At 72.5% G+C, this 57215-nt stretch carries 52 protein-coding genes (2 of these 52 only partly in view); 32 read left to right on the top strand and 20 right to left on the bottom strand.

Annotation, left to right across the window (positions count from 1 at the left end; translation table 11 throughout):
- Positions 1–21 carry the final stretch of an FAD-binding oxidoreductase gene (locus ACWEVS_RS17135; RefSeq protein ID WP_452552361.1) on the top strand. 1539 nt of this gene lie to the left of the window's left edge, so only the last 21 of its 1560 coding nucleotides appear in the window; the start codon falls outside the window, past its left edge; the stop codon is at positions 19–21.
- Here the strand turns inward: ACWEVS_RS17135 and ACWEVS_RS17130 are convergent.
- A protein-coding gene (locus ACWEVS_RS17130; protein ID WP_452414143.1) for a hypothetical protein crosses the window boundary here: on the bottom strand, positions 1–373 show its 5' portion. It extends 11 nt beyond the left edge of the window; 373 of the gene's 384 nt are visible here — the first part of the coding sequence; it begins with the start codon at positions 371–373; the stop codon falls past the left edge of the window. The genes ACWEVS_RS17135 and ACWEVS_RS17130 overlap by 32 nt on opposite strands.
- 95 nt (positions 374–468) lie before the next feature.
- On the opposite strand from ACWEVS_RS17130, the gene ACWEVS_RS17125 reads away from it, so the two are divergent.
- Both ACWEVS_RS17125 and ACWEVS_RS17120 read left to right on the top strand, forming a co-directional pair.
- Complete coding sequence (locus ACWEVS_RS17125; RefSeq protein WP_449924202.1) at positions 469–1965, top strand: metallophosphoesterase family protein; 1497 nt, start codon at positions 469–471, stop codon at positions 1963–1965.
- A gap of 142 nt (positions 1966–2107) precedes the next feature.
- The gene (locus ACWEVS_RS17120) at positions 2108–3703 is read left to right on the top strand and encodes a bifunctional 3'-5' exonuclease/DNA polymerase (RefSeq protein WP_452552253.1); all 1596 of its coding nucleotides are present in this window, start codon (positions 2108–2110) and stop codon (positions 3701–3703) included.
- Between the two features lie 3 nt (positions 3704–3706).
- Here ACWEVS_RS17120 and ACWEVS_RS17115 read toward each other — a convergent pair whose 3' ends face one another.
- The 6 genes from ACWEVS_RS17115 to ACWEVS_RS17090 form a co-directional block, all read right to left on the bottom strand.
- Positions 3707–4954: an MFS transporter gene (locus ACWEVS_RS17115; RefSeq protein WP_449924196.1), complete on the bottom strand. Its 1248-nt coding sequence runs from the start codon at positions 4952–4954 to the stop codon at positions 3707–3709.
- A gap of 180 nt (positions 4955–5134) precedes the next feature.
- The gene (locus ACWEVS_RS17110; RefSeq protein WP_452414138.1) at positions 5135–5950 is read right to left on the bottom strand and encodes an MOSC domain-containing protein; all 816 of its coding nucleotides are present in this window, start codon (positions 5948–5950) and stop codon (positions 5135–5137) included.
- A 221-nt stretch (positions 5951–6171) separates the two neighbouring features.
- A complete protein-coding gene (locus ACWEVS_RS17105; protein ID WP_452552251.1) occupies positions 6172–8820 on the bottom strand; it encodes a protein kinase domain-containing protein in 2649 nt (882 codons plus the stop codon).
- A gap of 153 nt (positions 8821–8973) precedes the next feature.
- The gene (locus ACWEVS_RS17100) at positions 8974–10353 is read right to left on the bottom strand and encodes a DUF1116 domain-containing protein (RefSeq protein WP_449924187.1); all 1380 of its coding nucleotides are present in this window, start codon (positions 10351–10353) and stop codon (positions 8974–8976) included.
- Positions 10350–11702, bottom strand: a complete 1353-nt coding sequence (locus ACWEVS_RS17095) for an FdrA family protein (protein WP_452552249.1) — start codon at positions 11700–11702, stop codon at positions 10350–10352. Before ACWEVS_RS17095 ends, ACWEVS_RS17100 begins: the two co-directional genes overlap by 4 nt.
- Positions 11699–12562 (bottom strand): DUF2877 domain-containing protein, encoded by an 864-nt coding sequence (locus ACWEVS_RS17090; RefSeq protein WP_452552247.1) that lies wholly within the window; start codon positions 12560–12562, stop codon positions 11699–11701. The genes ACWEVS_RS17095 and ACWEVS_RS17090 overlap by 4 nt, the downstream gene beginning before the upstream one ends.
- A 110-nt stretch (positions 12563–12672) precedes the next feature.
- On the opposite strand from ACWEVS_RS17090, the gene ACWEVS_RS17085 reads away from it, so the two are divergent.
- The 8 genes from ACWEVS_RS17085 (at position 12673) to ACWEVS_RS17050 (ending at position 22167) form a co-directional block, all read left to right on the top strand.
- Positions 12673–14304: a PucR family transcriptional regulator gene (locus tag ACWEVS_RS17085; protein WP_452552245.1), complete on the top strand. Its 1632-nt coding sequence runs from the start codon at positions 12673–12675 to the stop codon at positions 14302–14304.
- Positions 14305–14314: 10 nt separating this feature from the next.
- Positions 14315–14524 (top strand): RNA-binding S4 domain-containing protein, encoded by a 210-nt coding sequence (locus ACWEVS_RS17080; RefSeq protein WP_354904251.1) that lies wholly within the window; start codon positions 14315–14317, stop codon positions 14522–14524.
- Between the two features lie 81 nt (positions 14525–14605).
- Complete coding sequence (locus ACWEVS_RS17075) at positions 14606–15916, top strand: uracil-xanthine permease family protein (RefSeq protein WP_354904248.1); 1311 nt, start codon at positions 14606–14608, stop codon at positions 15914–15916.
- Positions 15917–16124: 208 nt separating this feature from the next.
- Positions 16125–17477: a uracil-xanthine permease family protein gene (locus ACWEVS_RS17070; RefSeq protein WP_452552243.1), complete on the top strand. Its 1353-nt coding sequence runs from the start codon at positions 16125–16127 to the stop codon at positions 17475–17477.
- Positions 17474–18337, top strand: coding sequence for an FAD binding domain-containing protein (locus ACWEVS_RS17065; protein WP_452552241.1), 864 nt, complete (start codon positions 17474–17476; stop codon positions 18335–18337). The genes ACWEVS_RS17070 and ACWEVS_RS17065 overlap by 4 nt, the downstream gene beginning before the upstream one ends.
- On the top strand, positions 18327–18809 hold the full coding sequence (locus tag ACWEVS_RS17060; protein WP_449924168.1) for a (2Fe-2S)-binding protein: 483 nt from the start codon (positions 18327–18329) through the stop codon (positions 18807–18809). Before ACWEVS_RS17065 ends, ACWEVS_RS17060 begins: the two co-directional genes overlap by 11 nt.
- The gene (cutA, locus tag ACWEVS_RS17055; protein WP_449924165.1) at positions 18806–21160 is read left to right on the top strand and encodes an aerobic carbon-monoxide dehydrogenase large subunit; all 2355 of its coding nucleotides are present in this window, start codon (positions 18806–18808) and stop codon (positions 21158–21160) included. Before ACWEVS_RS17060 ends, cutA begins: the two co-directional genes overlap by 4 nt.
- Entirely contained in the window at positions 21157–22167 is a 1011-nt protein-coding gene (locus ACWEVS_RS17050) for a leucine-rich repeat domain-containing protein (protein WP_452552239.1), read from the top strand. The genes cutA and ACWEVS_RS17050 overlap by 4 nt, the downstream gene beginning before the upstream one ends.
- A gap of 62 nt (positions 22168–22229) precedes the next feature.
- Here ACWEVS_RS17050 and ACWEVS_RS17045 read toward each other — a convergent pair whose 3' ends face one another.
- The 3 genes from ACWEVS_RS17045 to ACWEVS_RS17035 all read right to left on the bottom strand — a co-directional run bounded on the left by ACWEVS_RS17045 (position 22230) and on the right by ACWEVS_RS17035 (position 25869).
- The gene (locus ACWEVS_RS17045) at positions 22230–23462 is read right to left on the bottom strand and encodes an MFS transporter (protein ID WP_449924159.1); all 1233 of its coding nucleotides are present in this window, start codon (positions 23460–23462) and stop codon (positions 22230–22232) included.
- A gap of 105 nt (positions 23463–23567) precedes the next feature.
- The gene (gene cydB / locus ACWEVS_RS17040) at positions 23568–24518 is read right to left on the bottom strand and encodes a cytochrome d ubiquinol oxidase subunit II (protein WP_449924157.1); all 951 of its coding nucleotides are present in this window, start codon (positions 24516–24518) and stop codon (positions 23568–23570) included.
- A gap of 10 nt (positions 24519–24528) precedes the next feature.
- Positions 24529–25869, bottom strand: coding sequence for a cytochrome ubiquinol oxidase subunit I (locus ACWEVS_RS17035; RefSeq protein ID WP_452414124.1), 1341 nt, complete (start codon positions 25867–25869; stop codon positions 24529–24531).
- Between the two features lie 502 nt (positions 25870–26371).
- On the opposite strand from ACWEVS_RS17035, the gene ACWEVS_RS17030 reads away from it, so the two are divergent.
- Complete coding sequence (locus ACWEVS_RS17030) at positions 26372–27133, top strand: SRPBCC family protein (RefSeq protein ID WP_449924152.1); 762 nt, start codon at positions 26372–26374, stop codon at positions 27131–27133.
- A gap of 42 nt (positions 27134–27175) precedes the next feature.
- Here the strand turns inward: ACWEVS_RS17030 and ACWEVS_RS17025 are convergent, their stop codons facing one another.
- Both ACWEVS_RS17025 and ACWEVS_RS17020 read right to left on the bottom strand, forming a co-directional pair.
- Positions 27176–27841 (bottom strand): B3/B4 domain-containing protein, encoded by a 666-nt coding sequence (locus tag ACWEVS_RS17025; RefSeq protein WP_452552237.1) that lies wholly within the window; start codon positions 27839–27841, stop codon positions 27176–27178.
- 8 nt (positions 27842–27849) lie between these two features.
- Positions 27850–28446 carry a LysE family translocator gene (locus ACWEVS_RS17020; RefSeq protein ID WP_449924147.1) on the bottom strand — a complete coding sequence of 199 codons (597 nt, stop codon included), beginning with the start codon at positions 28444–28446 and terminating at the stop codon, positions 27850–27852.
- Between the two features lie 28 nt (positions 28447–28474).
- Here ACWEVS_RS17020 and pdxR point away from each other — a divergent pair, with 28 nt between their 5' ends.
- The 3 genes from pdxR to ACWEVS_RS17005 are packed head-to-tail and all read left to right on the top strand — an operon-like array spanning position 28475 to position 31407.
- Complete coding sequence (pdxR, locus tag ACWEVS_RS17015) at positions 28475–29947, top strand: MocR-like pyridoxine biosynthesis transcription factor PdxR (RefSeq protein WP_452552235.1); 1473 nt, start codon at positions 28475–28477, stop codon at positions 29945–29947.
- Positions 29948–29980: 33 nt separating this feature from the next.
- Entirely contained in the window at positions 29981–30778 is a 798-nt protein-coding gene (locus ACWEVS_RS17010; protein ID WP_449924141.1) for an ArsR/SmtB family transcription factor, read from the top strand.
- A gap of 56 nt (positions 30779–30834) precedes the next feature.
- Complete coding sequence (locus ACWEVS_RS17005; RefSeq protein ID WP_354904214.1) at positions 30835–31407, top strand: TetR/AcrR family transcriptional regulator; 573 nt, start codon at positions 30835–30837, stop codon at positions 31405–31407.
- 20 nt (positions 31408–31427) lie between these two features.
- Here ACWEVS_RS17005 and ACWEVS_RS17000 read toward each other — a convergent pair whose 3' ends face one another.
- Genes ACWEVS_RS17000 through ureA form a run of 3 tightly spaced genes read right to left on the bottom strand, consistent with a single transcriptional unit; the run spans position 31428 to position 34793 of the window.
- Positions 31428–32465, bottom strand: coding sequence for an agmatine deiminase family protein (locus tag ACWEVS_RS17000; protein WP_449924135.1), 1038 nt, complete (start codon positions 32463–32465; stop codon positions 31428–31430).
- 15 nt (positions 32466–32480) lie between these two features.
- Complete coding sequence (locus tag ACWEVS_RS16995) at positions 32481–34115, bottom strand: urease subunit alpha (RefSeq protein ID WP_449924133.1); 1635 nt, start codon at positions 34113–34115, stop codon at positions 32481–32483.
- A complete protein-coding gene (ureA, locus tag ACWEVS_RS16990) occupies positions 34116–34793 on the bottom strand; it encodes an urease subunit gamma (protein WP_452552233.1) in 678 nt (225 codons plus the stop codon).
- Positions 34794–34933: 140 nt separating this feature from the next.
- Between ureA and ACWEVS_RS16985 the strand changes: the two genes are divergently transcribed.
- Together ACWEVS_RS16985 and ACWEVS_RS16980 are read left to right on the top strand one after the other, a co-directional pair.
- Positions 34934–35830 carry a hypothetical protein gene (locus tag ACWEVS_RS16985; protein WP_449924130.1) on the top strand — a complete coding sequence of 299 codons (897 nt, stop codon included), beginning with the start codon at positions 34934–34936 and terminating at the stop codon, positions 35828–35830.
- Positions 35831–35845: 15 nt separating this feature from the next.
- On the top strand, positions 35846–36445 hold the full coding sequence (locus tag ACWEVS_RS16980) for a DsbA family oxidoreductase (protein WP_452552232.1): 600 nt from the start codon (positions 35846–35848) through the stop codon (positions 36443–36445).
- 140 nt (positions 36446–36585) lie between these two features.
- Here the strand turns inward: ACWEVS_RS16980 and ACWEVS_RS16975 are convergent, their stop codons facing one another.
- Positions 36586–36813 (bottom strand): response regulator transcription factor, encoded by a 228-nt coding sequence (locus ACWEVS_RS16975; protein ID WP_452552231.1) that lies wholly within the window; start codon positions 36811–36813, stop codon positions 36586–36588.
- A 553-nt stretch (positions 36814–37366) separates the two neighbouring features.
- Here ACWEVS_RS16975 and ACWEVS_RS16970 point away from each other — a divergent pair.
- Both ACWEVS_RS16970 and ACWEVS_RS16965 read left to right on the top strand, forming a co-directional pair.
- Positions 37367–38017, top strand: a complete 651-nt coding sequence (locus tag ACWEVS_RS16970) for a DivIVA domain-containing protein (RefSeq protein ID WP_452414115.1) — start codon at positions 37367–37369, stop codon at positions 38015–38017.
- A gap of 33 nt (positions 38018–38050) precedes the next feature.
- Positions 38051–39805 (top strand): hypothetical protein, encoded by a 1755-nt coding sequence (locus ACWEVS_RS16965; RefSeq protein WP_452552230.1) that lies wholly within the window; start codon positions 38051–38053, stop codon positions 39803–39805.
- Between the two features lie 235 nt (positions 39806–40040).
- Here the strand turns inward: ACWEVS_RS16965 and ACWEVS_RS16960 are convergent, their stop codons facing one another.
- A complete protein-coding gene (locus ACWEVS_RS16960; protein ID WP_354904190.1) occupies positions 40041–40691 on the bottom strand; it encodes a thymidine kinase in 651 nt (216 codons plus the stop codon).
- 55 nt (positions 40692–40746) lie between these two features.
- On the opposite strand from ACWEVS_RS16960, the gene ACWEVS_RS16955 reads away from it, so the two are divergent.
- From ACWEVS_RS16955 to ACWEVS_RS16930, 6 genes are all read left to right on the top strand, one after another.
- A complete protein-coding gene (locus ACWEVS_RS16955) occupies positions 40747–41118 on the top strand; it encodes a hypothetical protein (protein WP_449924114.1) in 372 nt (123 codons plus the stop codon).
- Positions 41119–41186: 68 nt separating this feature from the next.
- Positions 41187–43202, top strand: coding sequence for a hydantoinase/oxoprolinase family protein (locus ACWEVS_RS16950; protein ID WP_452552228.1), 2016 nt, complete (start codon positions 41187–41189; stop codon positions 43200–43202).
- Complete coding sequence (locus ACWEVS_RS16945; RefSeq protein WP_452552226.1) at positions 43199–45001, top strand: hydantoinase B/oxoprolinase family protein; 1803 nt, start codon at positions 43199–43201, stop codon at positions 44999–45001. Before ACWEVS_RS16950 ends, ACWEVS_RS16945 begins: the two co-directional genes overlap by 4 nt.
- Before the next feature lie 131 nt (positions 45002–45132).
- Positions 45133–46023: a Gfo/Idh/MocA family protein gene (locus ACWEVS_RS16940; protein WP_452552223.1), complete on the top strand. Its 891-nt coding sequence runs from the start codon at positions 45133–45135 to the stop codon at positions 46021–46023.
- A gap of 72 nt (positions 46024–46095) precedes the next feature.
- A complete protein-coding gene (locus tag ACWEVS_RS16935) occupies positions 46096–47103 on the top strand; it encodes an NAD-dependent epimerase/dehydratase family protein (RefSeq protein ID WP_452552222.1) in 1008 nt (335 codons plus the stop codon).
- A 32-nt stretch (positions 47104–47135) separates the two neighbouring features.
- Positions 47136–48212 carry a dihydrodipicolinate synthase family protein gene (locus ACWEVS_RS16930; RefSeq protein ID WP_452552220.1) on the top strand — a complete coding sequence of 359 codons (1077 nt, stop codon included), beginning with the start codon at positions 47136–47138 and terminating at the stop codon, positions 48210–48212.
- On the opposite strand, the gene ACWEVS_RS16925 is transcribed toward ACWEVS_RS16930, so the two are convergent.
- A complete protein-coding gene (locus tag ACWEVS_RS16925; protein WP_452552218.1) occupies positions 48209–49414 on the bottom strand; it encodes a hypothetical protein in 1206 nt (401 codons plus the stop codon). The two genes, ACWEVS_RS16930 and ACWEVS_RS16925, sit on opposite strands and share 4 nt — an antisense overlap.
- Before the next feature lie 47 nt (positions 49415–49461).
- Here ACWEVS_RS16925 and ACWEVS_RS16920 point away from each other — a divergent pair, with 47 nt between their 5' ends.
- The 7 genes from ACWEVS_RS16920 (at position 49462) to ACWEVS_RS16890 (ending at position 55742) form a co-directional block, all read left to right on the top strand.
- Positions 49462–50745 carry a DegT/DnrJ/EryC1/StrS family aminotransferase gene (locus tag ACWEVS_RS16920; protein ID WP_452552216.1) on the top strand — a complete coding sequence of 428 codons (1284 nt, stop codon included), beginning with the start codon at positions 49462–49464 and terminating at the stop codon, positions 50743–50745.
- A 62-nt stretch (positions 50746–50807) separates the two neighbouring features.
- Positions 50808–52058: an ABC transporter substrate-binding protein gene (locus ACWEVS_RS16915; RefSeq protein ID WP_452414096.1), complete on the top strand. Its 1251-nt coding sequence runs from the start codon at positions 50808–50810 to the stop codon at positions 52056–52058.
- Between the two features lie 75 nt (positions 52059–52133).
- Positions 52134–53000 carry a carbohydrate ABC transporter permease gene (locus tag ACWEVS_RS16910; RefSeq protein WP_452552215.1) on the top strand — a complete coding sequence of 289 codons (867 nt, stop codon included), beginning with the start codon at positions 52134–52136 and terminating at the stop codon, positions 52998–53000.
- On the top strand, positions 52997–53860 hold the full coding sequence (locus ACWEVS_RS16905) for a carbohydrate ABC transporter permease (RefSeq protein ID WP_452552213.1): 864 nt from the start codon (positions 52997–52999) through the stop codon (positions 53858–53860). The genes ACWEVS_RS16910 and ACWEVS_RS16905 overlap by 4 nt, the downstream gene beginning before the upstream one ends.
- A gap of 62 nt (positions 53861–53922) precedes the next feature.
- On the top strand, positions 53923–55017 hold the full coding sequence (locus tag ACWEVS_RS16900) for a dihydrodipicolinate synthase family protein (protein ID WP_452552211.1): 1095 nt from the start codon (positions 53923–53925) through the stop codon (positions 55015–55017).
- A 54-nt stretch (positions 55018–55071) separates the two neighbouring features.
- Positions 55072–55332 carry a CopG family transcriptional regulator gene (locus ACWEVS_RS16895; RefSeq protein ID WP_452414092.1) on the top strand — a complete coding sequence of 87 codons (261 nt, stop codon included), beginning with the start codon at positions 55072–55074 and terminating at the stop codon, positions 55330–55332.
- Positions 55332–55742 carry a PIN domain-containing protein gene (locus tag ACWEVS_RS16890; protein WP_452552359.1) on the top strand — a complete coding sequence of 137 codons (411 nt, stop codon included), beginning with the start codon at positions 55332–55334 and terminating at the stop codon, positions 55740–55742. The genes ACWEVS_RS16895 and ACWEVS_RS16890 overlap by 1 nt, the downstream gene beginning before the upstream one ends.
- A gap of 85 nt (positions 55743–55827) precedes the next feature.
- Here ACWEVS_RS16890 and ACWEVS_RS16885 read toward each other — a convergent pair whose 3' ends face one another.
- Both ACWEVS_RS16885 and ACWEVS_RS16880 read right to left on the bottom strand, forming a co-directional pair.
- A complete protein-coding gene (locus ACWEVS_RS16885) occupies positions 55828–56568 on the bottom strand; it encodes an amidohydrolase family protein (RefSeq protein ID WP_449924082.1) in 741 nt (246 codons plus the stop codon).
- The gene (locus ACWEVS_RS16880; RefSeq protein ID WP_452552209.1) at positions 56565–57131 is read right to left on the bottom strand and encodes an amidohydrolase family protein; all 567 of its coding nucleotides are present in this window, start codon (positions 57129–57131) and stop codon (positions 56565–56567) included. Before ACWEVS_RS16880 ends, ACWEVS_RS16885 begins: the two co-directional genes overlap by 4 nt.
- Positions 57132–57215: the final 84 nt, after the last annotated feature.

Raw genomic sequence — 57215 nt, 5'->3', positions numbered from 1 at the left:
CCGCCTCGACCAGCAGGATGAACGCCTCCTCCTTCCGGCCGAGCGCCGTCAGCACCTCGGCGGTGCAGCCCAGCGCCATGACCAGCGGCGCGCCGCCGAGGCTCCTGGCCAGCTCCAGCGCCTCCTCCGCCAGCGGCAGCGCCCTGGCCGGCCGGCCGCGCGACATCAGCAGCCCGCAGCCCGCCCGTAGCGCCCTGACCAGCAGCCCCGTGTGCGTGACGGGATCGCGGGCCGCCAGTGCGCGCGCGCCCGCGATCGCCCTTTCCGTCGTTCTCATCGCCGCACCGCCGAACCCCCGCTGCGTCGCGGCATAGGCGAGCAGGCCCTCGACGGCGTCGGCGCTGATCCCATCCCCTGAACCGGTGCGGGCCATCCCCAGCCCCCCGCAGCATCGACAACCGCTTGCTTGGGGGTGAAGGCTACCGCACGTGGTCGCCTGATGACAGCTTCATGAGATCAGGTAAACATATGACCATGGTCGACGTCGCCGCAGAGCGTGGAAAGCGGTCCTCCTCCCGCACCTCGGAGGAGGGCGCCGGATGGCGGTGCCAGCAGATCGGAACCTACCGTGACCTGCGCCCGGACAACGACACCTTCTCCTGGCTCAACCCCCGGACCCTCTGGCGTTCGCGCAACGAGATCCTCGCCGGCCTGTTCGGCGACCCCTCGGGAGAGGTACGGCGGCGCTGGGTCGAGGCGCAGCGGCGGCGGGGCGTCGACGCCGACCTCAGGATCAGGCCGGGGCTCGGCAAGCGCTTCGGCTTCCTGCTCTTAGGTGATCCCGGCGAGGGCGACGCCTCCCAGTACGCGGTGGTGCCGGGGATGCTCGAGGTCGGCCGGGACACCTCCTTCGCCGTCATCGCCAGCGACGTGATCTATCCGACGGGCGCGGGCAACGAGTACCCGAACAAGTTCTTCCGGCCCTACAAGGACTACCCGGCGCCCGTCTACGCCGTTCCCGGCAACCACGACTGGTACGACGGGCTGGGCGGGTTCATGCGCGTCTTCTGCGACGCGCCGCCGCTGAAGCCCCGGCCGGACCGGGGCCCGCGCGGCCTGCTGTGGCGCAAGCCCGAGCCGATCGACGAGGCGGCGCTGGCCGCGGCCCGCCGGCTGCGCGGCGCGCCGGAGCAGCAGGCCCTCCAGCCGGCCTCCTACTGGGCGATCGAGAGCGAGAGCCTGCTGATCGTCGGCATCGACACCGGGATCCGCGGACTGATCGACAAGGACCAGGTCGCGTGGCTGCGCAGGACCTCCCTGGACCCGCGGCCCAAGATCCTGGTCACCGGCAAGCCGATCTACACCCGCAACGTCTACAAGCCCTCGCCGCTGGAGGGCGGTGGGACGATCGACGACATCGTCCGCGACCCCGCGCACCGCTACGTCGCGGCCATCGGCGGCGACGTGCACAACTACCAGCGTTACCCGGTCAGGGTGGGGGACCGGGTGATCCAGTACGTCGTCGCGGGCGGGTCGGGCGCGTTCATGCACGCCACCCACACCATCGAGCGGGTGGACGTGGCCGGCGTGCACGAGGACGACTTCAGGTGCTACCCGCTGCGGGGCGACTCGCTGTCGTTCTACAGCCAGCTGTACGCCAGGCGGCTGCGCATGCGGTGGCTGTACCTGACCCCGGCCGAGGCGGCCTGCATCATGGCCGACCGCGTCAAGAACACCCCGGTCAGGCCGATCCGCCCCGAGGTGACGATCACCCGGCGGATGCGGTGGGCGGCGCGCGTCCTCGGCGCCTGGCCGATGCCGCTGCGGCTGCCGGTGGGCAGGACCTTCCACCGGTCGCTGTCGGAGCTGTCCGACTGGGACACCCCGCCGTTCTTCAAGAGCTTCCTGCACCTGGACGTGACGCCCGAGGCGCTGACGCTGCGCTGCTTCGCGGCCACGGGGTGCCTGCCACAGGAGCTCGACCCGCCGCTGGAGGACGAGGTGACCATCCCCCTGACCCCGTGACCCCGTGACCCCGCTCTACGACCCCGCGACCCGGTGACCTTCTGCTACCCCGTGACCCCGACCTCCTGGCCTTGCGACCGAGACCTCGTGACCTCCTGGGAGGCGCGGGAGAACTGTCGGTACGGCCTGGCAGGCTGGAGGCGTGTACGTCGCCCTGACCCCTGACTCCTCGGGCGGCGGGACGCTGCGCCCGATCGAGGGCCGGGCCCGCCGCGTCGCCGACCTCGCCGCCGCCGTCGGCGAGCTGGAGCCGGGCCGCCCCCGCTGGGTCTGGGCCGACGCGCGGCAGGTCTACCCGGCGCTGCTGGCGGCGGGCGTGCGGGTGGCGCGCTGCCACGACCTGGCGCTGACCGAGGGGCTGCTGCTCGCCCACGAGGGCAGGTACGGCGAGCCGCGCTCGGCCGAGGCCGCCCACGCCAGGCTCCACGGGCTCCCGGTGCCCGACGACGGCGGCGGGCCCGCGGCCAGGCAGGACACCCTGTTCGAGCCGGAGCGGGCCGAGCTCGGCGCCGACGCGCTGGCCGAGGTGCTGCACGACCAGCTGGCCAGGATCGAGGCGCTGCCCGACCCCGGCCGCTTCCGGCTGCTGGTCGCCGCCGAGTCGGCAGGGGCGCTGGTCGCCGCCGAGCTCGGCCACGACGGCATGCCGTGGCGCAGAGACGTGCACGACGACCTGCTCACCGAACTGCTCGGCCCGCGGCCCGTCCACGGCATGCGGCCCGCCAAGCTGCAGGCGCTGGCCGACCAGGTGTCGGCCGCCTTCGGCCATCCGGTCAACCCCGACTCCGTGCAGCAGCTGGTCAAGGCGTTCAAGACGGCGGGCGTGGCGGTCAAGACCACCAGGTCGTGGGAGCTGAAGAAGATCGAGCATCCCGCCGTCGCGCCGCTGCTGGCCTACAAGGAGCTGGCCAGGCTCCACAGCTTCCACGGCTGGGCGTGGGCCGACCAGTGGGTGCGCGACGGGCGTTTCAGGGCCGAGTACGTCGTGGGCGGCGTGGTCTCCGGCCGCTGGGCCACCAGCGGCGGAGGGGCGTTGCAGATCCCCAAGGTGATGCGCAGGGTCGTGCTGGCCGACGAGGGGTGGGCGCTGATCGTGGCCGACGCCGCCCAGCTGGAGCCGCGGGTGCTGGCCGCCATGGCGGGCGACAGGGGCCTGGCCACCGCCGCCGGCGAGATCGACCTCTACTCCGCGCTGGCCAAGGCCTTCGGCGGCGAGCGCGACCACGCCAAGATCGCGATGCTGTCCGCCATGTACGGCGGCACCAGCGGCGACGCGCCCAAGCTGCTGGCCGTGATGCGGGAGCGCTTCCCGCTCGCCTACCGGTTCGTGGAGGACGCGGCCAAGGCGGGGGAGGAGGGCAAGCTCGTCAGGTCGTGGCTGGGCCGTACCAGCCCGCCGCCGTCCCAGCGGTGGAAGCAGCTCGTCTCGGGGCCCGACGGGGCGCGTGCGGCCCGCGACCGGGGGCGCTTCACCCGCAACTTCGTCGTCCAGGCCACGGCGGCCGAGTGGGCGCTGGCCCTGCTGGCGGTGCTGCGCGGGCTGCTGCCGGAGCCGGCCAGGCTGGTGTTCTTCCAGCACGACGAGGTGATGGTGCACTGCCCGCTCGACCAGGCCGAGCAGGTGAGCGCCGCCGTGGCCGCGGCCGCCGCCGAGGCGACACGGCTGCTGTTCGGGGCGACGCCGGTGCGCTTCCCGATGGAGACGGTGACCGTCTCCTGCTACGCCGACGCCAAGTGAGCGTCAGGCCGCGGGTGCCGCCTGACCCGGCCGTCCGCGCAGCACCAACCAGCCGCCCGTGATCGTGACCATGACGCCGACGACCAGACCGAGCACGCCGTACGACAGCGCCCCCACGATCGCGCCCGCGACGATCGTGCCGGTCGCGCCGCAGACGTTCATCAGCAGGTCCGACAGGCCCTGCACGGCGGGACGGCGTTCGATCGCCACCGACTCCGACAGCATGGCCGAGCCCGCCACCAGCCCGCACGACCAGCCCACCCCCAGCAGGACGAGCCCCACGGTGACCTGGCCGACGCCGTGCCGGCCCGCCGTACCGGCGAGTGCCGCCGCGGCCAGCAGCAGCGCCATGCCGAGCACCAGCACGGGCACCTTGCCCAGCCGGTCGGCGAGCCAGCCGACCACCGGCGACAGCATGAACATGCCCGCGATGTGCAGGCTGAGCACCAGCCCGATGACCTCCAGGTCGGCGCCCCCGTGGTCCAGGTGGACGGGCGTCATCGACATCACCGACACCATCGCGGTGTGGCTGACGGCGATCGCGAGCAGCGCCCTGCGCGCGGTGGGGGTGGCGCGCAGGGTGTCCCAGGCGTCCCTGATCGTCCTGGATCCCGCCATGGACGGTGTGTCGGTGCCGCTCAGCTGCCTGGCGAGCGTCAGCGGGTCGGGGCGCAGGCCCACCACGACGATCAGCAACGCCACGGCGAAGGAGAGCGCGGCGACCGCGAACGGCCCTGCCGCGGGCACCAGCCCCAGGTCCCTGCCGATCGAGTCGGCCGGCCCGGCCAGGTTGGGACCGGCCACCGAGCCGATGGTCGCGGCCCACACCACCAGCGACAGGTGCCGGGCGGCGTGCCCCTGCGGTGAAAGGTCGGTGGCCGAGTAGCGGGCGGCGAGGTTGCCCGCGCTGCCGCCGCCGACCAGGACCAGCCCCGCGAGCAGCAGCGGCCACGAGCCGACGGTGATCGCCAGCACCGAGATCAGGCACCCGGTCAGCGCCGCCAGGTACGCGAGGCCGAGCCCGGCCCTGCGCCCGCCCTTGCCCGACACCTTCGCCGCCGGAAGCGCCAGCAGCGCCGCGCCGAGGACGGTGGCCGTGCCGGCCAGTCCGCTGACCGCCTCGGAGCCCGACAGCCGGAAGACGACGAGCGAGCTGAGCGCCAGCCCGACGGCCACGCCGACGCCTCCGGTGATCTGGGCGGCGGAGAGCACGGCGAGGGTACGGCGCTGCACGCCCTGTACTGACGACACTGACGGTTTTGTCGGGCTGGTGGTCACCGGTGAAGTGTCGCATAACCTCCAACATCATCCCAAAGCGGACGATCTGGCGGGGCGGGGGGCCGGGACGCCCGGCCGCGGGCGGGGCGGGAGGTGGTCGGCCGCGGGTCGGCCGGGAGGTGACCGGGCAGTCCGGAGGCGGTCGGGAGGCGATCAGGAGGCGGTCACGGGGTCGCCGGCGCGGATCACGCCGGGACCGTCGGGGATGAGGTTGACCGCGAACAGCAGCTTCCTGTCGATCTTGCGATGCTTGCCGAGCGTGCGCAGCGGCTCCTTGCCTTTCTCCAGGGTGTCGGGGTCGATCGTGGTCAGGACGCACCTGGCGCACGGCTTGGTCACGCGGAAGTCCACCTCGCCGATGCGCACCCGCTTCCAGCCGTCCTCGACGAACGGCGCCTCGGCACCCGAGACGACCACGTTCGGCCGGAACCTGGTCATGGGCAACGGCGCGGGCGGCTCCTCGCCGCGTTCGACGGCCCCTTCGGCGATCCAGTCGTTCAGCTGGTCGAGGGAGGCGATCGAGGCCAGCAGCAACGGGTAGCCGTCGGCGAGGGAGACCCGGTCCTCGGGCGTGCCGTACTCGGGGTTCACCGGACGGCGGGTCGGATCGTCCAGCCACATGAGTCGCACAGGCCTGTCCACCAGGGCCGACAGCCACGCGGCCGCGTCGTCGCCGCAGTCGGTGAGCTTGACGCGGGTGCGCCACACCTGCGTGTCGCTCAGCTCGGCGGTGGGGGTCACCAGCAGCGGCGGGCGGTGGGGGCCGGTGAGCGTGAGGCGGCCGCCGGACAGTTCGGCCCTGCACGCCAGCAGCCTGGGCTCCTCCCTGGCGGTCAACATCCCTCCGTCGGGGGTGGCGACCATGTAGCGGCGGTCGTCCTTCAGACCCCATGGCTCCACCTCGGCCTCGGTGACATCGTGGCCTCGGGTGGACTTGACCGGATAGAAATGGATGCTCGCCAGCTTCATGGCGTGACGGTAGCGCACCGGCGGACGCGCCACGGTGCCCGCCCCTGCCGCTGCGCGGGTCGGGCAGCAGCAGGGGAGGCCCCGCTGTCTCCGGGCCCGGGAGCACGGGGCGCCGCCTGCCGGGACAGCGGCTCGGGGCCTGCTCACTCCGGGCCCCGCTGTCTTCGCGTCTGGGAACGCGGGGCGTCTGCCGGGACAGCAGCCCCGGGGGTGGGGGCGGGTCAGGAGGTGGGGCGGAAGGTGTCCAGGAAGATCCTGCGGGTCTGGGCCTGGTCGTCCCACTGCAGCTGCGGCATGGTGAAGGTGATCTTGAAGGCGTCCCTGTCGTCCAGCGTGACGTAGCGGGTCAGCGCCTGCATCGGCACCCCGTTGCCCTGCGTGTACTGGTACTCCCAGTCGGCCGCCTTCCACGAACGGTACTTCACCTGCTGCAGCTGGACCTGGATGTATCCGTCGACCCCGCCGTCGGCCTCCTCGCCGGTCAGCTCGGCCAGGCCGCCGTCCTCCTGTGGCGAGACCTGCTCGACGGCGATCTTCATGCCGGAGTCCTTGGGGCCGGTGAAGATCGCCTCCCCGCCCGACGCGGACAGCTTCCACGCCTCGGGTACGGCCGCGGTGAAGCCCTCGGGGGTGTGCTCCTTGAACCCGTCGGGAACGGCCACGGCCGCCATCGGCTGCTTGACCGGCTCGGAGGCGGCCGGGGTGGCATTGGCGACGCCAGGCTCGGACGGGGAGCCGCCCGAGGTGAGGAAGAAGACCGTGGCCGCGGTGACGCCGAGGGTGGCGACGACGGTGAGGATCAGGCGCGGGGTGGGACGCCCACCGCGCATCCACCCGCCGCCGTCGGTGCTCCTCCTGCGGCCGGTGGCCGGGCGGTCGCGGCGGTCGCGGGCGCCGGGGCGGGGCTTCTCATCCTGGGACAGCGGCCACGGGGCCTGGGTGGCCGAGTCGGGGCGCAGGCCGTCGGTCAGCGGCAGGATCGGCGGCGGCTCCGCGCCACCGCTCGCCGGAGCGGCCGACACCGGAAACCCGCCCGACCCCGAGTGCGGAAACCCCGCCGACCCCGAGTTCGGAGCCCCGCCCGACCCGGAGACCGCGAACCCGCCTGATCCTGGGGTGGGGAAGCCGCCTGATCCTGGGGTGGGGAAGCCGCCCGATTCTGAGGTGGGGAAGCCGCCTGATCCTGAGATGGGAAACCCACCTGAACCTGAGGTGGGGAAGCCGCCGGACGCCGATGCCTGATGCGCGCCCGAGCCCGGGGCGGGCGACGTGCCGGACCCCGACGGGGGCGGGGTGGGGTAGGGATCGGAGGAACCGCGCGGCACCTCATGGCCGCGGGGGTCCGACGAGCTCCGCGGCGCGTCGTACCCTCGCGATCCCGGCGCGCCGCCCAGGGAGTCGTACCGGTGCGGTCCTGAGGCACCTCCCAGGGAGTCGTACCTGTCCGACCCCGAGGGCCCGCCCAATGAGCTGTACCCGTGCGATCCTGCAGGTCCGCCCAACGCGTCGTAGCCGGGCGACCCCGCAGGTCCGCCCAGTGCGTCGTAGCCGGGTGACTCCGCAGGTCCGCCGAGCGCGTCGTACCCGGATGACCCCGCGGGGTGGCTCGGCGCGTCGTACCGGTGGGGGCCTGGCGCGCCGCCCTGCGTGTCGAACCGGTGCGGTCCCGAGGGGCCGCCCAGGGAGTCGTGGCCGCCCGGCGAGTCGTACGGTCCCTGACCGCCCGCCGCGTCGGAACCGCCCGTCGAATCGAAACCGCTCGTCGAGTCGTAACCGCTCATCGAGTCAAAACCACTCTTCACATCGGAACCACTGCTCGAACCGCCCGGCGGGCCGTCCACCGCCGGGTCGTAGGGAACCCGCACCGGCCCCGAGGGCGTCTCGACGATCCGCGAGGGCAACGGCCCCGACGGAGGGTCGAGCGGCGGCAGCAGGTGCGCGGGAGTCGAGTCCGACGGCGTCGGGATGGGCCCCGCCGATCGCGCGGCCCCGCCGCCGTGGCTGGCCAGGATCCGTTCGAGCAGGCCGGCGACCTGGGCCGCGTTCATCCGCTCGGCGGGGTTCTTGCGCAGCAGCCCCTCGATGACCGGCAGCATGGCCCCGGCCCGCTGCGGCTTGACCGGCTCGTGCGTCAGCACCGCGCCGAGCACGGCGATAGCGTCGGGCCCCTCGTACGGCGGCCGCCCCTCCACGGCCGCGTAGAGGGTGGCGCCGAAGGACCACAGGTCGGCCGCCTGCGTGATGGGCTGTCCCGACAGCCGTTCCGGCGGGACGTAGGCGGGCGAGCCCATGAGCAGGCCGGTCTGCGTGATGGACACGTCGCCTTCGATGGCCGCGATGCCGAAGTCGGTCAGCACGACCCGGTCGGCGGTGAGCAGGACGTTGCCGGGTTTGACGTCGCGGTGCAGGATCCCGGCCGCGTGCGCGTGCCGGAGCGCGTCGAGCACCCTGATGCCGATCTCGGCGGCCTGGACGACGGGCAGCGGGCCGCTCCGCCGTACGGCCTGCTCCAGCGACCACGCGCGGACCAGTTCCATCACGATCCACGGCCGGCCGTCCTCCTCGACCACGTCGTGGACGGTCACGATCCCGGGGTGGCCGAGCCGCGCGGCCGAGCGGGCCTCGCGCATCATGCGCCGGTGCGCCACCTGCTTGCCGGCCTGGTCGAGCCCGTAGGGAAGGATCAGCTCCTTCACCGCGACGGGCCGGTCGAGCAGCACGTCGTGCGCGTGCCACACCATGCCCATGCCGCCTCTGCCCACGGGTGACAGCAGCTTGTACCTGCGACCGATGAGACGACCCCGGCTCTCGGCGCCCCCCGGCGCACCAGGTCCCTCGGCAGGGACCTTTCCGAGCAAGCGGTCAGACATCTCCCGCCCCCTACCTATTTCCCCTACGCCGAATTGCGAGGTTCGCCACCATATCGGCATGCGATTAGTAAACGGAAGTCGACACGCGATCAACGTAATCAAACGGTCGGCAATGGGCGGGTGACCAGCGAGAATACGGAAACTGCTAATTGATCACTTATCGAATGCGAGTGCGTTGAGCGCGGCAATGAAGGCTTCGGCGGGCGGGCTCACCAGCCCCGCGCCGACCTGTCCCGTTCCCGCGACCTTGCCGGCGATACCGGTGTTGACGACGGGCAGCAGCCCGGTCCTGGCCACCAGGACCACGTCGATGCCGACGGGCGTGCCGCGGAAGCCGAGCCCGGGGATCTGGTAGGCGGGATGCTCGGCGAGCGTGATCTCGTACATCGAGCGGGTGGCCGTGATCGCGTCGCCCACCTCGCCGCCGACGAACCTGACGATGGCGGGCGCCGCGGCCATGGCGAAGCCGCCCAGGCCCGAGGTCTCGGTGATCGTCGAGTCGCCGATGTCGGGGTTGGCGTCGTCGGGACCGTACGCGCCGAGGTAGAGGCCGTCGGGGACGCCCGCGGGCCCGGTGAACCAGCGGTCGCCCAGCCCGGAGACCTGCACGCCGAAGTCGGTGCCGTTGCGGGCCATGGCCACCACCAGCGACGAGCCGGGCACGCCGCGGGCGGCGTCGGTGCTGACCTTGCCGGCGGCCATGGCCGGGTTGAGGAAGAAGTGGTCGTTGCCGGCGGCGAAGCGCAGCACCTCGGCGGCGCGCGCGGGGGCCGCCTCGACCAGCGCGGGCGCCAGCTCGCGCAGGAACAGCGAGGTGGCGGCGCGGTTGCGGTTGTGCAGCTCGTCGCCCATCTGCAGCGCCTGCGCGATCATCGCGCGCAGGTCGACGGGGCCGCTGATCCGCAGCGCGTCGCGCAGGGCGGGGCCGAGCACCTCGCCCATCCAGCGCAGCCGGTCGAGCACCTCGGGGCCGTAGGCGCCGTAGCGGAGCACCTTGCCCAGGCCCTCGTTGAGGGAGCAGTAGGCGGTGCCGCCGTGCTCGGCGTCACGCACCTCGAACAGCCACATCGACGGGCTGACCACGCCCGCCATCGGGCCGACCGTGCGGTGGTGGTGGCAGGAGTCGAGGGTGACCTCGCCGGCCGCGAGGCTGCGCTCGGCCTCCTCGACCGTGGCGGCCAGGCCCTCCAGGAGCATCGCGCCGATCAGCGCGCCGCGCAGCGGGCCCGAGGCGCGCTCCCAGGTGATGGGCGGCCCCGCGTGCAGGAAGGTCCCGCGGGGCAGGCCCAGCGCGTCGGCGGCCGGCCGTACGTCGACCAGCTGGGGGCGGGCGCTCAGCAGGCGGGCGACGGCCGCCTCGTTGGCGGCGGCCCTGCGCGGGTCGGCCAGCACCCTGGCCAGCGCGTCGGCGGTGCCGGGCAGCGGCGGCCGCCAGTCGACGGCGGTCCTGGGCACGGCCTGGGCGTCCAGCGCCTGGCCGAGCAGGTCGGCGCCGACGGTGACGACGTGCGGATCGACGGGCAGCAGGCTCACGTGTCGCTCCCTGCGGCGTGCCGGGCGGCGTGGGCGTTGGAGGTGAAGACCGACGCGCCCGCCTCGTGCAGCGCGGCGGCCTGGCGGAGCAGCCCCTGCGGGTCGTTCTCGGTGCCGACCAGGGCGACCACCACCTGGACGCCCCTGCCCACCGCGGCCTCGATCGCCGGGGCGAGCCGCAGCGCCGGGTCGGGGTCGGCGCCGTGGCCGAGCACCACGTCCATCAGCGCCACCTCACCGGGTCGCACCTTGGCGAGGGCTTCCAGCCTGAGCGTCGGGTCGATCATCGGGTGCGCCCTGCCCCGCGTGAAGACGTCGTCGCCGTAGTCGACGAAGCCGCCGGGCGTGATCAGCGACGCCTCGGTGCACAGCGTGCCGCCGGAGTACAGGCCCCTCACCGGGCCGCGCGCGACCGGTCTGCTCCAGGACGGCCAGGCGGGCGGCGTGCGGCCGAGCGCCTCCAGCGCGCTCTCCGCGGCCGAGGTGAGGTCGCCGCCCGAGGTGCCCAGCAGCGCCTGGACGACGGGCGTGCGCAGCTTCTCCACGACCTCCTGGACGGCCCGCGCCACCTCGGGCGCGGGCGGCTTGGAGATGAGCACGATCAGCTCGGTGGCCGGATCGTCGTCCAGCCGGCGCAGCGCCCGCATCGCCGACAGTCCGCCCACCTGGGCCGACAGGTCCCGGCTGCCCACCCCGAGCACGTGGCTGACGCCCACGCTCGCCAGATCGAGCAGGGAGGTCACCTGCTGGGCCCCGGTGCCGGAGGCGGCCACGACGCCGACGGGCCCTGGGCGCAGCACGTTGGCGAATCCGAGCCCCGCCCCGCCGATCACCGCGGTGCCGCAGTCGGGACCCATGACCAGCCCGCCGCGCTCCTCGGCCAGCCGCTTGAGCAGCACCTCCTGCTCCGCCGGCACGTTGTCGCTGAAGATCATCACCGGCACGCCGGCCTCGACGGCGTCGAGCGCCTCGGCGAAGGCGTGCTCGCCCGGCACCGAGACCAGCACGAGGTCGGCCGCGCTTGCCCTGATCGCCGAGCGGGTCGTGCGCGGCGGGACGTCGGAGGCGTGGGCGGGCAAGCGGCCCGACAGCTCCGTCAGCAGGCGGTCGAGCTCGCCTGACGCGGCCGCCACGTCCTGGGCCCTGATCGCCACCAGCAGCTCGGCCGCGGCCGGCGCGGCGGCGGGAACCTCGAAGCCCAGCTCCCTGGCCAGGTCGAGGTTGAGGGGTGTGGCCATCGCGATGACGGCCACGTCCACGCCCGGCATGGCCGACAGCGACTGGCTGACCCGCATCAGGCTCACCGAGTCGTGGTAGACGCCGGCGACCAGTTTCACCAGGGTGTTCATGGGGCCGCTCCGAGGGCCAGCACCGCGTCCAGACCGATGCGCACGCCCTGGGCCAGATCGGCGCCCGAGGTGTGGCCCAGGCGCAGCAGCCGCCTCAGCGCGGGCTCGAGCGGCTGCAGGCCGGCGATGCCGCGAAGGACGCCCGTCACCTCGGGGCTGGCCTCGCCTCTGGCGGCGCAGTGCAGGAGGGTCGCCGAGATCGGCGTGGTACGGGTGCCGGCGTCGAAGGTGACGGCGGCGGCCAGCCAGTCGGCCAGCCACACCGCCCGCCCGACCCGCGCGGCCGCGCCCAGGTGGCGCAGCGCCACCAGCAGGCCGGCCAGCACGTCGTCGCCGCTCGGCGTGAGGCCGGGGCCGAGCCCCACCAGCTGCTCGGCCGCGGTGACCGCGCGCACCAGCGACGCCTGCGCGCAGCCGGCCGCCAGCTGGGAGATGGCGGCGTTGCCCTCCAGCCCGGGTCTTCTGGCCGTCTGCGGCGACATCGCGGGTACGGCCCCGGCCAGCCGTCCGAGCTCCACGGGCGGCAGCGGAGGCGCCGGATCCCACCAGCGCCGCGCCTTCACCCGGTAGCGGCCGACCTCGATGACCCCGTCACCCACGACCGCCTCGTCGCCCACGCTCACCCGGGGCAGCTCGCCGGCCAGCACCACCGCGTTCGGCAGCCTGGTCGCCTCGCCGGTCACCATCGCGATCACCGAGGGCTCCAGCTGGGTCCGCACCTCCAGGTACACCCCCACCGGCACCGTCGCCAGCACGCGGGCGGGCATCCTGGCCGACTCCAGCACAGGGCGCACGGCCGCGCTGGCCGCCCCGGTGAGGTGGATGCGCGGCTGGACCCGTCTCTGCGTGCCGAGCGTCATGGACCCGACGGTAGAGCGGCCCCCCACACCTCCGTACGGAGAAATGTGCCAACACTCCATCAAAAGGTTGGCTCTTCCTGACACACAGGGTCATCGGTAACAATCGCCTCATGGAGCCACCTGTCCGCCTGGCCAGCACCGGAACGATCATCCACGGCGTTTCGGTGGGCGAGGTGCTGGGCGTCTCCACGCTGGCGAAGGCCAGACTGATCGCGGGGAAGGCGGGCCTCGACCGGATCGTCCAGCGGCTCAACGTGATGGAGGTCCCCGACGTCCTGGCCTGGGTCAAGCCGCACGAGTTGCTGCTCACCACCGGCTACCCGCTGCGCAACACCCCCCAGTCGCTCGACCGCCTGGTCGCCGACCTCGACGAGCGCGGCCTGGCCGCGCTGGCCATCAAGCTCGGCCGCTACCTGGACGAGCTGCCCGACGAGATGGTCGCCCAGGCCGACAGGCTCGGCTTCCCGCTGATCCTGCTGCCCAACGACGTCGGCTTCGACGACATCCTCAACCAGGTGCTCACCGACATCCTCAACCGGCAGGCGGCCGTGCTCGTCCGCGCGGAGGAGGCGCACCGGGCGCTGGTGCAGGTGGTGCTGGCCGGCGGCGGCCTCGGCGAGGTCACCGCCGAGGTCGCGGGGCTGCTGGACGTGGCCGTGGTCGCCGTCGACTGCGCGGGCAGGCTGCTGGCCGCCGCGGGGCCGCCCGAGCACGTGGCGGCCCTGCGCCGGCTGTCCGACCCCGCGGGCCGTACCGGGGACGATCCGGCGGGCCGTGCCAGGGGCGCCGATCTCGCGGGCCGTAGCGGCCACTACGCCTCCGTCCCTGTCGTGGCGGGCGGCCACCACCACGGCAGGATCCTCGCCCACAGCCCCGCGGGCATGATCCGCGACAGCGACATCGGCATCCTGGAACGTGCCGCCACCGTCGCCGCGCTCGTCATCACCCGGCAGGACGCGGTCAACGCGGTCGAGAGCAAGTACCGCGCCGACTTCCTTCGCGACGTCCTGACCGGCAGGGCGGGCTCGGCCGAGCGGATCGCCAACCGGTCGCGCGCCTTCGGCTGGGACCTCGAACGCCCCGTGACCGTCCTGGTCGCCGAGCTCGACCCGGAAGGCGACGAGCGCACCGCGCAGGACCGCCTGGTCACCTCGTGGACCTCCGCCATGCGCCGGCACGACCCGAACGGCGCGGTCGCCGGCTTCTCCCACGAGGTGGTCGCCGTCGTCGACGCCGCCGTGGACAGCGCGCGGGTGGCCAGGGACGCGGCCACGTCCTTCGCCGACGCCATCTCCGCCGGGACCTTCTCCACCGGCACCAGCCGTACCTGCCCAGGCGCCGACAGCCTGCCCGAGGCCTACAGCCAGGCGCTGAAGGCGGCCAGGGTCGGCCGCCAGCTGCACGGCCCCGGCGCGATCGCGCACTTCGACCAGCTCGGCGTCTACCGGCTGCTGTCGCTGGTCAACGACACCGCCGAGCTGCACGCCTTCGTGCGCGAGACGCTCGGAGCGCTGGCCACCGACGACGACAGCGACAACGCCGACCTGCGCAGGACGCTGCAGGTGCTGCTGGAGACGAACCTGAACGTCGCCGAGACGGCCAGGCGGCTGCACTTCCACTACAACACGCTGCGCTACCGCATCGGCAAGCTCGAACGGCTCCTCGGCAACTTCACCGAGGACCCCCACCTGCGCCTCAACCTGACCCTGGCCCTGCACGTGCTGCGCATGCGGGGCATCTAGGCTGGGGTGCGTGGATCTGGACTTCGAGCTCAACTCCGACTACATCCCGCTGTGCGACCTGCTGAAGTACTGCGGCGTCACCGAGACCGGCGGGATGGCCAAGCACCTGATCGCCGAGGGCATGGTGCTGGTCGACGGGGAGGTGGAGCTCCGCAAGACCTGCAAGATCAGGCCCGGTCAGGTGGTCAGCGGCGAGGGGTTCAGCATCCACGTCGCCTGATGACCGCCCGGCTTCCCACTGCCTCTAAGGTTCTCTCCGACATCACGTAGGAGACGTAACCGCAGGTTGGGAAGTGGTCCGATGGCATTGGGATGGAAGCTGCACGGCGAGGGGAAGGCGCCGGCGGCCGGTGAGGTGGTCAGGCCGGGCGAGCGTCTGACGTGGCCGCGCATGGTGGGGTTCGGCGCGCAGCACGTGATCGCGATGTTCGGCGCGACGTTCGTGTTCCCGCTGGTCATGGGCCTGGACGCGAACCTCGCCGTCATGATGTCGGGGGTCGCGACGATCCTCTTCCTGCTGATCGTGAAGGGGAGGATCCCGAGCTACGTCGGCTCGAGCGCGTCGTTCGTCGGCGCGGTGGTGGCCATCAGGGCCGCCGGCGGCGGCGACGGCACCGTGACCGGCGCGCTGCTGGCCGTCGGCGTGGTGCTCGGGCTGGCGGGCCTGGCGATCCACCTGCTGGGCGTGCGGATCATCAACAGGGTCTTCCCCCCGGTCGTCACCGGCGGGGTGGTCATGCTGATCGGGTTCGGCATGGCCTACGTGGCGGCCGACGTCTACTGGCCGCAGGACCCGTGGGTGGCCCTCATCACGATGATCGCCACGTTCGTGTTCGTCGGCGTCCTGCGCGGCTTCCTCGGCCGGATCGGCGTGCTGCTCGGGCTGGTCTTCGGGTTCGTCCTGTCCTGGGTGTGGGACCGCGTGGGCGGGCCGATCACCTCGCCAGGCGGCGACGGGAAGGTCACCGAGCACTTCAGGGTGAGCTTCGACCAGGTCGCCGCGGCCGACTGGATCGGGCTGCCGACGCTGCACGGCCCCGTGTTCGAGGTGTCGGCGATCGTGCTGGTGCTGCCGGTGGTCATCGCGCTGATCGCCGAGAACGTCGGCCACGTCAAGGCGGTCGGCGAGATGACCGGCACCGACGTCGACCCCTACCTGGGGCGGGCGGTCATGGCCGACGGCGTCGGCACGGTGGTCTCGACCGCGGTCGGCGGCCCGGCCACCACCACCTACGCGGAGAACATCGGCGTCATGGCGGCGACCAGGGTCTACTCCACGGCCGCCTACTACGTCGCGGCGGTGATCGCGATCCTGTTCGGGCTGTGCCCGAAGTTCGGCGCGCTGGTCGCCGCCACGCCCGGCGGCGTGCTCGGCGGCGTGACGACCATCCTGTACGGCATGATCGGCCTGCTCGGCGCCAAGATCTGGATCGAGAACAAGGTCGACCTCGACGACCCGGTCAACCTGGTGCCGGTCGGCGCCGGCGTCATCTGCGCGATCGGGCCCGTGGCCTTCCCCGTGACCGGCACCTTCGCCCTCAGCGGCATCGCCCTCGGCACCGTCGTCGTGCTGGCCGGCTACCACGCGCTGCGCGCCGTCAACAGGAACTGACCGCCCTGGTCGGGGGTGGGGGTCTGTGCCGCGGGGTACGGCGTGCGGTAGCGGTCGGTCGCCGGCGGCGCATGACCCGGCTTGCCGTACGAGATCCGGAACGTTGGCAGATCATGCCGGTGAACGCCCGCCGGAGACGTCCTAATGTGCCCGCAACGGCCTGCGGGGCGGCCACCGAACCGATGGAGCGCGAAACAGAGGGGCTCTCATGGTTTTGGGTTGGACCAAACACGGAGACGGCAAGCATCTGGGCCCCGGAGAGGTCGTCAAGCCTGACGAGCGCCTCTCCTGGCCCCGCATGGTGGGGTTCGGCGCGCAGCACGTGATCGCGATGTTCGGCGCGACGTTCGTGTTCCCGCTGGTCATGGGCCTCGACCCGAACGTCGCGATCATGATGTCCGGCGTCGCGACGATCCTCTTCCTGCTGATCGTCAAGGGGAAGATCCCCAGCTACCTCGGCACCAGCGCCTCCTTCGTCGGCGGCGTGCTGGCCATCAGGGCGGCCTTCGGCGGCGACACGCCGGCCGTCGACGCCATCGTGACCGGCGCCATCCTCGTCGCCGGGTTCGTGCTGTTCCTCGCGGGCGTGGCGATCCACGTGCTGGGCGTGGAGATCATCCACAAGATCTTCCCGCCGGTGGTCACCGGCGCGGTGGTCATGCTGATCGGCTTCGGGCTGGCGTTCGTCGTCGCCGACGTCTACTGGCCGCAGGACCAGTGGATCGCGATGATCACGATGGTGATCACCTTCGTGGTGATCGTCGCCTTCAAGGGGTTCATCGGCCGCATCGGCATCCTCATCGGGCTGATCGCGGGGTTCGCGCTGTCCTGGGCGGCCGACCGGATCTTCGGCGACATCACCGCCTTCAACGCCGCCACCAGCAAGATCGACACCCATCCCCGGCTCAACCTGAGCGCCATCGCCGACGCCCCCTGGATCGGGCTGCCCAACATGCACCTGCCCGACATCAGGTTCTCGGCCTCCCTGCTGGTGCTGCCCGCGGTGATCGCGCTGATCGCCGAGAACATCGGCCACGTCAAGGCGGTCGGCCAGATGACCGGCGCCGACGTCGACCCCTACATGGGCCGCGCGGTCGCCGCCGACGGCATCGGCACGATGGTCACCAGCGCGGTCGGCGGCTCGCCCACCACCACCTACGCCGAGAACATCGGCGTCATGGCCGCCACCCGCGTCTACTCCACCGCCGCCTACTACATCGCCGGCATCATCGCCATCCTGTTCGGGCTGTGCCCGAAGTTCGGCGCGCTGGTGGCCGCCACGCCGGGCGGCGTGCTGGGCGGCGTCACCGTGATCCTCTACGGCATGATCGGTCTTCTCGGCGCCAAGATCTGGGTCGAGAACAGGGTCGACTTCTCCGACCCCGTCAACATGGTCCCCATCGGGGCGGGCATCATCATGGCGATCGGACCGGTCAAACACATGATCACCAGCGACTTCACCCTGGAGGGCATCGCGCTCGGCACCATCGTGGTGGTGGGCGGCTACCACCTGCTGCGCGTGATAGCGGGCCGGACACCGACGAGGGAGCACACCGGGTGAAGCCGGCCCCGTTCGTCTACCACGCCCCACGCGACCTCGACGAGGCCATGGCGGTCCTGGCCGAGGCGGGGGCGCACGGCAAGGTGCTGGCCGGGGGCCAGAGCCTGATCCCGCTGCTCAACATGCGCCTGGCCGCGCCCGAGCAGCTGGTCGACATCAACCGCGTCGCCGCCCTCGAACCCTTCGGGATCGAGGGGGCGGGCGTGCGCGTCGGCGCGCTTGCCCGCCATTCCCAGGTCGAGCGCTCGGCCGAGGTCGCGCGGGCGCAGCCGCTGCTGCGCCAGGCGCTCAAGCTGGTCGCGCACCCGGTGATCCGCAACCGCGGCACCGTCGTCGGCAGCCTGGTGCACGCCGACCCCGCCGCCGAGCTGCCCGCCGTCCTGGCGCTGCTCGAGGGCACGGTACGGCTGGCCCGCGTCGACGCCGTACGCGACGTGCCGGCGAGCGAGTTCTTCACCGGGCCGCTCGAATCGGCCCTCGAAGCGGGCGAGCTGGCCGTCTCGGCCTACTTCCCCGCGCTGCCCGAACGGGCCGGCACGGCCTTCGTCGAGGTGGCCAGGCGGCACGGCGACTACGCGCTGGCCGGCGTCGCCGCCTTCGTCCGGCTCGACGACGACCTGCGGGTGGCCACCGCGAAGGTCGCCTGCGTCGGCGTCGGGCCCGTCCCGATGGTGGCCGACGTGAGCGAGGAGTGCGAGCACCGTCCCGCCTCGACCGTCGACTGGGCGGGCGTGGCGCGTGCCGTACAGGACGGGACCGAACCGGAGGCGGACATCCACGCGACCGCCGAGTACCGCAGGCACCTGGTCGGGGTGCTGGCCGTGCGGGCACTGACGGAGGCGGCGAGAAATGCGGCATGACATCACGCTGGTCGTCAACGGCGTCACCCGGCGGGTCAGCGTGCCCGCGCGCCGCCTGCTGTCCGACTGCCTGCGCCACGACCTCGGGCTGACCGGCACCCACGTGGGCTGCGAGCACGGGGTGTGCGGCTGCTGCACGGTGCTGCTCGACGGCGAGCCGGTGCGCTCGTGCCTGACCTTCGCGGTCACCGTCGACGGCAGGCGGATCACCACCGTCGAGGGCCTGGCCGGGCCCGACGGGCTGTCGCCCGTGCAGCGCGCCTTCGCCGAGTGCCACGGGCTGCAGTGCGGCTTCTGCACCCCGGGGTTCCTCTGCACGGTCACCGCGCTGCTGGAGGAGAACCCTTCGCCCACCGACGAGGAGATCGTGGACGGGATCTCCGGGAACCTGTGCAGGTGCACCGGCTACCAGAACATCGTCAAGTCCGTCCACCGGGCGGCCGAGCTGATCGCGGAGGAGGAGAGCAGATGACGACGCGGCTGTTCGGAGAGCGGATCCAGCGCAAGGAGGACCCCCGCCTGCTGACCGGGCAGGGCCGCTTCCTCGACGACCTGGGCCGCGACGCCCTGGCCGTCGCCTTCGTCCGCTCCCCGCACGCGCACGCCCGCATCCTCGACATCGACGTCTCCGGCGCGCTCGACGTCGAGGGCCTGGTCGCCGTCTACACCTGGGAGGACCTGCCGGGCCGCGTCGCCGAGCCGCTGCCGCTGCTCATCCCGCACCCCGCGCTCACCCACGGCCGCACCGCCTACCCGCTGGCCAAGGAGTTCGTCCGGCACGTCGGCGAGCCCGTCGTCATGGTCGTCGCCGAGGACCGCTACCTGGCCGAGGACGCCTGCGCCCGCATCCACGTCCACTACGAGCTGCTCAAGCCGGTCGTCGGCATCGAGGAGGCGGCCCAGGGCGCCGCCCTCGTCCACGACGACGTGCCCGGCAACATCGGCGCGCACCTCGTGCAGGAGGTGCCCTCCAGGGAGGGGAGGAGCGCCCGCGAGGCGATCGAGGCCGCGCCGCACGCCCTCGCCTTCCGGCTCGACATCGAGCGCAGTGCCAGCATCCCGCTGGAGGGCCGCGGCGTCCACGCCCGCTGGGACGGCACCGACCTGCGCGTCCACTCCTCCACCCAGACCTCCACCAGCGTGCGGATGGCGATCGCCGCCAAGCTCGGCCTGCCCCTGCCGCACGTCGAGGTGATCGCGCCCGACGTCGGCGGCGGCTTCGGCGTGAAGATCGTGCACCCGTGGCCCGAGGAGATCCTGGTGCCCTGGGCGGCGATGCTGCTGGGCCGCGAGCTGAAGTGGACCGAGGACCGGCGCGAGCACTTCATCTCCTCGGCGCACGAGCGCGGCCAGGTCCAGCACGTGCGGGTCGGCTTCGACGACGAGGGCCGGGTGCTCGGCCTGGACGTGACGATCCTGCACGACCACGGCGCCTACACGCCGTACGGGATCATCGTGCCGATCATCACCTCGACGCAGCTGCTCGGCCCCTACAAGATCGGCGCCTACCGGGTCGCGTTCAGCTCGATCTACACCAACACCGTGCAGGTCACGCCGTACCGGGGCGCGGGCCGCCCGCAGGGCGTGTTCTGCATGGAGCGGACGATGGACAAGATCGCCCAGTACCTCGGCAAGGACCGCACCGAGGTGCGCTCGGCCAACTTCATCCAGCCCGAGGACTTCCCCTACGACCAGGGCATGATCTTCCAGGACGGCCGGCCGCTGATCTACGACAGCGGCGACTACCCCGCCATGCTCGCCATGCTGAAGCGGCTCATCGGCTGGGACGACTTCGAGAGGCGGCCGGGCCTCGGCATCGGCGTCGGCTGCTACGTCGAAGGCACCGGCGTCGGGCCGTACGAAGGTGGCCATGTCCAGGTCACCTCCGACGGGCGCGTGCACGTCTCGACCGGCCTCACCTCGCAGGGGCAGGGCCACGAGACGGTGTTCGCGCAGATCGCCGCCACCGAGCTCGGCGTGCCGATCGAGCGGGTGTCCGTGGTCACCGGCGACACCCGCAGGTTCGGGTACGCCGTGGGCACCTTCGCCTCCCGGGCGGCCGTCATGAGCGGCAACGCCATCGCCCTGGCCTGCCGGAAGGTGCGCGAGAAGGCGCTGCGCATCGCGGCCGACGCGCTGGAGGCCGACCCGCGCGACCTGGAGATCACCGACGGCGTCGTCCACGTCGTGGGCGCCCCGACGGCCGCCATCCCGCTGTCGACGGTGGCGGTGCTGTCCAACCCGCTGCGCTACTCCTTCGACGCCGAGACCGCCAAGGCGACGCAGTTCTCCGGCACCGGCTCCTTCGACAAGCCGCCCGTCGCCGAGGGCGACGAGCCGGGGCTGGAGGGCCGCGACTACTACTCGCCGCTGCGCTCCACCTTCGCCGCCGGCATGCACGCCGCGATCGTCGAGACCGACAAGGACACCGCCGAGATCCGCATCCTGCGCTACGCCGTCGTCCACGACTGCGGCAGGCTCATCAACCCGATGATCGTCGAGGGCCAGATCCACGGCGGCGTCGCCCAGGGCGTGGGCGGCGCGCTGTACGAGCGGATGGTCTACGACTCGCACGGCCAGCTGCTCAACGCCTCCTTCATGGACTTCCTCATGCCGTACGCCACGGAGATCCCGCGCATCGAGACCGACCATCTCGAGACGCCCTCCCCGCTCAACCCGCTGGGCATCAAGGGCGCAGGCGAGGCAGGTGTCATCCCGGTGGCCGCGGTGATCGCCAGTGCGGTCGAGGACGCCGAAGGACTGGCCGTCGACCGGATGCCGATATCGCCGTCGGAGCTGTTCCATCTAAGATCCGGCGGGTGAGCGAACTACGAGCACCCGCGGCGGGCCTGACCGAGCTGCCCGCCGTGCCCGCCGATGTCCGGCTGATCGACCTGGCCTGGAACGCGCTGACCGAGCTGCCCGCCCGGGTGGGCGAGCTGGCACTGCTGGAGGAGCTGCGGCTCGACGGCAACCGGCTCGCCTCGCTGCCCGCGCTGCCGTCCTCGCTCAGGGCGCTGCACGTCGACGGCAACCGGCTGACCCGGCTGCCCGCGTGCCCGCCGGCGCTGGAGACCCTGTTCGTGTACGGCAACGCCCTGACGAGCCTGCCCGCCGAGCTCGGCCCGCTCAGACACCTGGCGGCCGGCGGCAACCGGCTGACGGAGGTGCCCGCCGCGGTGTGGCGCCTGGAGCGTCTCGAATCACTCAACCTCGCCGAGAACCGGCTCACCCGCCTGCCGGAGGCGATCGGCGGCCTGAGTCGCCTCCGGATGCTGGACCTGGCCCACAACGAGCTGCGCGAGATCCCGCCGGCCATCGGCGAGCTCGACCTGACCGACTACCTCTACCTCGGCGACAACGCCTTCACCTCGGTGCCCGAGACGCTGGGCAAGCTGACCCGCCTGGCCTACCTCAACCTGGCCGACAACGCCATCGCCGAGCTTCCTGACACGATCGGCGGGATGGCGGCGCTCAAGGAGCTGCGGCTGTCAGGCAACAGGCTGGCCACGCTGCCCGGGACGGTCGGCGGCCTGGGCGAGCTGCGCGAGCTGCACCTGCGGGGCAACCGGCTGACCCGGCTGCCCGCGCTGCCGGCCGGGCTGCGCCTGCTCGACCTGCGCGACAACCATCTCCCCGAGATCCCCTTCCTCGGGAACCTGGCCGCGCTGACGCACCTCGACCTGCGCAACAACCGGCTGCGCGCGGTGCCGTCCTGGCTGGGCGAGCTGCCCGTGCTGGAGAAGCTGGACCTGCGGTGGAACAAGCTCGACGGCGGCACCGCCGTCCTGCGCGACCTGCGGGCGCGCGGCTGCGTCGTGCTGCGCTGAACGGCGCGGGCCGAGGGGTCGGCGGCGACCCGCACCTGAAGGACCACCGCGTCAGGAGCTGATCAGCGGCCGGGCGGCTCCTGCGGCAGGTCGCGCATCGTCCGCAGCGGCGACAGCAGCAGCGGGATGACCGACAGCGGCGTCAGCGCGCAGGCGATCCACAGCGCCGCCACCACGCCCAGGCGCTCGCCGAGCACACCGCCGATGAGCGCCCCCAGCGGCAGCGTGCCCCACACGATGAAGCGCATGGTCGCGTTCATCCTGCCCAGCAGATGATCGGGGGTGATCGCCTGGCGGAAGCTGAGCTGCGACACGTTGTAGACCACGATGCCGGCGCTGACCACGAACCAGGCGAGCACGTACAGGCCCAGCCGCCACCCCTGCGCCGCGAGCGGCACCAGCAGCATGAACGGCGAGGTGAGCAGGGCCGACAGCCAGATCGTCCGGGCCGAGCCCGCCCACCTCGACACCCGGCCCACCAGCGCCGCGCCCGCCAGACCGCCCACGCCCGCGGCCGAGAACAGCAACCCCATCACGCCCGGGCTGACGCCGACGACGTTGATGAGGAAGAGCACGGCGAGCGCGTTGTTCATGGCGTTGGCCAGGTTGGCCGAGGCCGTACAGGCGGCGATCATCCGCAGGATCGGGTGCCGCAGCACGAACGCCAGGCCCTCGCCGATCTCCCTCACCAGGCCGCGCCGCTCGTCACGGGCAGGGGTGTCGCTGTCGCCCTTGATGCCCGCCAGCAGCAGTCCCGACAGCAGGAAGCTGACCGCGTCGACCAGGATCGCCACCGGCGCCGTGACGAGATGCACCAGCCATCCGGCCGCCCCGGGACCGGCCACCTGCGCGCCCGAACGGACGATCTCCAGCTTGGCGTTGCCCTCGACGATCCGGTCGCGCTCGACCAGCGACGGCAGATAGCTCTGGTAGGCGACGTCGAAGAAGACCGTCGCCACGCTGACGCACAGGCCCACCACGTACAGCTGCGGCATCGACAGCACGCCCAGCCACCACGCCACCGGCACCGAAGCCAGCAGGGCCGCCCGCGCCAGGTCGCCGGTGATCAGGATCGGCCGGCGGCGCAGCCGGTCCACCCACACCCCGGCCGGCAGCCCGATGAGCAGGAACGCCGCGGTCTCCGCCGCGACCAGCAACCCCATCTCGAACGGCGAGGCGCGCAGCGCCACGACCGCCACCAGCGGCAGCGCCACCATGCTGACCTGCGTGCCGACCTGGCTGATGGTGTCCGCGCCGAACAGCAGGAGGAAACCGCGATGCCGTAAGAGACCCATCTGCGGTATCCAACCAGACCGCGCGGGCCGGCCCCCCGCCCGGTCCGGTCGGCGGACGTGGGCCACCGGCGCCGCGGTATCGGCCGCCGTGCGGGGCGCGGCGGCCTAGTGGCCGATACCCGCCGGGGCGCCCTCCACCCGGGCGGCGCGCCCGGGGGCTGCGATCCGCTTCCTGAACACCCAGTACGTCCAGCCCTGGTAGCCCAGCACGAACGGCAGGACCGCCAGGCCGATCCACGTCAGCACGCCCAGCGTGTAGGGGCCGGACGCGGCCTCGGCCAGGGTCAGCCCGGGCAGCGGCCGCTGCGCCAGCATCCCGAACACCGCGACGGAGGTCAGGACGATCGCTCCCGCCGTGGCGGCGAACGCCCAGCCCTCCCTGCGCCGCCAGATCAGCGAGCCGCCCGCGGCCAGCAGCGCCATCGCGCTCACCGCGGCGACCCACACCGCCAGGTCGCCCTCGCCGGGGATGGACGACAGGGCCACGATCGCCAGCGGGATGACGGCGACGGTGGCGCCCGTCGCGACGGCGCGGGCGCGCTGCCGTACCCGGCCCTCGGTCTTGAGCGCCAGGAACACCGCGCCGTGCAGCACGGTGACCGCCAGGGAGAAGGCGCCGCCGATCAGCGCGGCCACGCCGCTGTCCAGCAGCACGTCGGCGAAGACGGCGCCCCACAGGAAGGCGGGCAGCGCGCTGCCGGCCAGGATGCCCGCGTCGGCCCAGGCCCGGTCGGCGGCGTGCTCCAGCTTGCCGCGCCACTCCAGCGCGACCCCGCGCACGATCAGCCCGACCAGGACCAGCGTCAGCGGCAGGTAGAAGGTGCTGAGCAGACCCGCGTACCAAGCGGGGAAGGCGGCGAACATCGCGCCCACGGCGGTGATCAGCCAGACCTCGTTGCCGTCCCACACCGGGCCGATGGTCTGCAGGATCTGCTTGCGCTGCCCCTCGTTGCGGCCGAGGAACGGCGACAGCATGCCCACCCCGAAGTCGAAGCCCTCGAGGACGAAGTAGCCGGTCCAGAGGAAGGCGATGATGACGAACCACAGATCGATCACGGTGCTCTCCTCAGTACATCAGCGACGGCTCGCGCACCGGCTCGCGGACCGGCGCGGGAAGCGGTTCGGGACCCTTCTTGACGTTCCTGACCAGCAGGACGCCCTCGGCCACCGCCAGCAGGCCGTACACGAGGGTGAACAGCGTCAGCGACGTGGCCACCTCGGCCAGCGACACGCCGGGCGAGACGCTGGAGGCGGTCAGCAGCTCGCCCGCGACCGTCCACGGCTGCCGCCCGATCTCGCTGAGCAGCCATCCGGCGATGATCGCGAGCAGCGGCAGCGGGAGCGCCAGCACCAGCGCCCTGGCGTACCAGGACGGCACCTGCCGGCGCCTGCGGGTCAGCCACAGGCCGAGCAGCGACAGGCCCACGGTCGACAGGCCGAAGCCGAGCATCACCCGGTAGGACCAGAAGACGATCTGCTGGTCCGGGCGGTAGTCGCCGGGGCCGAACCGCTGCTCCAGGCGGCGCTGGACGTCCTCGGTGCCCTGGACGACGGCCTCGGTGTCGCCGGCCGACAGGAAGCTGAGCAGCTTGGGGATCTCGATGCCCGGCACGACGTGGAACGGCGCGCCCTTGGTGTCGTGCGTCAGGCCCTCGGCGGCGGCCAGCTTCATCGGCTGCTGCTCGTACATCAGCTTGGCCGACATGTCGCCGGTGCCGGCGACCACGGCCCCGGCGATCGCGGTCATGACCAGGGCGCCGCGCAGCGGGCCGCGGAACGTCGTGTCGCCCTTGAGCAGCCGGTAGCCGCTGACCGCCAGCACGAACCCGCCGGCGACGATGAAGCTGGCCGCGACCACGTGCGGCACCTGGGCGAGGGCGGTGGAGTTGGTCAGCACGGCCCACAGGTCGGTCATCCTGGCCTTGCCGTCCACCACCTCGTATCCCACGGGGTGCTTCATCCACGCGTTGGCGGCGAGGATGAAGTAGGCGGAGATGTTCGAGCCGATCACCGCCGCCCAGATGGTCGCCAGATGGACTCGCTTCGGCAGCTTGTCCCAGCCGAAGATCCACAGGCCGAGGAACGTCGACTCCATGAAGAAGGCGACCAGCGCCTCCAGGGCCAGGGGGGCGCCGAACACGTCGCCCACGAACACGGAGTACTCGCTCCAGTTCATCCCGAACTGGAACTCCTGCACGATGCCCGTCACCACGCCCATCGCGAAGTTGATCAAAAACAGCTTCCCGAAGAACTTCGTCAGGCGCAGGTAGTGCTCCTTGCCGGTGCGGTGCCAGGCGGTCTGGAGTCCGGCGACGAAGACGCCGAGCCCGATCGTCAACGGTACGAACAGAAAGTGGTAGACGGTGGTCACCCCGAACTGCCACCGTGCCAGGTCAAGCGCGTCCATCTTCCCCTCAGCGGGCTTGGAGCTCTACGAGCTGTAGTTCTACTAGAAGTAGTACTACGGCTTGTAGAGCAATGCGACGGGGGAGCGCTGCGATCTTTGTCACAGACATGACTCGAGGGGTGCGAGGCCGCACACCTCGCACCCCTCGAGAGCCCCCTGGAGTTCCCCCTCCGAGGTCAACAATGGCCGGTCGGGGCGGTGCCGCGCGTCACCCGTGCGGCTGATCCTCCCCTACGCCGCCCGGCGGAGCGCCGCCCGGGGGCATGCGTCGGGATTGTCGTCGTCGACGGTCGGGAGGACCACCGCGCGTGGCGTGCGGATCGAGCGATGACCCGGTGGGGGCGGCGCGACCTCGCCGGCCGCGATCCCGGCCGGCGCGCGCACCAGGCGCGTCGCCGCCGGTCGCCCCGCGACCGTGGGCCCCATCCTGCCATGGATCATGTGCCATTCTCGGCGTGAGTTGCCATGAGGAAGGGGCGCGGTGCTGCCTAGAGTGGCCTGTGTGAAGGTCGCAGGCAGTGCGGTGCTCGGCATCGGCAGAGATCGTGTGTGGGCCGCGCTCCAGGACCCGGCGGTGCTGGTGCGCACCATCCCGGGCTGTGAGCGCCTGGAGGAGACGGGCCCCGGCACCTACCGGATGACGGTCAGCGCCGGCGTCGCCTCGATCAAGGGCGTCTACCAGGGGGAGGTGGCGCTGTCGGAGCCGCTGCCGCCCGAGCGTTTCGTGCTGCGGGCGCGCGGGCAGGGCGCGCCCGGCACCGTCGACGCCACCGTGGAGGTACGGCTGGCCGAGGTCGAGGGCGGCACGCGCGTCGACTACGACGCCGAGGCCGTGGTCGGCGGCATGATCGGCGGGGTGGGCCAGCGCATGCTGGGCTCGGTCGCCAAGCGCACGGCAGGCGAGTTCTTCAGCGCCGTCGAATCCCACCTGGTCGCCGGGGTGCCGGTCCACGCGGCGGCGGGTCAGGCCGCCCTCGCCGGATCGGCGGCCGCGCCCGGCCATCCGGTCCCTGCCGTGCCGGCGGCCGCCCTCGACCTGCCGCGCCAGCGGGGCGGCTCGCCCGCCGCGCCCGCTCCGGCGCCCGCTCTCACACCCGCTCCGGCACCCGCGGCCACGGGACAGGTCTTCGAACGGCCGCAGCCGGTGAAGGAGCAGGCGCAGACCCGGCCGTGGGTCATGCTGGCCGCCTTCGGCATGGGCGCGGGCATCGCCCTGGGCAGCGCCGCCATCGGCTGGGTCCTGGGCCGCGCGGGCCGCCGCTGAGCCACTGAGTCGCTGAGCCGCTGAGCCGCTGAGCCGGGGGCGCTAGTGGCTCCTGATCGAGGTCCGGGGGTCGGCCGGCCAGAGGCGGCGCAGTTCCCCGGCCAGCACCGCGGTCAGGTCCTCGAGGTCGGCGCGCGCCGTGGCGTGCATCGCCTCGGCGACGATCAGGACGGCGCTCGTGCCGTCCCTGACGGCGGAGTGGCCGCTCTGCCGGTTGGACCAGCGGCGCGCGTGCGCCCGCCCCTCGGCGTCGGCGAAGATCACCTCGCCGGGTTCGGGCCGCTCCACCTCGCCGCCGAAGGTGAGGTAGCTCTCGTCGCCGGCGGCGTAGCGGACCTCCAGGTCGCCCGCGACACGGGCGAGATCGAAGACCCCGACGGGGATGGCGTAGGCCAGCGAGATCGCGTTGCACAGGTCGATCAGCGGGTGGAGGCGCGGCAGCGCTCCCTCCCGCCGGAAGCGCCGCAGCAGCGACTCCGAGGCGCACCGGTACTGGGTCGGCTTCAGCCCCATCCGGGAGAAGGCACGGCGCCACGCCTGGATCTCGGGAAGATCGGCCTCGGTACCCGCGGCGAGCCGTTCCTTGGCGACGGCGGTGAACCTGTCCAGGTCGGGCGCGGCGTCGGGCGTGATGCCGTCGGCGCGGACCACTCCCACCGCGAGCTCGGGGAAGTCGGACCAGACCGACGGTGAGTGCTGGAAACGCATGAGGATCCCTAGAGGTCGGCGAAGGCGAGTCGGACGCCGAGAGCGACGAAGGAGGCGGCGAAGACCCGCCCCATCCAGGCCATCACCCTCGGCCGCGAGGTCACCTGGTCGCGCACCGAGGCGGCGCACACGCCGTACGCGGCGAACACGACGAACGTGACCAGCATGAACACCCCGCCCAGCCACAGCATCTGCGCGCCCGAGGTGGCGAACTGCGGCAGGAACGCGAGGAAGAACATGGTCAGCTTCGGGTTGAGTATGTTGATCAGGACGCCGGAGACGATCGTCCTGGTCGCCGAGCGCGGGGCGGCCGCCTCGTCCACGGCGACCGCGCCCCTGTCGCGCAGCGCGTGCCAGGCCATGAACAGCAGGTAGGCCACGCCGAGATACTTCAGCACCTGGAAGGCCGCCGGGCTGGCGTGCAGCAGCGCGGCGAGCCCGGTGACCGTGGCCAGCAGGTGCGGCACGATGCCGAGCGTGCAGCCGAGCGCGGCCACGACGCTCGCCCCCCGCCCGTGGGACAGACCCGCCGACAGCGTGTAGACGACGCCGGTGCCCGGTGTGGCCACCACGACGAGCGTGGTCAGCAAGAACGCGAAACTCACCCGTCCACCCTGCCGCCACAATGGCCTGATGAACAGGTCCAAAGAGGGCGGCTTTGACAGGTCCATAACCGTCGGCTCCGATTTCCTGCAACTGGACGCAGACGACGCGCCGCCGGGCGGGCTGTCCGACTGGCTGGCCGGGCGGCTCAGGCTGGCCATGGCCGACGGCCGGCTGCCGGTCGGCGGCAGGCTGCCACCGACCCGGGTGCTGGCGGGCGAGCTGGGCGTCTCGCGGGGCGTGGTCACCGAGGCCTACCAGCGGCTGCGGGAGGAGGGTCACGTGGCGGGCCGCGGCAGGGCCGGAACGGTCGTCGTCGCCGTCCCCGCGACGCCTCCCGCTTCCGGCCCGCCACGTCCGGCCCTGGCGGGCGCGCCGTTCGCGGGCGAGCCGGCGGCCGACGTCTTCGACGCGCTGCGCGCCGCCCCCGCCCGCGTCGACCTGTCGCCCGGCCTGCCCGACCTGGCCGCCTTTCCCCGCGCGGCCTGGCTGAGGGCCGAGCGGGCGGTGCTGGCCCACCTGTCGGCCGCCGACCTCGGCTACGGAGATCCCAGGGGCGCGCCCGCCCTGCGCACGGCCGTCGCCCACTGGCTGGCGCGCACCAGGGGGATCAGCGCCGACCCTGGCGACGTCCTGATCGTGTCGGGGACCGCCCAGGCGCTCGGCCTGCTGGCCCACGTGCTCGGCGGCGACGGGATCGACGAGGTGGCGGTGGAGGAGCCGGGCTCGCTCGGCGCCCGCCAGCATCTCAACGCGGCGGGCGTGCGCACCCCGCCCGTCACCGTCGACGCCGAGGGCGTGCGGGTGGACGAGCTGCGCGCGCTCGGCTCGCCCGCCGTCCTGCTGACCCCGGCTCACCAGTTCCCCACCGGCGTGGTGCTCGCCGGGCGGCGGCGACGGGCGCTGGCCGCCTGGGCGAGGGCGGGCGGCCTGATCGTCGAGGACGACTACGACGCCGAGCACCGCTACGACCGCGCCCCGGTGCCCGCCGTCCGCTCGGTGCTGGCCGAGCAGGTCTGCTACGCCGGAAGCGTCTCCAAGCTGCTCGCCCCCGCCCTGCGCCTGGGCTGGCTGCTGGCGCCCGCGCGATACCGGGAAGCGCTGGTCGAGGCCAAGCGGTTCGCCGACCTCGGCAACGCCGTCCTGCCGCAGCTGGTGCTGGCCGCCCTCATGGACGGCGGGGCGATGGAACGCCACCTGCGCCTGGTGCGCACCCGTCACCGGCGGCGAAGGGACGCCATGGTCGAGGCGATCGCCGCGCACCTGCCGGGGGCGGTGGTGCACGGGGCGGCCGCCGGCCTGCACCTGACGGTTACCTACGAGGCGGGGCCCGCCGACACGGAGCTGGCCGCGGCGGCGCTGGCCCGCGGGGTGAAGGTGCAGCCGCTGTCGTGGCACGCCCAGCGTCCCGGCCGGCCCGGGCTGGTGCTGGGCTACGCCGCGCGGACGGCCGCGGAGATCGGTGAGGGCGTGGCGATCCTGGGGGACCTCCTGCGCGAGTAGACAGGCAACCATATGGTTGCCTATTCTGCGGGTGTGGACGCGGTGTTCAAGGCGCTGGCCGACACGAGCCGCCGCAGGCTGCTCGACCGCCTCAACGAGCGCAACGGGCAGACGCTGCTCGAGCTGACCCAGGGGCTCGGCATGAGCAGGCAGGCGGTGAGCAAGCACCTGGCGGTGCTGGAGGCCGCCAACCTGGTCAGCACCGTGCGCCATGGCAGGGAGAAGCTGCACTACCTCAACCCTGTTCCCATCCACGAGATCGCCGACCGCTGGATCGGCCGCTACGAACGAGGGCGGCTGTCCGTGCTGGCCCGGCTCAAACAATCGCTGGAGGCACCTGTGAACAAGCCCGAGTTCGTCTACGTGATCTACATCCAGACCACCCCGGAGAAGCTCTACCAGGCCCTCACCGACCCCGAGCTCATCAAGGTCTACATGGGCGGCACCGGGCCCGAGTCCACCTGGGAGATCGGCTCGCCGGTGCGGTGGAAGTCCTTCCCCGACGGCGAGTTCCAGGAACTGGGCCAGCGGGTGCTGGAGGCCGAGCCGGGCAAGCGGCTGTCGTTCACCTGGCACACGCTCCAGCCCATGCACCGCGAGATGTTCGACTCCGACGAGGCGTTCGCCGTGGCGGTGAAGGAGCGCTCGAAGGTGACCTTCGAGATCGAGCCCGCCGAGCTGGAGGTCTTGGGCGTCAAGCTGACGATCATCCACGACGGCTTCGACAGCCCTGACAGCAAGATGCTGGGCAGCGTCAGCGGCGGCTGGATCATGATCCTGTCGGCGCTGAAGACGTTCCTGGAGGGCGGCAGCCTCGTCACCGGCCAGTGACGGCCGCGCGCCGCGGGCGTGCCCGCGCCGTGTGGGCTCGTGATAGATAGGGGGACATGGGCAGACGGGCCGGGCGGCGCAGGCAGGACGTGCTCGAGGGGGCCGCGCGGGTGATCGCCGAGCGGGGCGCGGAGGCGACCAGGTTCGCCGACGTCGCCGAGGCGTCGGGGGTCCCGATCAGCACCCTGCAGTACTACTTCGGCAACCGCGAGGACCTGCTCGTCGCCGCCTTCCGGCACGCCGCGGCCACCGACCTCGAAACGGCCAGGCAGGGGCTGCGGGGCAGCCCCTGGGAGCGGCTGCTGCACATCGCCCGCCACGTGGCGGGCGAGGAGGGCGGCGGCTGGCGCGTCTGGGTGGAGTCGTGGCGGTGGGCGCTGCGCGACGCCGAATGGCGGGGGGAGTTCCTGCGCGACTACGAGGCGTGGCGCGGGCTGCTGGCCGAGGTGATCGCCGACGGTGCCGCCGACGGCAGTTTCGCCGCCGGCGACGACCCCGTCCTGCTGGCCAGCCAGGTGCTCGCGCTGCTCGACGGCCTCGGCATGCCCTCGGCGCTGGCCGACCCCGCGCTCAAGGACCCTGAGGTGCTCACCGGGGCTCTCCGGAGGCTGCTGGCCGTGACCGGCTGACCCCGCTGGGCGTGACCCCGCTAGGCGTGCGCGCGGGAGACGGCGGGCTGCTGCTGGGTGATGCAGTGGATGCCGCCGCCGCCCGCGAAGATCTGCCTGGCGTCCACCAGCTCGACCGCCCGTGAGGGGAACACCTTGGCGAACAGCGCGGCCGCCTCCTCGTCGCGCGGGTCGTCGAAGGCGCACAGCACGACGGCGTCGTTGGCCAGGTAGTGGTTGATGTAGGAGTAGTCGACGGGCTCGCCGTCCACCTCGGTCACCGTGGGCGCCGGCACCTCGACGACCTCGAGGGCGCGGCCGCGGGCGTCGGTGAACGAGCGCAGCAGGGCGATGTTCTCGCGGCACACCTCGTGGTCGGGGTGCGACGGGTCGGGCTGGCTGTGCGCCAGCACCAGGCCGGGGCGGGCGAAGGCGGCGAAGACGTCGATGTGGCCGCGTGTGCCGTACTGGCCGTAGTCGGCGGTGAGGCCACGCGGCATCCACAGGCACTTCTCGGCGCCGATGAACGCCTTCAGCTCGGCCTCGACCCGCTCGCGGGTCCAGCCGGGGTTGCGGAACGGGTCGAGCTGGACCGTCTCGGTCAGCAGCACCGTCCCCTCGCCGTCCACGTGGATGCCGCCGCCCTCGTTGACCATCTCCGACGCGTACGGCACCGCCTCGGCCATCTCCGAGACGAGCGTGCCCACCTTGGAGTCGTTGTCCCAGCGCGCGAAGCTCTGCTGACCCCAGCCGTTGAAGACCCAGTTCGCCGTGGCGAGCCCGCCCTTGCCGTCCACCAGGAAGGTCGGCCCGCTGTCGCGCAGCCACGCGTCGTCGATGGGCCGCTCGACCACGGTGATGCCGGGGTCGAGGTAGTAGCGGGCGTCGGCGCTCTCCCCGGTGTTGGCGACCATCACCACGGGCTCGTACCTGGCGATCGTGTCGGCCACCTGGCCCCACGCCCTGCGGGCGGCCTCGAGGTCGGTGAAGGTCGGGTTGGCGGTGGGGAAGGCCATCCACGTGCGGGCGTGCGGCTCCCACTCGGCGGGCATCCGGTAACCGGCGGCGGCTGGAGTCATGGCGTGTCCTTTGGGCTAGAGGAAGTACAGGCGGCTGAGCGGGACCGACGTGGCGGGCTCGACGCCGACGAGTTCGCCGTCGAGCGTGACCTGCCCGGTGCGGGGGTCCACCCTGACCTCGCCCAGGCGGTCGTTGCGCACCATCGAGGCGGGCCCGATCCCGCGCGTGCCGCGCACCGGCACCTGGCGGCGCCTGGTCGGCAGGGTCTGTGACACCCCGCTGACGAAGGCGACCGACAGCTCGGCGGGGGTGGCGCCGTGCCCGCCGAACTGCGGGCCGTACACCAGCGGCTGGCAGCCGTCGGTGGAGGCGTTCGGGTCGCCGGTGACGCCCCAGGCGGGAAAGCCCGCCTTCAGCACCAGCCACGGCTTGGCGCCGAACGAGGCCGGGTCCCACAGCACGATGTCGGCCAGCTTGCCGACGCTGATCGAGCCGACCTCGTGCGACAGCCCGTGCGCGATCGCCGGGTTGATCGTCAGCTTGGCGATGTAGCGCAGCACGCGCGCGTTGTCCGGCTCGCCCGAGGAGAACCTGGAGGCCAGCTGGAAGGTACGGCGGACGGTCTCGCCCGCGCGGCCCATGCCCTGCGCGTCGGAGGAGGTGATGCCGATGACGCCGAGGTCGTGCAGCACGTTCTCGGCGCCCATCGTGCCCGCCCTGATGCGCTCGCGGGCGATGATCTGGTCGCTGGGCAGGTCGGGCTTGAGCCCGTGCGCCGCCACGATCATGTCGTAGTGCTCGCCCAGCGCGTCGCGGCCGAAGGGCAGCGTGGGGTTGGTGGACGAGCCGATCACGTTGGCGACGCCCGCCATGCGCAGCACGTTGGGGACGTGGCCGCCGCCGCAGCCCTCGATGTGGAAGGCGTGGATGGTCCTGCCGTCCAGGACGGCCAGCGTGTCCTCCACCGACAGGCACTCGTTGAGCCCGTCGGTGTGCAGGGCCACCTGCACGTCGTGCTCCTCGGCCACCCGCAGCGCGGTGTCGAGCGCCCTGGTGTGCGCGCCCATGTCCTCGTGCACCTTGAACCCGCACGCGCCGCCCTCGACCAGCGCCTCCACCAGCGGGTCGGCCACCGACGACGAGCCTCGGGCCAGGAAGCCGATGTTCACCGGCCAGGCGTCGAACGCGGCGAAGGCGTTGCGCAGCGCCCACGGCGAGTTGACGCCCACCCCCCACACCGGGCCGAACTCCTGGCCGATGATCGTCGTCACGCCCGACGCCAGCGACGCCTCCATGATCCGCGGCGACATCAGGTGGACGTGCGTGTCGATGGCGCCCGCCGTGGCGATCAGCCCCTCGCCCGAGACGATCGTGGTGCCGGTGCCGACCACCACGTCCACACCGTCGAGCGTGTCGGGGTTGCCGGCGCGGCCGATCGCGTGGATGCGGCCCCCGCGCACGCCGATCGACACCTTCCTGACGCCCAGCAGCGCGTCGATCACCAGCACGTTGCTGATGACCAGGTCGCAGGTCTCGCGGATGGCGGCGGCCTTCAGGTGCAGGCCGTCGCGGGCCGTCTTGGCGAACCCGGCCAGGAACTCCTCTCCCGGCTCCTGCGAGTCGTGCTCCACCTCGACGACCAGGCCCGTGTCGCCGAGCCGTACCAGGTCGCCCTGGCGCGGCCCGTGCACCCCGATGTAGTCGTCCACCTATGCCCCCTCGTATCCGCAGGCGCGCGCCCGGCGCAGCGCCTCCTCCTTCGCGCCCGGCGCGTCCAGCGGCCCGTCGACCAGGCCCGCGAACCCGACCGCGGAACGGGCGCCGCCGATCGCGACCAGCTCCACCTCCACCGTCGAGCCGGGGTCGAAGCGCACGGTCGCGCCTGCGGGCACGTTGAGCCGCATGCCGTACGCCTCCTCCCGGGGAAAGCGCAGGCGCGGGTTGGCCTCGAAGAAATGGAAGTGGGAGGTGACGGAGACCGGCACCTCGGCGGTGTTGAGCACCTCGAGGCGCACGGCCGCCGGCGGCAGCTCCCACGTGGACCTGGACACGACGGCTCCCGGCGCGGCGGCGCCGAGCGAGCCGCCGCCCAGCGGGTCGGTGACCACCGCCAGCCTGCTGCCGTCGTCGAAGACGGCCTCGACCGTCACCTGGGTGACGATGTCGGCCACCCCAGGCAGCACGTCGTCGGGGCCCAGGACGCTCTGGCCCGCGGCGATGGCCTCGGCCAGCCGGGCCCCGTCCCTGGCCGCCTCGCACACCGTGTCGGCGATCAACGCGGTCGCCTCGGGGACGTTCAGGCGCAGGCCGCGGGCCCGCCTGGCGCGGGCCAGCTGCGCGGCGGTGAAGAGCAGGAGCCGGTCCCGCTCGGTCGGCGTCAAGCGCACCAGTGCCTCCTTCTTTCGATGGCCCGATGGCAACAGTGGAACATTCGCAGGTGGGAACCGCTGACGCGGGTGACCGTATCGTCATACAGGTTTGCCGTACAAGCTGTTGGAAAAGGATCTCCCGGCGTAGCGTGGCTGGTATGCGGGAGGCACACGCTGAAGACGCAAGGAACGAGGCCCGACGAGTCATCAACAACCTGCTCGGACAGGAGCGGCCGACGGCGGCCGCGCTGATCGCCGAAGCGCGCGCCACCCTGGGCGAGGACCGCACCTCCCGATGTCTCGAGCTGGCCCTCGGCGCGTCGCTGACCAGGCGTTCGGCCGAGCTGTCGGCCATCGCCGCGCTCGTGGTCGGCGTGCGGGAGCTGGGCGCGGTCTGGTGGGAGTCCGAGCGGGGCGCCAAGCTGCCCGCCCCCGTCGAGGTGCTGCACACCGCCGCGGCGATCGAGCCGTGGACCGACCTGACGGTGCTGGAGATGCTGGCCGCGTGGATCGCCGACGACGCCGCCGACGAGCTGTGGGGACGCCCGGTGGCCGAGGTCGACCTCAACTCGTGGCAGGCCGAGGACCGCGTCGAGCTGCCCGGCGGCGTCCAGGCGGGCGACCGGCTCGTGGTCCACTTCGACGCCGGCGGCAGGCTGGACGCCGTGGTGACCAGGCGATCCGACGGCGAGCTCGGCTCCAACCTCGACTTCTCCTCCCTGCGCTACTCCAGGCCCGCCGAGGCGCAGTGGAGCTGGGGCGTGGCCGCGGGGCTCGGACCGCATCCGCTGCCGGGCGAGGAGCCCGACCCCTACGCGCGGACGGTGCCCGACGACGCGGTACGCATCCTGCGCGGGTGGGCGCTGGGCCACGGCGCGACACGCGAGCAGCTCGGCGAGGGCTGGTCGAACGTCGGCGACGTGGTGGGCGCCATCGAGCGGGTCGACTGGATGTGGCGCAGCGCCGAATGGTTCGGCTGGTGGCGCGGGGCGTCGGCGCTGGTGGACGCGTCGGGTTACCTTCCCCACAGGCTGGAAGAACTCGCGGCGGGCTGAGCGTTACGCCATGTCGTGAAAGTTGAGATCTTTTCCGACGTCGTCTGTCCCTGGTGCTACATCGGACACCGGCGCTTCGCCCGGGCCGCGGCGCGTTTCGCGGGCGAGGTCGAGGTGACCTACCGCCCCTTCGAGCTCAACCCCGACGCCCCGGTCGAGGGTGAGCCGCTGCTGGAGGCGCTCGGGCGCAAGTTCGGCGGCTCGGCCGCGCAGATGACCGAGCACGTCGCGGCCGTCGGCGCCGAGGAAGGGCTGGAGCTGCGCTTCGGCCAGGCGATCAGCGCGAACTCCTTCGAGGCGCACCGGCTGATCGAGCTGGCCGCCGGCCAGGGCCTGGCCGCGCGGATGGCGGACCGGCTGTTCGCCGCGCACTTCACCGACGGGCTCAACATCGGCGACCCCGATGTCCTGGCCAAGCTGGCGGCCGAGGTGGGCGTCACCGACACCGGGGAGGCGGCCGCGCAGGTGCGCGAGCAGCTGGCCAGGGCGCGCGAGCTGGGGATCACCAGCGTGCCGTTCTTCCTGTTCGAGGAGCGGTTCGGGGTGTCGGGCGCGCAGCCGGAGGACACCTTCCTGGCCGCGCTGGAGGAGGTCGCCCAGCGCACGGCCGGCTGAACGGCGCGCCCCGTCCCTCTCGGCGCCCTGTCCCTGCCGGCGGCCCGTCCCTGCCGGCGGCCCGTCCCTGCTGGCGGCCCGTCCCTTACGGCGGGCCGGGCCATCCCGTAGGGTCGGCCGGGCCATTCCGTACGGCGGCCTCACAGCCCCAGTTCGACGGCCAGCCGGGTGAGCTCGGCCTTGCCGGCGATCCCGAACTTGGCCCTGACCCTGCGGAGATAGGTGTCGATGGTGTGCATGCTGACCCCCATGCGCCGCGCCGCCTGGGCGTAGGTGCAGCCGGCGGCGATGTGGCGCAGGGTCTCCGCCTCACGGGGCGACAGGCTGGTGCGGTCACCGCCGCGGGCCCGTCGGACGAACAGGACCATCTCGTTTCTTCCGGTGACTCGGCGACGGCAGAGGAGACGTCGTGCTCCTCCGCCATGGATCTGCCGCCGCCGCGGCCTGATGTGCCGCGCCGGGACCGTAGGCGGCCGGCGCCTGCCGGTTCGCCCGTGACGGATGCGGACGCGGCCCGCCACGGCCCCGACCCTTCCGCTGTGTGCTGTCGCTGAGATTTGTACCGGTATCTGGTTGCAAGTCGCTTTCGGGTGGCTTGCCGGGCGAGCGGGTCAGGGGAGGCCGCGTTGGACGTCGGCGGTGCCGGCGAGGCCGGACTCGGCAGGTATGCGGGAGGCCGGACTCGGCGGGTATGCGGGAGGCTGTCGCCGCGACGCTGCCGGGGTTCACGAGGCGCGCGGCGCACCCGTCGATCGGCGTGACCGGCCGCCCGGGTGACCCGCTCACGGCGCGGCCGCGAGGGCATGCTGGTCGGGCATGTCGGACCTCCTGGCCGCAGGGGCCCTCCCGGCTTTACTTCCGAACATCTGGCCACACGTTTAAACGCAGTGCAATGACTCCATTACTCTCCGTATGGAGAGCATGGAGCACGTGCACGCTCACGGCCCCGGCCGGGTCTCGGACGGGGGCGCCGATCGGCTGACCCCCGCGGCGGTCCACCACCAGGTCTTCACCGTGGTACGGCTGCGCGAAGGCTACGACCTGGCCGAGGTCGACGCCTTCCTGGCGCGGGTGGAGGCCGGCCTGGCCCTGCTGTGGGAGGACAACGCCCGCCTGCGGGAGCAACTGACCGCCGGCCCGGTCGCCGCCCACGAGCGGGCCGGCCGGATCCTCGTCGAGGCCCAGGCGCGGGCTCTGGCCGTCGAGGACGAGGCTCAGGCGCGGGCGCGTGCCGTCGAGGACGAGGCCAGGGCGCGGGCGCGTGTTCTCGAGGACGAGGCGCAGGCACGCGGGCAGGCCGTCGAGGACGAGGCGAGGGCACGGGCCAGGACCGTCGAGGACCGCGCGCAGCAGTCCGCGAACGCACTCCTGGAGCGGGCCGGCGCCGCCTACCGGCAGTCGGCCGAGTTCCACCTCGACCAGCTGGCCCGCCTGGCCGCCGCCCACGGCGGGCACCTGCCCGACGGCCTCGCCGGTCACCTCGCCGAGCTGCGCCGCCTGCTGGACGGCACGCAGGGACGCGATCCCGCCACCGGACCGGCCGGGCACCCCCAGCACTCGCCCGTCGCCTGACCGCTTCACCATCCGCATCAGAAAGGCGGCGTCATGCCCGTGCCATCAGCGGCGCCCGCACTCGCCCTGACCCTGCGCCACGCCCTCGGACCCGACCTTCCCCAGCCGGCCGCCCCCACCTGGCCACCGGCCTGGCCACCCGCCGGGTCGTCGGCCTGGCTCGCCGCGACCCCGCCCGGCACCTGGCTGGCGGTGCTGCTGGTGTCGCTGTCGACGCTGGCCGGGGCGTGGCTGGCGCGCCGCAACATCGGCAGGATCGGGCTGTGGCTGGCCGTCGCCTCCGCGCTGATGCTCATCACCGCCCTGGTGGAGCTGCTGCCCGACGCCTGGCACGAAGCCGGCGACACCGGCACCCCGCTGTGGCTGCTCGGCCTGTCGGCCGTGTTCGGCTTCGCGGTCATCACCTACTTCACCCGCAAGGGATGCGGCCACGCCCACGACGAACCCAGGCGCGGACAGCACGCCCCCGGCCTGCACCGCCGCGTCACCCGCGCCGTCGGCGCCGCGCTGTTCGGCGGGGTCGGCACCGCCGCGGCGCTCACCGTGCACCGCCTCGTCGAGGGCGCCACCCTCGCCCTGGCCGCCTCGGTGGTGGTCGTGGCGGCCCTGATGATCCACTCGGCCAGCGAGGGCCTGGCCCTCACCGCCCTCCTCGACCTGGCCCGCCGGCGCCTGACGCCCTGGCTGGCGGCGTCGTGCCTGAGCCCGGCGGTCGGCGTGGTCCTGGCCGTGCTCGCGCCCCTGCCGCCGTCGCTCGTGCCGCTGCTGCTCGGCATGATCACCGGCGTGCTGCTGCGGACCGCCGTCGTCGGTCTCAAGCTGGCCCGTACGGCGGGCGGCGGCCGGCTGTCGGCCCGCCATATGGCGATCACCGGCGCCGCCGTCCTGGTGACCACGACCCTGCTGGTCGCCGCCCAGTACGCGCTCGACGACAGCCGCACACCCCCGGGCCTCGGCACCACCTCCAACGCCATCGGCGGCCACACGACCACCCCCCACCAGACGACCGGCCAGACGACGACCGACCAGACGACGACCGACCAGACGACCACCGGCCGGGAGACAACGGAGCAGGCGATCACCGGCCAGGCGACCACTGACCAGACGACCACCGGCCAGGAGACAACGGAGCAGGCGACCACCGGCCAGGCGACCACCTCCGCCGAGAGCACCGGCCAGGAGACGACCGGCCAGGCGACAGCCGGCCAGGAGACCATGGAGCAGAGCCCCGGACAGGAGAGCACCGGCCAGGCGACCGTGGCACAGGGGACGACCAGTCAGGCGACCGTGGAGCAGGGGACGACCGGCCGGGCGACCGGGGAGCACGGGACGGACGGGCACGCGACCATCCCCGGCGAGGCCACAGGGCAGCAGGCCGCTGCCCAGACGGCCACTCCCGGCGCGACCGCGGAGCAGCCGACCCCCGGCCAGGCGAGCACCCCCCGCGAGACCACCGGGCACGGCCGGGCGGGCGGCCGGGCGGGCGGAACCCTCCTCACCCCGCAGGCGCTCCCCGCCCCGTCCGCGGCACCGGCGCCCGCTCTCAGCCGCGCGCAGCTACGGCAGGGGTTGGCGGACGGTCGTCTGGACCTGGCCGGGCTGCTGCGGCGCACCGACGCCACGACCGCCGCCACGCCGGTCGGCTGGCTGCTGCGGGCGGTGCCGGAGTTGCGCGACCGCCCGGTCGGCAGGCTGCTGAGCAGGGGCGGAATCGCCGCGGACGCCACCGTCGGCGAGCTGACCACCCGCCAGCGCCGCTACCTGCTACGCGCCCTCGCGCAGTCGTAAGCACGCCGGGTGTGCCAGCAGGTTCTGGCGCAGTGGCAGGCACGCCGGATGCGCCGGCAGGTTCTGGCGCAGTGGCAGGCACGCCGGATGCGCCGGCAGGTTCTGGCGCAGTGGCAGGCACGGCGGGCGTGCTGGCAGGTTCTGGCGCAGTCGCAGACAGGCCGGGTGTGCCGGCAGGTTCTGGCGCAGTCGCAGTAACGCCGGGCGCGCCGGCGGGACGAACTCTCGCCGGCGGTCAGGAGGCCGACAGGCTGGGCTCGGGCATCGCCAGCTGGCCCGACCGGTGGTGGCGCCGGCACAGCACCTGGTAGCGCACCGGGGAGGCGTCGGTGTCGCCGATCACCACCTGCTCGCCGCTGCGGGCCATCGTCCCGCCCACCACGCGGGCGTTCAGCAGGCCTGGGCGCCCGCACCAGCACAGCACCTCCACCTGCAGCCTGCACACCTCGTCGGCCAGCTCGAACAGGCGCTGTGCGGCGGGGAACATCTGCGAGCGGAAGTCGGAGGCCAGGCCGAAGGCGTAGACGTCGATCCCGTGGTGGTCGACCAGGTCGGCCAGCTGCTCGATCTGCGCCACCGTGTAGAAGCACGCCTCGTCGCAGATCAGGTAGTCGATCCGGTCGTGCGCCACCACCAGCGCGACCAGGTCGAGCCCGTCGTCCACCTCGATCGCGTCGAGGCCGAGCCCGATCCGGCTGGTGACCTGGGGCCCGCCCGATCTGTCGTGCTTGGTCAGCACCAGCCCGCGCCTGCCCTGCCGCCCGTGGTTGTAGTTCATCTGCAGCGCCAACGTGGACTTCCCGCAGTCCATGGGGCCGAAGTAGAACTTCAGCACGGCGTCGCGGGCGGCCGAGGGGACGGGCGAGAGCGCGGACAATTCGGTCACAGGCCGCTAGCTTACTGCTCACCACTACTGCTCCCATCTGTAACAGGAGGCGACCTTGGCCACGGACAAGCCGGCGGCGCTGGAGGCCCTGATGACCCCTGACGACCTGACCGCGGCGCAGGCCGACGCCGCGCGCTGGCGCTACGGCTTCTTCGTGGTGCTGACCGGCATCATCGTGATCCTCGTCGCGTTCGGCGCCGCGGTGTTCGCCACCAAGGAGTTCGCCACGATGTTCGCCGGGGTCTGCGGCGTGATCGGCACCATCATCGGCGCCTACTTCGGCATCCAGGCCGGCCAGTCCGGCAAGGCGAGGGTGGAGATGGAGCTGCACCGCGCCCACGAGCTCGCCGTACGGCTGGCCGCCTACGTGGGCACCGAGAACGCCCCCAGGGTGATCGACGACGTGCTGGGCAGCAGGAGACGCTGAAGAATCGCCGGTTGTTCGGCAGGTTTCGCTGATCCCCGCGGGTCAGGGCCCAGGTAGACACTGAACCCATGCGCATCGGAGTGGACACCGGCGGCACGTTCACCGACGTCGTCGCGGTCGACGAGCGGACCGGCGAGATCTTCACGACCAAGACCCCCTCGACTCCCGCCAACCCCGCCGACGGCTTCATGGCGGGCATCGAGAAGGTGGGCGGCGGGCCGGTCACCGGGCTCGTCCACGGCACCACCGTGGCGACCAACCAGCTGCTCGAGGACAGGATCGCCGACCTGGGCTTCGTGACCACCGAGGGGTTCGAGTTCATCCTGGAGATCGCCAGGCAGAGCGTGCCCGACGGCTACGGCAACTCCTACTTCTGGGTCAAGCCGCCGCGGATCGTCCCGGTGCACCGGGTCAGGACCGTCGGCGGCCGGCTCGACCACCTCGGCGGGGAGGTCAGGCCGTTCGACGAGGATCAGGCCGTCGAGGTCGCCCGCTGGTTCAGGGACCAGGGGATCAGCGCGATCGGCGTGTGCTTCCTGCACTCCTACGCCGACCCCGCGCACGAGCTGCGCATGCGGGAGGTGCTCGAGCGGGAGCACCCCGAGGCGGTGGTGTCGCTGTCGAGCGACGTGCTGCGCGAGTACAGGGAGTACGAGCGGTCGGTCACCACCCTGGTCGACGCGGCCGTCAAGCCGGCGATGCGGCGCTACATCGCCAACCTGTCCGAACGGCTCGGCATGCCGTACGCGGTGATGAAGTCCAACGGCGGCGTGCTGAGCGCCGCCGAGGTGGTGCACCAGCCGATCACCACCGTGCTGTCGGGCCCGGCGGCCGGCGCGCTGGGCGCCGCGCTGATCGCCTCCACGGCCGGGCAGCCGTCGGTGATCACGCTGGACGGCGGCGGCACCTCCACCGACGTGGCGGTGATCGTGGACGGGGAGCCCTCGCTGACCACCGAGGGGTCGATCGGGCGCTACCCGTGCAAGATCCCCATGATCGACATCGTGACCGTGGGCGCGGGCGGCGGCTCCATCGCGTGGATCTCGCCCGAGGGGACGCTCAAGGTGGGGCCCAAGTCCGCGGGCGCCGATCCCGGCCCGCTGTGCTACGGCAAGGGCGGCGGCGACGTGACGGTCACCGACGCGCACGTCTTCCTCGGCCGGATCCCGCCGCACCTGCTCGGCGGGGAGATCCCACTCGACCGCGAGGCGGCGCGGCAGGGAATGGAGGCGCTGGCGGGCAAGCTGGGCATCACCCCTGAACGCACCGCGACGGGCATCCTGGAGATCAGCGCCTTCAACCAGTGCAACGCGATCCGCCAGATCACCGTCAAGCGCGGACTCGACGTGCGCGACTTCCCGCTCGTGACGTTCGGCGGTTCGGGGCCGCTGCTGGCCTGCCGCCTGATCGACATCCTGAACCTGCCCGCCGTCGTCGTGCCGCCCGACCCCGGCAACGTCTCGGCGTTCGGGCTGCTCACCGTGGACGTCAAGAACGACTACGTCCGCACCCACGTCACCCGCGAACCCGACGCGGACGCGCTGGCCGCCGTCTTCGCCGACCTGGAGGGCCAGGCCGTCGAGGCGCTCGAGCGGGAGGGCTTCACCTCGCCCGTCTGCCAGCGCGGCGCCGACCTGCGCTACTACGGCCAGGCCTACGAGGTGCGCGTGTCAGCGCCGCCCGGCCCTCCTGACGACCGCTGGCAGGCGGAGGTGGTCGCCCGCTTCCACGAGGCGCACGAGCGGCTCTACGGCTACGGCTACCGCGACGATCCCCGTCACGCCGTCGAGTGGGTCAACCTGCGGGTGTCCGGCATCGGGCCCATCACCCGTCCCACGATCCCCGTGCGGCCCGGCCGCGACCGGCCGCCCGCAGAGCCGGGCAGCCGTCCCGTCTCCTTCGAGGACGCAGGGTGGGCCGCCTGCCCCGTGCACCCGCGCGCCACGCTGTTCGCCGGAGACGTGGTCCGCGGCCCCGCCGTCATCGAGGAGTACGGCTCGACGCTGCCGCTGCACCCCGGCTTCACCGCCACGTGCGACGCCCACGGCAACCTGATCGTCCGCAAGGAAGGGACCGCCCCGTGACCGCCGACCCGATCCTCGTCGAGATCGTCGAGGGCACCCTCGCCTCCGTGGAGAAGGAGGTCGAGACCGCCATCGCGCGCACCGCCCGCTCCCCGATGATCCGCGACGCCCACGACTTCCGCGCCGGTATCCACGACGTCAGGCTGCGCAAGCTCACCGGCCGCTCCTACTCCGCGCTCGTCCAGCCGATCGTGCGTGACTTCCCCGTCGAGACCATGAACCCCGGCGACGTGTTCTTCCACAACGACGTCTACCTGTCCGAGGGCGGCATCGGCCACCTGCCCGACCTCTGCGTGACCGTCCCGGTCTTCCACGCCGGCGAGGTGGTGGCCTTCGTGCAGGCCTTCGGCCACCACGACGACATCGGCGGCGCCGTACCGGGCAGCATGCCCTCCCACGCGCGGTCGGTCTTCGAGGAGGGGCTGATGGTCCCGCCGATCAGGCTCTGGGACCGCGGGGTGCCCAACGAGGCGGCGCTGCGGATCATGACCCGCAACTCCCGGATGCCCGACTCGCTGGCCGGCGACCTCGACGCCGAGTGCTCGGCCTGCCTGATGGGCGCGCGCAGGCTGGGAGAGCTGTTCGACCGGTACGGCAAGGCGGCCGTCGAGGAGTGCTTCGACGCCATCATCGCCAACACCACGGAGACCTTCCGCAGGGAACTGCTGTCGAAGATCCCGCTCGGCACCTACGTCTGGGAGGACTACGCCGAGCACGACGGCGTCGACGAGCCGCGCCTGCACACCCAGCGCATCACGCTCACCCGGCTTGAGGACCGCCTGGTGATCGACTTCACCGGCACCTCGCCGCAGGCCAAGGGGCCGATCAACCACGCGGGCGACTACGCCGACGGGGTTTTCCTGAAGAAGTGGCTGGCGCCGATCCTGCGCAACCTGGCCGACACCCCGGCGCGGATGGCGGAGCTCGACGTCAACGAGGGGGTCGTCCCGCTCATCGAGATGAGGTTCCCCGAGAAGGGGACGCTGCTGACGCCGATCTTCCCCGCGCCGACCAACGCCAGGACCTTCGTCATCCTGCGGCTGCTGGGCGTGCTGGCCGGGGTGCTGGCCAAGGCCACCGGCGGCCGGATGCCCGCCGACCAGGAGACGATCAGGTACACCGGGGTCTACGGCGAGGACGCCGACGGCGTGCCGTACCTGATGAGGGAGGTGCTGGGCGGCGGCTCAGGCGGCCGGTGGTACGCCGACGGGGAGGACACCATCCACGTCGTGCCCGACTCGCGCAACATCCCGGTGGAGTTCGCCGAGGCGCGCTGGCCGTTCCGGGTGGAGCGGCTCGGGCTCGCGGTCGACTCCGGCGGTCCGGGGCTGTTCCGCGGCGGGCTGGGCTACGACAAGCACATCAGGATGCTGCGCGACGCCTCCTACATGTCGATCGCCGACCGGTCGATCCTGTCGTGCTGGGGGGTCAACGGCGGGCGGGCGGGGCGGCCCTTCACCGTCTCGGTGGCGGGACGCGAGATGGAGGGGCTGGTCGACGACCACCCCGTGCCGGCCGGCGAGATCATCCGCATCCGCACCACGGGAGGCGGCGGCTGGGGCTCGCCGTACGAGCGCGACCCGCGGCGCGTGGCCGACGACGTGCGCGACGGGAAGGTGTCGGTGCGGGGGGCGCGGGAGGACTACGGCGTGGTCCTGGCCGGCGGCGTGGTCGACGAGAAGGCCACGGCGGAGCTGCGCGCCGGGCTCGCCGCCACGCCCGCCACGTTCTTCGACCGGGGGCCCGGGTATCCGAGGCTGGCGGGCGGCCGGACCGCGGCGGAGGTGGACCAGCCCTGACGCGGGCGCGGGGGCGTGCCGGGCCGATCATGCTCTTCCTGGGCGGGGAGGACCGGCCCTGACGCGGGCGCGGGGGTGTGCCGGGTCGGGGGTGCCATGATGGCGCGCATTCCCGAATTGGAGGACACACCGTGCGTATCGCTCTGGCCGGGTTGGCCACCAGCCACCCCTACACCGACGCCCGTACCCTGGCCCGCCACGCCGAGCTCGTCGTGTGGGAGCAGGACCCCGACCGGCTGCGGCGCTTCACCGACGAGCATCCCGGCGCCAAGGTGGCATCCAGCCTCGACGACCTGCTCGGCACCGGCCCCGACGGGGTGGTGCTCACCGTGCCGAACCCGCAGGCCCCCCGGGCGCTCGAAGCGGTCCTGGCGACCGGCGCGCCGGTGTTCATGAACAAGCCCGCCGCCGCCACCCGCGCCCAGCTCGACGCGCTCGACCGGCTGGAGATCACCGACAGGGTGCTGTCCACGTCGGTGCTCCGCTTCGCGCCCGCCTTCACCGCGGCCACGGTGGACCCCGCCTCCGTGCTGTCGGTGCGCGCCACCGTCCGGCACGACGTCGGGATCTGGGCGACCGGCTACAACCCGTGGCAGGACACCCCCGGCGAGGGCGGCGGCACGATGGTCACGATGGGCATCCACGGCGTCGAGCTGCTGGTCGCCCTGCTCGGCCCGGCCGTACGGCTGGCCGGCGCGGCCGGCGCCGTCAGGCACTACACGGGCCTGCGCTCGGAGGACACCGGTGTCATGGCGCTGCGCTGGGACAGCGGCGTCACCGGCACCGTGGAGATCATCGGCGTGTCGGAGTCCGAGGCCTACACGGTGACCGTTCACACCAGGGAAGGCTCGCGGGAGATCGTCATCGAGGGCGGCGACGACGTCCTCAAGGGCCTCGGGTACGAGGGCACCGTCGAGGCGTTCCTGGCCATGGTGGGCGGCGCGCCGAGCCCCGTTCCATGGGCGCAGACCAGGGCGATCCTCGACGTCCTCGTCCGCGCGCGTCAGGCCGTACCGGCCTGACCCGCCCGCACCCCATTGACAGGGCGAGACTCTCGAAGTTACGGTCTGGACCGTAAATGAGAGGAGTTCGGGGTGCGGACGGTAGTGGAGCTCGAGGAGCGGCTCGCGCGGCCCGGCGAGGGGCTGATCGCCGACATGGCCAGACTCGACGGCGACATCATGATCCTTGGCGCGGGCGGGAAGCTCGGGCCCAGCCTGGTCAGGCTGGCGCTCAACGCCACCAAGGGCGACCGGCGGATCGTGGCGGTGTCCAGGTTCTCCGAGCCGGGCCTGGCCGACGCCCTCACGGCGGAGGGGGCCACGGTGGTCAGCGCCGACGTGGCCGACGAGCAGGCGCTGCGCGACCTGCCCGACGTGGAGAACGTGGTGTTCCTGGTGGGCGCCAAGTTCGGCACGCAGGGCGCCGAGCACGCCACCTGGTTCACCAACTCCTACCTGCCCGGGCGGGTCGCCGACCGGTTCAGGGACAGCAGGATCGCGGCGCTGTCGACCGGCAACGTCTACCCGCTGGTCCCGGTGACCAGCGCGGGCGCCACCGAGGAGACGCCCACCGACCCGGTGGGCGAGTACGCGATGAGCTGCCTCGGCAGGGAGCGGGTCATGTCGCACTTCAGCGTGAAGTACGGCACCCGCCTGGCCCTCATCCGCCTCAACTACGCCGTCGAGATGCGCTACGGCGTGCTCGTCGACCTGGCGCAGAAGATCAACGCGGGTGAGCCCGTCGACCTGGCCACCGGCATGGCCAACGTCGTCTGGCAGGGCTACGCCAACGAGGTCACGCTCCGCTCGCTGCTGCACGCGTCCACGCCGCCGTTCGTCCTCAACCTGACCGGACCCGAGCTGATCTCGGTACGGCAGGCCGCGATCGACCTCGGCAGGGCGCTCGGCAAGCAGCCCTCCTTCGTCGGTGAGGAGGCGCCCACCGCGCTGCTGTCCAACGCGGCCAGGTGCCACCGGCTGTTCGGCTACCCCGAGCTGACCCCCGCCGAGCTGATCGAGCTCACGGCCGCCTGGATCGCCGAGGGCGGCCCGCTGCTCGGCAAGCCGACCAAGTTCGAGCGCCGCGACGGCCGGTTCTGACCAGCATGCTCATCGATCAAGGGGGAGGCGACGTGCTCAGCACGGCTCCGGAGGCGCACACGTCCGTGCGCGACCTGTTCAGGCGCGGGCTGGTCATTCCCGCGCACCCGCTCGCGCTCGACGCCGACCGCAGGCTGGACGAGCGCCGCCAGCGGGCGCTGACCCGCTACTACGTGGCGGCGGGCGCCGGCGGTCTCGCGGTGGGCGTGCACACCACGCAGTTCGCCATTCACGGCACCGCGCTGCTGCCACCCGTGCTGGAGCTGGCGGCCGAGACCGCCCGCGAGGCGGGCCGCGAGACCGCCTGCGAGGGCCGCGAGATCGTCCTGGTGGCGGGCGCGACGGGCCCGACCGCGCAGGCGGTGGCGGAGGCGGAGCTGGCCAGGTCGCTCGGCTACCACATGGTGCTGCTCAGTCCCCACCGGGAACTGGACGAGGACGCCCTGATCGAGCGCGCCCGCGCCGTGGGCGAGGTGCTGCCGGTGATCGGCTTCTACCTGCAGCCCGCGGTCGGCGGCCGTACGCTCTCGCGCGACTTCTGGACCAGGCTGGCCGCGATCGAGTCGGTCGTCGGCATCAAGGTGGCGCCGTTCGACCGCTACCGCACGCTGGACGTGCTGCACGGCGTGGTCAGGGCGGGCAGGGCCGAGCAGGTGGCGCTCTACACCGGCAACGACGACCACATCCTGGCCGACCTCATCACCACCCACCGCGTCGTCGTCGACGGCCGGCAGGTGGAGGTCGAGTTCGTCGGCGGGCTGCTCGGCCAGTGGGCGGTGTGGGTGAAGAAGGCGGTCGAGCTGCTCGACGAGGCGAAGCTGGCCCGCGCGGGCGACGACGCCGTCGTGCGCAGGCTGCTCGGCCTCGACGGTCACCTCACCGACGCCAACGCCGCCATCTTCGACTCGGCCAACGGCTTCCACGGCTGCATCCCCGGTATCCACGAGATCCTGCGCCGCCAGGGCCTGCTGGCGGGCCGCTGGTGCCTCGACCCGGCCGAGGACCTGTCTCCCGGGCAACTGGCCGAGATCGACCGCGTGTGGGCCGCCTACCCCTGGCTGCGCGACGACGACTTCGTGGCCGAGGGCCTGGACCGGTGGCTCGCCTAGAGCGTCAGCCGGTACAGGGTCAGCGGGCGGCCGCTGCTCCCGCTGGTCAGGTTCCCGGTGCGCTCGGCGAGCCCGGCCAGCTCCAGGCGGTGCAGCATGCGGCGGGCCGTCCGCTGCTGGACCGCGAGCCGTTCGGCGATCTCTCTGGTGGTCAGCGGTTCCCCGCCGGCCGCCGCGCGGGCCTCCAACAGCTTCTCCAGCGTCGGCACCGACAGGCCGACCCGGCGGGCGATCACCGAGAGGTTCTGCTCGGCGGCGGGGGTCGCGCTGACCGACTCCAGCACGATGTCGGTGTCGGCGCGCAGCGACAGCACGGCGGCCACCTCGCCGATGCGCCGGGCGCGGGCCAGCGCCCTGCGCGCCAGGCTCTCGGCCTCGGCCGCGCTGCGGCCCAGCCCGAACCCCACCCTGACCACCTGGCCGGCCGTCGCCAGGCGCGACAGCATCGGCAGCCCGGTGAAGTTGCCGGTCGCGTCGGCCAGCGGCCCGCGCGTGGTGACCAGCAGGTGCGTGCCGCCCCTGAAGGCGGCCAGCGTGCCGCCCAGCGCCGCCGCCTCCCGCAGCAGCCCCTCCTCGCTCTCGACCTCGATGAGGCCGAGGGCGATCTGCGCGTCCTCCTGCGCCTGGCCCTCCGCGGTCAGCAGCAGCTGGCGCAGCGCCACCCGCACCGAGTGGACCGACGGCGCCAGGCGCAGCACGTGCATGTCGTCGCGCAGCGCCTCGTGCACCGAGCTCAGGCAGGTGATCACCGCGTGCTCGCCGCCGCGCCGGTGGAAGGCCACGGCCTTCTTGGAGGTCATCTCCGGCCGGTAGGGGAGCGTGCGGACCTGCTCGGTCGGCAGCCCCGCCTCCTCGAACGTGGCGATGACGTCGGCGGCCGACAGGGTGTCGATGGACAGGCGCGTGATGTCCTGGCCCTCGTGCTGCAGCCGTACCAGAGCGGTCAGCAGCGTCGCCCCGGAGTAGTCGACGAACGCCGCGGGCCGGGTGAGCGCCTCGGCGTCGCGGGCCAGCATGTACGGCACGATGCCGGTGAACAGCCAGCCCTCCACCGTGGCGGCGTGCGCCTCGACGATCGCGGGTGCCTGCGACTCGTGGTCGTAGTCGAGCCGCAGCGCGGTCACGCCCGGCTGCTCCTCGCACGTGGCCGCGACGTCGTCGACCAGATCGTGCGGGCCGACGACCCCGATGACGATACCCACCCACGCCTCCCTCTGCCCTATTACGGTCAAGACCGAAAGGTTAGCTCGTGAACCCGAAGTTTCCAACCATGGCCGACCCCGAGGGCCGCACGCTCGGCGACGAGGAGGTGGCGGCCCTCGAACGGGTGATCCGTTCGGGCATGCTCAACTCCGTCTGGGGGACCGAGGGCCGAGCGCTCGAAGGCGAGATGGCGCAGCTGTACGGCTCCCGCCACGCGATCGCGTGCAGCTCCGGCACCGCGGCCCTCCATCTGTCGGTCGTGGCGGCGGCACCCGATCCCGGAGACGAGATCATCACGACGCCGATCACGGACTTCGGGACCGTGGCCCCCATCTTGGCGCAGAACGCCGTCCCTGTCTTCGCCGACGTGGACCCCGCCGACGGCAACCTCGACCCCGACGCGGTGGCCCGGCTGATCGGGCCGCGCACCAGGGCCATCATGGCCGTCCACCTGTTCGGGGCGCCCGCCAGGGTGGACGCGCTGCGGGCGCTGGCCGACGAGCACGGCCTGACGCTGATCGAGGACTGCGCCCAGGCCTGGCTCACCGAGCTCCCCGAACCATCATCCCAGGTCATGCCGGGCGGCGGCGACGATCCCAGCAGCGATCCCAGCAGTGGTTCCGGCGGCGATCCCAGCGGTGATCCCATCGGCGAGCCCGGCGGTGCGCCCGTGCGGCTCGCGGGCACCGTGGGCCACGTCGCCACCTTCAGCCTCCAGCAGTGGAAGCACATCACCTGCGGCGACGGCGGCCTGACGATCACCCAGGACGACGTCCTGGCGCGCCGGATGCGGCTGTTCTCCGACAAGGGCTGGGACCGCGCCGCCGGCCGCTCGCACGCCGGCCTCGGCCTCAACTACCGCATGACCGAACTGCAGGCCGCCGTGGCGCGCGCCCAGCTGGCCAAGCTGCCGGGCGTCCTCGGGTCCAGGCGGCGCACCGCCGTACGGCTCATCGGGGCCCTGGAGGGCCTGCCGGGAATCCGGCTGCCGCGCCCCGAGGGGCACGCCTGGTGGCTGTTCCCCCTCGTCCTGCCCGACGGCAAGGCCGGGGCGCTGGCCGGTCACCTGCGGGAGGCCGGGATTCCGGCACGGGCCGGTTACCTCGGCGAGCCGCTGAACAGGGCGCCGGTGTGGAGCGGCCCCATCTACGGCGGCTCGACCTACCCGCTGGCAGGCTACGTGCCCAACGCCTGCCCCGAGGCGGAACGGCTGGTGGCCGAAACGCTGCTGGTCATCGACTGGAACGAGCACTACACCGACGAGCACGTCGACGCCGTCGCCGAGCGGGTCAGGAGCTGGTCGCAGTCACGTTCGTGTATCGGGCATTGACCGGCCGTCTCCCCGCTCATTAGGTTTCGGTCAGGACCGGTATTCATGAAAGGAAGCCGCCGATGAGGAAGGTAGCGGCAGCCGGAATCGCGGCCGCCATGAGCGTCGTGATCGCCGGGTGCGGGTCCGGTGGCTCAGGCTCGTCGGACAAGAGCACGGTGACCCTCTGGATGTACCCCGTGATCGCGGACTCCGCCAAGAACCAGGCGTTCTGGGGCAAGGTCGAGAAGGACTTCGAGGCCGCCAACCCCACGCTCGACGTCAAGATCGACCAGCAGCCCTGGGACGGCAGGCAGGAGAAGATCACCACGGCCCTGGCCTCGAAGACGGGCTTCGACCTGGTCCTGCTCGGACCCGACCAGATCCCGCAGTACGCCCAGCAGGGCACCCTCGAACCGCTGGACGACGTGATCGCCAAGGACAGGGCCGCCTACCTGCCCAACGCGCTCACCGCGCTGACGGTCGACGGCAAGCTCTACGGCGTCCCGATCTACCAGACGATCACCGCCCCCATCTACAACAAGAAGCTCTTCGCCGAGGCCGGCGTCACCGAGGTCCCCGACACCCTCGAGGAGCTGAAGGCGGCGGCGCCCAAGCTGGCCGCCAAGAAGGTCGCGGTTCTCGACTACCCCGGCAAGCCCGAGATCTCGCTCAACCAGAGCTTCTACCCCATCTTCTGGGCCAACGGCGGCAGCGTCTTCGCCCCCGACGGCAAGACGGTCGCCTTCAACGGCCCCGAGGGCGTGCAGAGCCTGCAGTTCCTGCTCGACCTGAAGGCCGCCGGCGGCCTGCCGGAGAACACCGCGAGCAAGGGCAACGACATCGAGGGCGGCTCGCTGGCCGGCGGCAAGACCGCGATGTACCACGCGGCCACCGCGGGCATGGCCGACCAGCTCGGCGCCGCGATCGGCCAGGAGAACGTGGGCATCGGCCTGCCGCTCGAGGGCAGCAAGCGGGTCGCCTTCGGCATCCCCGGCGGCCTCGTCGTCGCCAAGCACTCCAAGAACCAGGAGGCCGCCAAGAAGCTGGCGGCCTACATCGCCGGCCCCGTGGTGGGGGCCGAACTGGCCAAGGAGTCCGGCTTCTTCTCCGCGCGGACCGACGTGACGATCCCCGGCCAGAGCGAGGCCTCGAAGGAGTTCGCCAAGTCGCTGGAGTTCGCCTTCCCCGGTGACACGCACCCCAAGGCCCGCCAGGTGATGGCCATGGTCGCCGCGCACATCCAGGCGGCGCTGCTCGGCAAGGAGGATGCCAAGACCGCCCTCGACGCCGCGGCGAAGGAGGCCAACGAGCTGCTGTCCAGCGGCAGCTGACACGATCGGGGGCCTTCCCTCGGGAAGGCCCCCGCTTTTCTGGGCCCCCGCTTTTCTGGAAAGGTGTGAACCCCGGTGCGTCATCGCCTGCGCGACCCGGTCACTGGACTGCTGTTCGTCCTGCCCGTCCTCGTCCTCTTCCTGATCTTCCGGATCTTCCCCACCCTGGGTGCGGCGGGCATGAGCCTCACCAACTGGAACATCGGCGGAGAATGGGACGTCGTCGGCGCCGACAACTACGTCCGGCTGTGGAACGACCCGAACTTCTGGGCCAGCCTGCGGGTCACCCTGGTCTACGCGGCGATCTTCGTGCCGCTGACGGTCGGCGTCTCGCTCGCCACCGCGCTGCTCCTCAACGCGGTGATCTTCATGCGGGGCCTGTTCCGCAGCATGCTCTTCCTCCCCTACGTGACCAGCTTCGTGTTCGCGGGCATCATCTGGCGCTGGATCTACGAGTTCGACGGGCTACTCAACGGCCTGCTCGCCAAGCTCGACCTCGGCCCCCTCCAGGTGCTGGAGGACTCGGCCCTGGCGCTGCCCGCGCTGGCGATCGTCTCCTGCTGGAAGGGGTTCGGCTACTCGATGCTGATCCTGCTGGCCGGCCTGAAGGCCATCCCCGGCTCCTACATGGAAGCGGCCAGGGTCGACGGCGCCGGCGCGTGGCAGCGCTTCCGCCGCATCACGCTGCCGCTGCTCAAGCCCGTCCTGTTCTTCGTCCTGGTCATCGAGACGATCAGCTCCTTCCAGGTCTTCGACACCATCTACGTGATGACCGGCGGCGGCCCCGCCAAGGCCAGCTACACCCTCATCTACGGCATCTACGAGCGCGGCTTCAGGTTCTTCGAGTTCGGCTACGCGGCCACCTGGGGCATGGTGCTGTTCGTCATCGTGCTGGCCATCTCGCTGCTCCAGCGCCGCTTCCTCGGCAGGGGGAACACATGACGCTGACCGCCACCCGTCCCGCCGCCGCCACCGCGGCCGCCAGGGTGAAGCGCCGGCGGCCCCGCGGCACGTGGGCGCTGTACACCCTGCTGGCGGTGCTGTCGCTGCTGACGCTCGCGCCGTTCGTCGCGATGGTCGTCGTGGCGCTCAGCCCCCGGGGCAAGCCCACCGTCCCGCTCCAGTGGCCCGAGTCGCTCACCTTCGACAACATCGCGCAGGTGCTGTCGGCCTCCGGGTTCGCGCAGTGGACGCTCAACTCGCTGATCTACTCGGCCGTCTCCGTCGTGATCATCCTGATCACCGCCTCGATGGCCGGCTACGCCTTCGCCAAGAAGCGCTTCCCCGGGCGCGACGCCATGCTCTGGACGTTCCTCGCCACCATGATGGTGCCCTTCCAGGCGACGCTGATCCCGGTGTTCGTGCTGATCTCCGACCTGGGCGGCGTCGACACCTTCTGGGGCCTGATCGTGCCGACACTGGCCAACTCGCAGGCCGTCTTCCTGATGCGCCAGTTCATCCTGGGGCTGCCCGACGAGCTGTTCGACGCGGCCAAGGTCGACGGCGCCTCCGAGCTGCGCGTCTACTGGACGATCGTGGTGCCGCTGACCAAGCCGATCATGGCCACGCTGGGCGTGTTCGTGTTCCTGTGGCACTGGAACGACTTCCTGTGGCCGCTGGTCATCGCGCAGAGCGACGCCACCAGGACGCTCACGGTCGGCCTGACGATCCTGCGCACCGAGGAGCTGCAGTGGTCGATGGTCATGTCCTCCGCGGCCATCTCGGCCGTGCCCTGCCTGCTGGTGTTCTTCCTGCTGCAGCGGTACCTGGTCAACAGCATCGCGATGACCGGCCTGAAGTAGCCGGCGCGCCGCCCGGCCGGGACGCCCTACGCTTGACGCCCATGTCCGGTGAGGGAGCGATCATGAGCACGGCAATCGACACGCGGGCCGCCCGGCTGCGCGACCGCCTGCGCGGCGCGCTGGTGGCCGCCGCCGCGACCCCGATGACCCGCGCGGGCGAGGTGGACCTCGACATCGCCGAGCGCTACTTCCACCGGCTCGTCGCCACCGGTGCCGACGCCCTCGCCATCCTGGCCCACACCGGCCGGGGCCCGTTCCTGCCGCCCGAGCTCAGGCGGGAGCTGATCCTGCGCGCCCGCACCGCCGGCGTCCCCGTCATCGTGGGCGTCGGCGGCGCCCCGGCCCCGGCCGTCCCCTCCGGCGCGGCCCCGCACCCACGCGCTGCCCCGGAGTCGCGTCCCGGGCCCAGGGAAGGCACGGGCGGGGGACCGGACCCCGCCCCGCGCTCGGCCGCCGCTCAGGAGTCAGGTCTGACGATGCACACGGGCGGCCGGCCACGGGAAGGCGCGGATCGCGCGGCATCTCCTGTGGAGGGCGAGGGGGCGGTCGAGAGGACCGTGGCGGATGCACGGATGGCCGCCGAACTCGGCGCGGACGGCGTCCTCGTGTTCCCCTCACCGGGCGACCGGCTGGCCGAGCACGAGGCCGTGTGGCAGGCCGCCGGGCTGCCGATGATCGCCTTCGACCTGTACACCGCTCCCTGTCCGCCCGCCGTCCTCGACCAGATCCTGCGCCACCCGGGCGTCGCGGGCCTCAAGACGGCGCTGCTGTCGGACGCCATGGGCTGCCAGGAGACGATCGCCATGACGCGCGAGGCGGGAAGGCTGGCGATCACGGGGGAGGACCGCATGTTCGGCCCCTCCCTGCTGTGGGGCGCCGAGGCCGCGCTCGTCGGCATCGCGGCGGCCTCGGTGGCGGCGACGGCCGAGGTGATGCGCGCCTTCCAGGGCGACGACCTGCGCGCCTTCGAGAAGGCGTCGGCGCGGCTCGACCGGCTCGCCGCGGCCACCTTCACCGCGCCGATGGAGGGCTACGTCCAGCGCATGCTCTGGCTGGCCGCCGACGAGGGGCTGATCCCTGAATCTCACGCCCACGACCCGTTCGGCCCCGGGCTGTCCGACACCGAACGCCCCGCGGTCCTCGCCGCGTCCGCCTGACGCCCGTCGAAGATCTCCCCTGGCGAAGGGGGTATCGCGGGTAGCATAAGTGGCATGAGTGAGCCTACTCAGAAGTATTCGATCACCATGCCCCGTGACATCGCGGAAGCCGCACGTGCTCGTAGTGGCCACTCCGGGCTCTCCGCGTACGTCACCGCCGCAGTGGCCCGCCAGATCGAGCGTGACAACCTCAACGAGCTCATCGCTGTCGCAGAGGCCGAACACGGTCCGATCACAGACGAAGAGGTTCAGGCGCGGCGAGACCAGCTTCAACGTGCCCGCGGGCGGCTGGGCTCGGGAACGACCGCCGCGTGATGGCGCTCCAGGCCACCCCTGGAGGCACCCTCGTCCTGGACAGCGAGGCGCTCGCGAAGGCCGTTCTTCGGGATCGGGAGCTGACCGCGTGGCTCTCCCTGGCCAAGGCCGACGACCTGCGCGTCATCACGAGCGCGGCCACCCTCGTCGAGGTGGTTCATCCGCGAATCAGGCGACCCGCGCTCGAATGGACCTTGTCCCGCGTCGTCGTGGAACCTGTCACGGAGCCCCTCGCGAGACAGGCGGCGGCGCTTCTGGCGGATGCGGGCCTGCACGGTCACAAGCACGCCATCGACGCCATGCTCTGTGCCACCGCCCTTGCCGCTCCAGGTCAGGCCGTCGTGCTCACTTCTGACCCTGACGACCTCTCAGCCCTCTGCGGCGACCGCGTCGTCGTCATCAAGATCTGACCCATCGACGAACCCCGCGAGGGCGAGCCGGTCAGGACGGCAGGCCGTAGGGGGAGACGGCGATGCCGACCAGGTTGCTCGACGGTCAGCTTCGACGCGCCGCCGAAAGGTCGAGTCCGAACAGCCGTACGGCATTGCGCCACGCGATGGCCTCGGCGGCGGCGGGGGAGAGGTTCGCCGCCGCGACGGCACCGAAGGCCGAGGCCGGATCGATGAGCGTCGAGTCGGTGCCGAACAGCAGGCGGTCCTGGTCGACGGCCTCGACCACGGCTGCGATGCGACCCGCGGGCGCGTGGGAGAAGCACGGTTCGAGGTAGAGCCGGTCGCAGGCGGCCGCGGCCTCGATCGCGTGGCGGTAGCCGTCGGCGCCCATGTGCCCGGCGATCGCCCGCAGCCCGGGGGTGTCGAGGCAGACCTGCGCCAGGTCGAGCACCGACGGGCCCCAGGTGTGGACGAGGGCCGGGACGTCGCGCGAGGCCACCAGGGCCAGGGCCGCGCGCAGCTGGGGCGAGGTGACCGGGGAGCCGGTGTAGTCGGTGTGGATCTTCACGCCGACGAAGCGCCCGGTCGGCAGGTACTCGTCGAGGTCCCGCTCGGCGTCGGCCAGCCGGCGGGGGTTGACGGTGACATAGCCGTAGTGGCGGTCGGTCCGGGCGAGCCAGGCGTCCAGGGCCCGGTTGCCGGAGGCGGCGTCGTAGATGACCGCCTCGGTGGCCGACACGATGGACACGTCGATCCCGTAGCGGTCCATGGTGGCCCGGTTGGCCTCGGCCACGTCCATGGTGAAGAACCACGGGCCCCAGTGCGCGTGCACGTCGACGATCATCCGAACAGCCTCCTCGCGTTGCCGCCCGCCACGGCGGCGATCTCGTCGGGCTTCAGGCCGCTGGTCGCCAGCCGCAGCAGCGGGACGAGCGGTTCGTAGTGGGGGGTGCGGGAGCCGTACAGCAGCCGGTCGGCGGGGACGCTCTCCAGCGCGTCGGGCGAGTTGAGCAGCCGCGTGGAGGTGTGGAAACCCGGCTCGTCGGCGGCCACCACCAGGAAGTCGCCCAGGTGGTAGAAGTGCGTGTCGAGGAAGACGACCTTCGCCTCGAGCCCGGAGAACGGCTGCCAGAACCGGCGCACGTCGCCGCCGGTCAGCACCACCAGGCCGAGCGCCGCCGCCCGCCTGGCGACGTGCCGTACCGACGGGAAGCCCGCCTCGACGCCCTGCTCGTCGGGGAAGAGCCGGACGGCCCGCACCCCGAGGGCGGCCAGCCGTTCCATCTCGCGCACCGAGCCGATGGGGTCGCGCAGGTCGAGCGCGCCCACCGGGACGGCTCCCTCCAGCGCGAGCACCTCGGCGTTGCCCGAGCGCATGTCGAACAGCGCCGCCCGCAGCGACGCCATGGCCCCGGCCTGCCTCGGCGGTCAGCTCGCCGAACCGCCTGCTGAACCCGCCGATGACCGACAGGTCGGTGGTGTAGCGGCCCA

This window comes from Nonomuraea sp. NPDC003754, from assembly GCF_053605785.1.
The sequence above is the reverse complement of the archived record's forward strand: the minus strand, read 5'-3'. Positions and strand labels throughout refer to the sequence as shown.

Excerpts from the sequence above, each read along its gene's own strand:
- ACWEVS_RS17125 (WP_449924202.1), top strand. The coding sequence starts at position 469 with ATGACCATGGTCGACGTCGCCGCAGAGCGTGGAAAGCGGTCCTCCTCC.
- ACWEVS_RS17110 (WP_452414138.1), bottom strand. The coding sequence starts at position 5,950 with ATGAAGCTGGCGAGCATCCATTTCTATCCGGTCAAGTCCACCCGAGGC.
- ACWEVS_RS17105 (WP_452552251.1), bottom strand. The coding sequence starts at position 8,820 with ATGTCTGACCGCTTGCTCGGAAAGGTCCCTGCCGAGGGACCTGGTGCG.
- ACWEVS_RS17095 (WP_452552249.1), bottom strand. The coding sequence starts at position 11,702 with ATGAACACCCTGGTGAAACTGGTCGCCGGCGTCTACCACGACTCGGTG.
- ACWEVS_RS17090 (WP_452552247.1), bottom strand. The coding sequence starts at position 12,562 with ATGACGCTCGGCACGCAGAGACGGGTCCAGCCGCGCATCCACCTCACC.
- ACWEVS_RS17085 (WP_452552245.1), top strand. The coding sequence starts at position 12,673 with ATGGAGCCACCTGTCCGCCTGGCCAGCACCGGAACGATCATCCACGGC.
- ACWEVS_RS17075 (WP_354904248.1), top strand. The coding sequence starts at position 14,606 with ATGGCATTGGGATGGAAGCTGCACGGCGAGGGGAAGGCGCCGGCGGCC.
- ACWEVS_RS17070 (WP_452552243.1), top strand. The coding sequence starts at position 16,125 with ATGGTTTTGGGTTGGACCAAACACGGAGACGGCAAGCATCTGGGCCCC.
- ACWEVS_RS17060 (WP_449924168.1), top strand. The coding sequence starts at position 18,327 with ATGCGGCATGACATCACGCTGGTCGTCAACGGCGTCACCCGGCGGGTC.
- cutA (WP_449924165.1), top strand. The coding sequence starts at position 18,806 with ATGACGACGCGGCTGTTCGGAGAGCGGATCCAGCGCAAGGAGGACCCC.
- ACWEVS_RS17045 (WP_449924159.1), bottom strand. The coding sequence starts at position 23,462 with ATGGGTCTCTTACGGCATCGCGGTTTCCTCCTGCTGTTCGGCGCGGAC.
- ACWEVS_RS17035 (WP_452414124.1), bottom strand. The coding sequence starts at position 25,869 with ATGGACGCGCTTGACCTGGCACGGTGGCAGTTCGGGGTGACCACCGTC.
- ACWEVS_RS17025 (WP_452552237.1), bottom strand. The coding sequence starts at position 27,841 with ATGCGTTTCCAGCACTCACCGTCGGTCTGGTCCGACTTCCCCGAGCTC.
- pdxR (WP_452552235.1), top strand. The coding sequence starts at position 28,475 with ATGAACAGGTCCAAAGAGGGCGGCTTTGACAGGTCCATAACCGTCGGC.
- ACWEVS_RS17005 (WP_354904214.1), top strand. The coding sequence starts at position 30,835 with ATGGGCAGACGGGCCGGGCGGCGCAGGCAGGACGTGCTCGAGGGGGCC.
- ACWEVS_RS17000 (WP_449924135.1), bottom strand. The coding sequence starts at position 32,465 with ATGACTCCAGCCGCCGCCGGTTACCGGATGCCCGCCGAGTGGGAGCCG.
- ACWEVS_RS16985 (WP_449924130.1), top strand. The coding sequence starts at position 34,934 with ATGCGGGAGGCACACGCTGAAGACGCAAGGAACGAGGCCCGACGAGTC.
- ACWEVS_RS16975 (WP_452552231.1), bottom strand. The coding sequence starts at position 36,813 with ATGGTCCTGTTCGTCCGACGGGCCCGCGGCGGTGACCGCACCAGCCTG.
- ACWEVS_RS16970 (WP_452414115.1), top strand. The coding sequence starts at position 37,367 with ATGGAGCACGTGCACGCTCACGGCCCCGGCCGGGTCTCGGACGGGGGC.
- ACWEVS_RS16965 (WP_452552230.1), top strand. The coding sequence starts at position 38,051 with ATGCCCGTGCCATCAGCGGCGCCCGCACTCGCCCTGACCCTGCGCCAC.
- ACWEVS_RS16950 (WP_452552228.1), top strand. The coding sequence starts at position 41,187 with ATGCGCATCGGAGTGGACACCGGCGGCACGTTCACCGACGTCGTCGCG.
- ACWEVS_RS16915 (WP_452414096.1), top strand. The coding sequence starts at position 50,808 with ATGAGGAAGGTAGCGGCAGCCGGAATCGCGGCCGCCATGAGCGTCGTG.
- ACWEVS_RS16905 (WP_452552213.1), top strand. The coding sequence starts at position 52,997 with ATGACGCTGACCGCCACCCGTCCCGCCGCCGCCACCGCGGCCGCCAGG.
- ACWEVS_RS16900 (WP_452552211.1), top strand. The coding sequence starts at position 53,923 with ATGAGCACGGCAATCGACACGCGGGCCGCCCGGCTGCGCGACCGCCTG.
- ACWEVS_RS16895 (WP_452414092.1), top strand. The coding sequence starts at position 55,072 with ATGAGTGAGCCTACTCAGAAGTATTCGATCACCATGCCCCGTGACATC.
- ACWEVS_RS16890 (WP_452552359.1), top strand. The coding sequence starts at position 55,332 with ATGGCGCTCCAGGCCACCCCTGGAGGCACCCTCGTCCTGGACAGCGAG.
- ACWEVS_RS16885 (WP_449924082.1), bottom strand. The coding sequence starts at position 56,568 with ATGATCGTCGACGTGCACGCGCACTGGGGCCCGTGGTTCTTCACCATG.
- ACWEVS_RS16880 (WP_452552209.1), bottom strand. The coding sequence starts at position 57,131 with ATGGCGTCGCTGCGGGCGGCGCTGTTCGACATGCGCTCGGGCAACGCC.